We start from the raw sequence: 56,026 nt of genomic DNA, 5'->3' as shown, positions 1-56,026 counted from the left end.
GGAAAAACCGCCGATTACCCCCAACGCCGAAAGCCTGCCGTTCTGGCAGGGCTGCCGCGACCATCGCCTGCGCTACCAGCAATGCGCCGACTGCGGCACGGTGCAGCGCATTCCGCGCGCCGTATGCACCCATTGCCACGGCAGCGCGCTGCAATGGCGCGATTCGGCCGGCCAGGGCGTGGTGCTCAGCCATACCACGGTGCGCCGCGCGCCCACGCCGGCCTTCAAGGCCGACACGCCCTATGTCATCGCCCTGGTGGACCTGGACGAAGGCTTCCGGCTGATGGTCAACGTACGCGGCGGCGCCGGCGCGCCGCTGGCCATCGGCGCACGGGTGCGCATCGCCTTCGAGGCGCGCGGCGACGACGCCGTGCCGATTGCAGAGATGGAGACGCCATGACCCAGCTGTACACCTACGAAACCTTCACGCCCGGCACGCAGCTGGGCGAATGGGCCGAGCCCCTGGACGCCCGGCTGGTGGCGACCTGGGAGCGCCTGTTCGGCACCGAAGCGCGCGACCAGCCGGCCCGCCAGGTCGGCCTGACGGTGGCCCTGATGATCCGGGCCTACCTGAACGTGGTCACGCCGCGCCCGCCCGGCAACATCCACGCGCAGCAGATCCTGTCCATCGACGGCCTGCCCGGTATCGGCGAGACGGTGCGTTCGCGCATCCGCTGCCTGGGCAAGGAGATCCGCCGCGAGCGCCGCTACCTGCAGCTGGAAGTCAGCGGAGTGGGCGAACGCGAACGCAGCCTCTACACCGGCCGGATGAACCTGATCTGGGCCGCATGAGGAACGCCACGAGGAACACCATGACGCAACGCCTTGAAGAAGTCTCGATGCGGGTCACCCAGGCGGACATCGACATCTACGCCGAGCTGACCGACGATTTCAACCCGCTGCACGTCGATCCGGCGTTCGCGGCCACCACGCCCATGGGCGGCACCATCGCGCACGGCACCCTGTCGGTCAACCTGATCTGGCAGTCGCTGGCGCGCAGCCTCGGCGCCGCCGCGCTGGCGCGCATCGACCTGGACATCCGCTTTCTCAAGCCGCTGTTCGCCGGCGGCGCCATCACCGCCGGCGGACAGCCCGACGCAGCCGAACCGGGCCGCTACGAAGTCTGGGTCAAGGGCGCCGACGGCGCCACCCTGATCGCCGGCCATGCCCGCCTTGCGCCAATCACGGACTGAGGAACACGCCATGCAATTCACCCACGAACACCGCGAGCTGGCGCGGACCACGCGGCGCATCATCGCAGAACACCTCGACCCCTATCTCGACGAATGGGAAGCGGCGCAGATGTTTCCCGCCCACCAGGTCATGAAGGCGCTCGGCTCGGCCGGGCTGCTGGGCATCGGCAAGCCCGCCGAGTACGGCGGCATGGAACTGGATTTCAGCTACGAGATGGTGTTTGCCGAGACACTGGGCGAAGTCCGCTCCAGCGGCCTGAGCTCGGCGATCGGCGTGCAAAGCACCATGTGCACGCCGGCGCTCGCGCGCCACGGCAGCGACGCGCTCAAGCGCGCGTACCTGGCGCCCACCATCGCCGGCGACCTGGTGGGCTGCATCGGCGTCAGCGAAGCCTCGGCCGGCTCGGACGTGTCGCAGATCAAGACCTGGGCGCGCCGCGACGGCGACGACTACGTGATCAACGGCTCGAAGATGTGGATCACCAACGGCGTGCAGGGCGACTGGATCTGCCTGCTGTGCAACACCTCGCAGGAAGGCGGCCCGCACAAGAACAAGTCGCTCATCATCGTGCCGCTGGATACGCCCGGCGTCAGCGTCTCGCGCAAGCTGGACAAGCTGGTGCTGCGCGCATCCGACACGGCCGAGCTGTTCTTCGACGATGTGCGCGTACCCGTCTCCAACCGCATCGGCGAGGAGAACCTGGGCTTCATCTACCAGATGGAGCAGTTCCAGGAGGAGCGCATGTTCGTCGCGGCGCGCGGCATGCGCTCGATGGAGCGCGTCATCGAGGAGACCATCGCCTACGCCGGCCAGCGGCAGGTGTTCGGCGGCACCGTGCTGTCGAACCAGGTCGTCTATCACAAGCTGGCGCAGATGCAGACCGAGATCGAGGCGCTGCGCTCGCTGCTGTACCGCGCCATCGGCCAGTACCTGGATGGGCAGGACATCACGCAGCTGGCCTCCATGGCCAAGTATTGCGCCGGCCGGCTGTCGATGCGGATTCCCAACGAGTGCCTGCAGTTCTGGGGCGGCCAGGGCGTGATGAACGAGAACTGGATCTCGCGCGCCTATCGCGACCTGCGGCAGACCGCCATCGGCGGCGGCGCCAACGAAATCATGCTGGAAGTCATCGCCAAGACCATGGGCATACACCCGGGCAGGCGCGCCTGAGGGCCGTCGGCGGTTTCGCGCCGCCCGGCCGGACACAACGAGGAGACACATCATGCACGGCAAGAATGCATTGCGGGCCCTGCTGGCGGGCCTGGCGCTGGCGCTGGGCGCCACGGCGGCCAGCGCCGCCCCCTATCCGGAACGGCCGGTGCGGCTGATCGCCCCCATCGCGGTGGGCGGGCTGACCGACACGCTGGCGCGCCTGGTGGCCAGTGGTCTGGCCGACCAGCTGGGCCAGCCGGTCATCGTCGAGAACAAGCCTGGCGCCGGCGGCATCATCGGCATGGAAGCGGCCGCTCAGGCCGCCCCGGACGGCTACACGCTGATCCTGGTCTACCAAGGCGTGGCGGCGGTCAACGCCAGCCTGTACAAGAACCTGCCCTACGACACCCGGCGCGACTTCGCGCCGGTCGCCGGGCTGGGCAATTTCCCGCTGGTGCTGGTCGCCAGCCCCGCGTCCGGCATCCGGTCGGTCGAGGCGTTGCTCGAGCGCGCCGGCGCGCAGGCCAAGGCGCCCAGCTATGCATCGGCCGGCAACGCGACCACCTCGCACCTGACCATGGAGTTGTTCAAGAACGCCTCGGGCCTGCAGGCCCTGCACGTGCCCTACAAGGGCGAAGGGCCGGCCAACACCGACGTGGCCGGCGGACAGGTGGACATCGCGTTCTCGTCGCTGGCCTCGGTGGCGCCGCTGGTCAAGTCGGGCCGCCTGGTGGCCCTGGGCATCAGCACGCCCGAGCGCTCGGCCGTGCTGCCCGACGTGCCCACGATCGCGCAAGCCGGCGTGGCGGGTTTCGAGGCGGTGGGCTGGTACGGCCTGCTGGCGCCGGCCGGCACGCCGGCCGATGTCGTCGCCCGGCTGTCCGACACCGTGGCGGCCGTGCTCGACCAGCCGGCCACCCGCGCCAAACTGCAAGCGCTGGGCGTGACCGCGCGCGCCACGCCCGCCGCCGACTTCGGCCGGCAGATCGACGCTGAAACGGAAAAATGGCGCGCGGTCATCCAGACTGCCGGCATCACGCTGGACTGAGGCCCTTATGCTCAATCAGGCATTGGCGGGCATCACCGTACTGGACTTCAGCCAGGGCATCGCCGGCCCGCATGGCGCCTGCCTGCTGGGCGAGATGGGCGCCGAGGTCATCAAGATCGAACCGCCGGCCGGCGACTGGCTGCGCGGCCTGGGACACCGCCAGGGCGGCACCAGCGTACTGTTCGGCTATTTCAACCGCGGCAAGGCGGGCGTTGCGCTCGACCTGAAGGATCCCGCGCAACGGCGCCAGGCGCTGGCGCTGATCGACAAGGCCGACGTGCTGATAGAAAGCAACCGGCCCGGCGTCATGGCGCGGCTGGGCCTGGGCTACGAGCAGGTGCGCCAGCGCAATCCCGGCCTGGTGTATATCTCGGTCACCGGTTTCGGCCAGGAAGGCCCGCACCGCGACCTGCCCGCCACCGACGCCGCCATGCAGGCCTACAGCGGATTTTCGTTCGGCGCGGGCGATATGCGCGATCCGGTGCGCGTGCGCGTGTCGGTGGTCGACATCGTGACCGGCGTCTATGTCAGCAACGCCGCGCTGGCCGCGCTCATGGCGCGCCACGGCAACCGGGGGCAAGGCCAGTACATCGACCTCAGCCTCATGCACGGCATCAGCGCCGTGCAGGGCGCCAAGTACGCCGAGCATGCCGCCACCCGCGGCGTGATCAGCCGCGAACTCTACGCGGCCATCGGCATCTATCCGACCCGCGACGGCCACATCGCCCTCAGCGCCATGCGCGATCAACAGGTCACCGACTTCATCAGCCTGGCCGGCCGCGCCGACCTGCTGGCCGACCCGCGCTACGCCACGCAGCAGGCGCGCTACGAGAACCAGGACGAACTGCGCGCGCTGATCGCCGTCGAACTGGCCAGGCAGCCCACCGCGCACTGGATCGAGGCCGCGCGGCGCATCGACCTGATCTGCCAGCCGGTGCAAACCTACGATCAATTCCGCCAGGACCCGCAGGCGCGGACCTACGAAATCTTCCAGGACATGGACCTGGGCTATGACATGCCGCTGCCGGCGGTACGCATGCCGGGCATGACCGCCGCCCAGGCCAGCCTGCGGCCGCCGCCGCGCCTGGGCGCCGACACCGCGTCGGTGCTGCGGCGCTACGGCGCGAGCCCGCCCGCCGCCGGCGCCGCGCCCTAGGCGCGGCGCATGACGCGCCTGAGGGTCTCGACGAACGATTGCATCAGGTGCGAGACCGGCTCCTCGCGCAGCCTGAGGAGGTAGGCCGTCAACGGCGCCATGTCCCGCACCGGCCGCGTCACGAAGCCGGCCCCGGGCCAGCTGCGCGCCGAGAACTCGTCCACCAGCGCCACCCCGGCGCCGGCCTGGACCAGCGCGCAGGCATTCTGCGGCGACCCGACTTCGATCACCGGACGGGCCGCCACCGACTGCGCGTCGAACCACGACTGCAGTTTCTGGCCGAATGCCGAACCGCGCTCATAGGCCACCAGCGGATACGGCGTCAGCGCCTCGGCGCCGACCGGCTCCTGTCCGGCCAGCGGATGGCCGGGCGGGCAGATCAGCACCATCCGGGCCGCGCCGATTTCCTCCTGCTCGAGATTGGGATGGCCGGCCGGCAGGATGGTCAGCGCCAGGTCCGCCTGGCGCTTGAGCAGGCGTTCGGTCAGCGGCGCCTGGGTCAGGTGGCGGAAGCTGAGCTTGACCTGCGGATGCGCCTGGCGGTACTGCGCGATCGCGGCGGGAATGAGCATCTGGCCCAGGCTGGGGCTGGCCACCAGGTTCAGGATGCCCTCCTGATGCTCGAACAGGTCGCGCGCCATGTCGTTGACGCGCTGCACGCCGGCATACACGGTCTCGACTTCGTGGAACAGCTTGCGCGCCTCCAGCGTGGCGTACAGCCGGCCACGGATGCGCTCGAACAGCGCGAAGCCGATGCGCTGCTCCATGTGCGACAGCAACCGGCTGACGGCCGGCTGCGACACGAACAGGAGTTCGGACGCGCCGCGGATCGAGCCGGTGATCATGACGGCCCGGAACACCTCGATCTGGCGCAGGTTCAGTTTCATGGCGAAAGGCGTGACTGGCATTGAAGGTTAATGGCTGCCCGGCTTTCTGGCAGCCTCCACCAGAGTAGCGACGGGAAATGCTTAACGCATTGTTAAGGGGACCGGTCGATTTGGCAATGGCCGCCGCGGCGTGGGCGGCCAATAATCCGGCCATGGACCGCCGCGCGTGCGCACCAGGCGCGGCTTCACTCGACAGGAGACAGCCATGCAAGCCAGCCACGGCGCGCGCATCAACGAACAGACCTCGGGCGTGTACGTCATCGCCGCCACGCCCTTCGCCGACGACGGCGAACTCGACCTCGCGAGCATCGACAGCCTGACCGATTTCTACCTGGACAAGGACGTGGCCGGACTGACCATCCTCGGCATGATGGGCGAAGCATCCAAGCTGACCGAAGCCGAGACCGCCACCGTCATGACCCGCATCCTCAAGCGCGTGGACGGCCGGGTGCCGGTGGTGGTGGGCGTGAGCCATCCGTCGAACCGCCACCTGGAGCGCCTGGCGCGCCAGGCCATGGACCTGGGCGCCGCGGGCGTCATGGTGGCGCCGGCGGCCGGGCGGCACACCGACGACCAGGTCTACGGCTACTACGCCGCGGTGGCCGAGCGCCTGGGCGCCGGCATCCCCATCTGCCTGCAGGACTTCCCGCAATCGACCGGCGTGCATACCTCGGTGGCCGTCATCCACCGCCTGGTCGACGATTTCCCGCAGGTCGTCATGCTCAAGCACGAAGACTTCCCCGGCATGCGCAAGCTGAGCCAGGTGCGCGCCCGCGGCCAGGCCGAGGGGCGGCGCCGGATCAGCATCCTGGTGGGCAACGGCGGCCTGTTCCTGCCGCAGGAAATGCTGCGCGGCGCCGACGGCGCCATGACCGGCTTCGCCTATCCGGAAATGCTGGTGCAGGTGTGCCGGCTGTTCGCGGCGGGCAAGGCCGAGGCCGCCGAGGATTTGTTCAATCTCTACCTGCCGTTGCTGCGCCACGAGTTCCAGTACGGCATCGGCCTGGCCCTGCGCAAGGAAACGCTGCGCCGGCGCGGCGCCATCCGCAGCGCCTATGTGCGCCAGCCGGGGCCGGCGCTGGACGCCGTCGACCACGCCGAACTGGGCCGGCTGATCGCGCGCCTGGAAGCGCAACTGGGGCGGGCCGCCTAAGCCGACGCCCTCAGTAGCTGCCCGACAGTTTGTCGATGATGGACTGTCGGATATTGTCGATGTGGCGGGTGGTCTCGGCCGAGGCGGCCTGGGCGTCGCCGCGCGCCAGCGCGTCGATCATGGCCATGTGCTCGCCACAGACCGGCTCCATGCGGCGCTCCAGGCGCTTGAGCGAGAACATGCGGGTCTTCTGCCGCAGGTTGGCGATCATGCTGGCCATCAGCTCGTTGCCGCAGTATTCGGAAATCAGCCCGTGCAGCTCGGCGTCCAGGATCTGGTGCAGCGGGTCGGCCGAGTCATCCTGCAGCATCAGCGCCTCGATGCGCGCACGCAGGTCCGCCAGCTGGGCCATCGGCACCTTGCCGGCCGCCCGCCCGGCCGCGTCGGCCTCCAGCAGGCGACGTATATAGAGGGTTTCCATCAGTTCCTGCAAGGTCACCTGGCGCACGAACAGCCGGTTGTTCGACTTGCGCTCCAGCATCTGCTCGCCTTCCAGGCGGTGCATGGCCTCGCGCAGCGGCGTGCGCGACACCCCCAGGCGCTGGGCCAGGGCCCGCTCCTGCACTTGTTCTCCCTGCTTGAGCTCGCGCGACAGGATCAGGTCGACCAGGGCGTCGTAGGCCTGGTTGGCCAGCCCGCGCCCGCCGCTTTCGGTCTCCTGCCCGGATATTTCGATGGGTTGTCCCGTGTTCATGAATTCTGTTTTTGCCTGTTCGAAAGGTGCAGTTTGGCACAGGTTCAGCGCGCCATTCCGCCGCGCGGCACTATTCCACCCCCCGTTTTCGACGTCAATCGGAGCACGTCTCCCCTATGGTCGATCGTGTGTATATTAGTGGTATACCTTATGTACGCATTCTAACCAAAACGCCAGAATGGCGTCTCCCATCCCGGATTTCCCCTTGAACCCGATGTCCCGCGCCGACCTAGATACCCGTCTTTCCGACCGCCTCGCCGCCTCCCGCCCCTCCGCCACCGGGGCCGTCAGCGAACTGGCCCGCCGCCTGGCGGCCGAGGGCCGCTCCGTCATCAGCCTCAGCGAGGGCGAGCTGGACTTCGACACGCCCGCCCACATCCAGCAGGCGGCCATCGACGCCATCAAAGGGGGACAGACCCGTTACACCAGCGTGGGCGGCACGCCGGCCCTGAAGGCGGCGATCGCGCGCAAATTCGCCCGCGACCACCAGCTCGAATACGCGCCGGCCGAGCTCATCGCCGCCACGGGCGCCAAGCAGATCCTCTTCAACGCCCTGCTGGCCACCATCGACCCCGGCGACGAAGCCCTGGTGGTGGCGCCGTTCTGGGTGTCCTATACGGAAATGGCGCGCATCGCCGGCGGCACGCCGGTCGTGATCACCCCCGATGCCGCCAACCAGTTCAAGCTGACGCCCGAACTGCTGGCCGCCCACATCACGCCGCGCACGCGCTGGCTGATCCTCAACGGGCCGTGCAACCCATCCGGCGCGCTGTACAGCCGCGAGGAACTGGCGGCCCTGGCCGAGGTGGTGCGCCAGCATCCGCGCCTGCTGGTCATGTCGGACGATATCTATGAACAACTGGTGTACGAAGGCAAGTTCACCTCCTTCGTCGAGGCGGCGCCGGACATGCGCGAGCGCACGCTGACCATCAACGGCGTATCCAAGACCTACGCCATGACCGGCTGGCGCCTGGGCTACGCCGGCGGGCCGGCGTGGCTGATCAAGGCGCTGGAACTGCTGCAGTCGCAAAGCACCAGCAATCCCAGCTCGATCAGCCAGGCGGCGGCCGCCGCCGCGCTCGACGGCCCGCAGGATTTCCTGCGGGACTGGCGCGCCAGCCTGAGCAGCCGCCGCGACATGGCGCTGTCGGTGCTGCGGGACGCCGCGCCGGTGATGACATTCACCCGTCCGCCGGCCGCCTTCTATCTGTTCGCCGATTGCAGCCACGCCATCGGCATGCTCACGCCCAAGGGCGAGCGCATCGGCGACGATGCGGATTTCGCGCGCTACCTGCTGGAAGAAGCGGGCGTGGCGGCGGTGCCGGGCAGCGCGTTCGGGCTGGCTCCCTACCTGCGCCTGACATTCTGCGTGGCCGAGGCGCGCCTGCGGCAGGCCTGCGAGCGCATCGTCGCGGCCTGCGCCCAGCTGGCCCGTCCAGCATGACTGCCGCCACCGCATCGCGCCCGGCCCGGATCGAACCGGTGGGCGAGCGCTGCGTGCTGATCCGCCTGGGCGAGGGCGTGGACGCCGGCATCAGCCGTACCGTCCACGCGGTCACGGCCCTGCTCGACGCCCATCGGCCGGCGTCCGTGGTCGAGGTCGTGCCCGCCTTCAACAGCGTGGCGGTGCATTACCGCCCGACGGCCTACCCGCGCGAGCTCGGCCTGCCCAGCGCGCAACTGACGCGCGAACTGCAGGCCCTGCTGCGCCACGACCTGCCCGAGCTGGAAGGCGAGAGCCGCGTGGTCGAGATCCCCGCCTGCTACGGCGGCGAGTTCGGGCCCGACCTGGAGGACGTGGCGCGCCAGTGCGGCCTGGGCGTCGAAGAAACCATCGCCCTGCACAGCGGCACGCCGCAGACGCTCTACGCCTTTTTCTTCTCGCCCGGCAATCCCTTCGCCGGACCGCTGGATCCGCGCCTGAACGTCAAGCGCCGCGGCTCGCCGCGCACGCGGGTCGAGGCGGGCTCGGTCGCCATCGCCAACGGCCTGTCGTCGATCTACCAAAGCGCCTCGCCGGGCGGCTGGAATGTGATCGCGCGCACCCCCTGGAACCTGTTCGACGTGCGCCAGCAGCCCCCAACCCGCCTGCGCCTGGGCGACCAGCTGCGCTTCAAGCCCATTACGCCGGAAGAATTCCACGAGCTGCTGGAGCCGCGCCCATGAACACAATGGCCGTGCAACGCCCCGGCATGCTCAGCACGCTGCAGGACACCGGACGCTACGGACACCAGCAATACGGGGTGTCGGTCAATGGCCCGATGGATGAGTGGTCGCACCGCGTGGCCAACGCGCTGGTGGGCAACCCCGAGGACGCCGCCGTCCTGGAATGCACGCTGAACGGGCCGCGCCTGGCGTTCGCCGAGCACACGCTGATCGCCCTGTGCGGCGCCCGCATGCGCGTGACCGCCGACGGCCAGCCGGTGCCGTACGACCGCGCGGTGCTGCTGCGCCGCGGCGTGGTGCTGGACGTGGGCGAGCGCATCGCCGGCGCGCGCCTGTACATCGCCGTGCGCGGCGGCCTGGCGCCCGAGCCCGTGCTGGGCAGCCGCAGCACCAATATCCGCGCCGGCTTCGGCGGCCATGCCGGGCGCGCCCTGCGGCGCGGCGACCGCGTGCCGGTGGGCGCGCAGGCGCGCGGCGAGCCCTTGCTGCCGATCGAACGCCTGATGGTGCAGAGCGCCCTGCCCATGCTGCAGGCCCGCTCCGTCGATATCGCGCCGCCGGCGCCGCCCGCCGGATTGCTGCGCATCGTGGCCGGGCCGCACTGGCCGGCGTTCACCGGGCAGGCGCACGAGCATCTCGCGAACCAGGCCTATGAGGTCACGCCGCAGTCCGACCGCATGGGCCTGCGCCTGCGCGGCCCCGCCCTGGAACTGGCGCAGCCGCTGGAGCTGGTGTCCGAGGCCACGACCTTCGGCACCGTGCAGGTGCCGCCCGACGGCCAGCCCATCGTGCTCATGGCCGACCGCCAGAGCGCCGGCGGCTATCCCAAGATCGCCTACGTCGCCAGCGCGGACCTGCCGGCGCTGGCGCAGGCCATGCCGGGCGAGGCATTGCGCTTTGCCCTCGTCACACAAGCCGAGGCCGAACACGCCTGGCTCGATTCCGAAGACCGGCTGGAGGCGATCCGCGCGCAGGCCGCGCGGGCGCTGCGGCCCTGACCACCATCCGACAGCCTCATCCGCCTGGAGAACGCGACATGCCTTCCATCGATATCAACTGTGACATGGGCGAGAGTTTCGGCCCGTGGGTCATGGGGCAGGACACCGAGCTGATGCCCCACATCACGTCCGCCAACATCGCCTGCGGCTTTCATGCCGGCGACCCCGACGTCATGCTGGCCACGGTACGCGCGGCCATCGCCGCCGACGTGGCGATCGGCGCCCACCCCGGCCTGCCGGACCTGCAGGGGTTCGGCCGCCGCGTGATGGCGGTCACGCCGGACGAGGTCTACGCCCTGACGGTGTACCAGGTCGGCGCGCTGCAGGCCATGGCCCGCTCGCAAGGCGGCCGCCTGCACCACGTCAAGACGCACGGCGCGCTCTACACCCTGACCGCGCGCGACCCGGCGCTGGCCGACGCGGTCGCGCGCGCCGTGGCCGACGTGGACCCCGCGCTGCCCATCTACGTCGCCAATGCCGCGATCGCGCAGGCCACGCGCGAGCGCGGCCTGCGCGCCGTGTACGAAGTCTATGCCGACCGTTCTTACCAGGACGACGGCACGCTGACGCCGCGCTCGCAACCCCACGCCATGATCGAAGACGTCGACCAGGCCATCGCCCAGGTCAAGCGCATGGTCAAGGACGGCGTGGTGCGCGCGCTCTCGGGCAAGGATGTACCCATTACCGCCGACACGCTCTGCATCCATGGCGACCAGCCCGGCGCCGCGCTGTTCGCGCGCCGCATCCGCGCCGCCCTGGAGGCCGAAGGCATAGAAATCCGCACAGTCTGACCCAGCCGTTCTCAAGACAAGAAAGCCGTCCCGCTGCTCAACGCTACTCTCAAGGAGTGACTTGCATGCTCTCTGCTACGCCTTCCGCCACCACGGCCCCCTGCCGTCGCCGCGGCCGCCTGTCCACCCTCGCGCTGGCCGCCATGCTGGCCATCGCGGGCTCCTCGACCGCCCTCGCCCAGACCCGCGGCGGCACGCTGCGCGCCATCGTGCAGCCCGAACCGCCCACGCTGATGCTGGGGCTGAACCAGCAGATCCCCACCCAGTACGTCGCCGGCAAGATCTATGAAAGCCTGCTGACCTGGACCACCGACCTCAAGCCGCAACCCGGCCTGGCGCGCGCCTGGAAGGTCTCGGACGACGGCAAGACCTATACCTTCGACCTGCAGCAGGGCGTGACCTGGCACGACGGCAAGCCGTTCGGCGCCGACGACGTCGTGTTCAGCATCGACAAGTTCCTGCGCGCGGTGCATCCGCGCGCCCGCGTCATCATCGACCAGTTCGTCGACACCGTCACGGCAACCGCACCCGACCAGGTGCAGATCACGCTGAAGTCGCCCTTCCCGCCGTTCCTGAAGGCCTTCGTCAGCGACAACATGCCCATCGTTCCCAAGCACCTGTACGACGGCACGGACTACGCCAGCAACCCGGCCAACCAGAAACCGATCGGCACCGGCCCCTTCATGTTCAAGGAATGGCGCCGCGGCTCGGTCATCGAACTGGAGCGCAACCCCAACTACTGGCAACAGGGCAAGCCGTACCTGGACCGCATCGTGTTCAGCGTGATCCCCGACTCGGCATCGCGCGCCGTGGCGTTCGAGCGCGGCGACGTGCAGGTACTGCGCAGCGGCGACGTCGACAGCGTCGACGTCAAGCGCCTGAAGGCGCTGCCCAACGTGGACTACACCACCAGCGGCTGGGAGATCTTCTCGCAGCAGGCGTACCTGCAGATGAACCAGCGCAAGCCGCCGTTCGACAACGTCAAGGTGCGCCAGGCGGTGATGCACGCGCTGAACCGCAAGTTCATCGTCGACAACATCTTCTTCGGCCTGGGCAAGGTCGCCACCGGCCCGATCTCCTCGACCACGCCCTTCTACAGCGCCGACGTGCCGAAGTACGACTATGACCTGAAGAAGGCGCGCGCGCTGATCAAGGAATCCGGCGTCGACCTGTCCAAGACGCCGGTCAAGATCCTGGCCTATCCGTACGGCGCCACCTGGGACCGCCTGGGCGAGTACACCAAGCAGGCCCTGCAGCAGATCGGCTTCGACGTCGAGATGGACGCCGCCGACGCCGGCACCTGGTCCAAGCGCGTCTCCGACGCCGATTTCGACCTGACCTTCAGCTTCACGTCGCAGTACGGCGACCCGGCGCTGGGCGTGTCGCGCCTGTACGTGGCGCGCAACATCGTCAAGGGCTCGGCCTTCGTCAACAACCAGGGCTACAGGAACGCCGAAGCCGACGCGCTTTGGGACGAGGCGGCCACCGCCACCTCCGACGAGCAGCGCGCCGCGGCCTACGCCAAGCTGCAGAAGATCCTGGTCGACGAGGTGGCCAACGGCTACCTGTTCGAGATCGAGAATCCCACGCTGTCCCGATCCAACGTGCACAACCTGGTGACCACGGCCATCGGCCTGAACGACACCTTCGCCAACGTGTACATCGATAAGTAAGACGCATGCCGCCGGGGCCCGCCCCGGCGGCGGCCCCGCCTTGTCCCGCTTTGGAGCCGACTCTTTGAAGACCCTGTCGTATTTTGCCTCGCGGCTGAGTAAAGCCGTGCTCGTCGTGCTCGGCGTCGTAATCCTGAATTTCCTGTTGATCCGCATGGCGCCGGGCGACCCCGCCGCCGTGCTGGCCGGCGAGGCGGGCTCTTCCGACCCCGCCTACGTGGAGCAGTTGCGGCGCGAGTTCGGCCTGGACCAGCCCGTGTACGTGCAGCTGGGCACCTACCTCAAAGGCATCGTCCAGCTCGACCTGGGCTATTCGTACCGCGAACGCCTGCCCGTGCTGGACCTGATCCTGGACCGCCTGCCCGCCACCTTGCTGCTGATGGTGTGCGCCTTCATCTTCTCCGTCACGCTGGGCATATTGACCGGCGTGATCGCCGCGCGCGCCCGCTACGAGGGCAAGCGGAAATGGCTCGACAGCGCCATCATGAGCGGCGCGCTATTGATCTACGCCACGCCGCAGTTCTGGCTGGCGCTGCTGGCGGTGATCTTCTTCTCGCTGACCCTGGGATGGTTGCCGCCCTTCGGCATGGAGACCGTGGGCTCGACGCTTACCGGCTGGGCGCGGGTCGGCGACATCGCCCAGCACCTGATCCTGCCTACCGTTTCGCTGGGGTGCTTCTTCATGGCGATCTACGCCCGCCTGACACGCGCCTCGATGCTGGAAGTGCTGGGCATGGACTTCATCAAGACCGCGCGCGCCAAGGGCGTGCCGGTGCCGCAGATCATCCGCCGCCACGCGCTGCGCAACGCGCTGCTGCCGGTCATCACCTTCGCGGGCATCCAGCTTGGCCAGATGGCGGGCGGCGCGGTGCTCACCGAAACGGTGTTCGGCTGGCCCGGCATCGGCCGCCTGATGTTCGACGCCCTGGTGCAACGCGACTACCAGCTGCTGCTGGGCGTGTTCCTGATCACCTCGACCATGGTGGTGGTCTTCAACCTGATCACCGACCTGATCTACCGATTCATCGACCCCCGCATCCAGGGAAGCTGATCCATGAAAGCCTTTTTGAAAAGATTCTGCGCCAACCGCGGCGCGGCGGCCGGCCTCGCCGTCCTGCTGGCCGTGATCGCGGCCGGCGCGCTGGCGCCCCTGCTGTACGAGGAGTCCCCGTGGATGATGGTGGGCCCGCCGCTGCTGGCGCCTTTCAGCGACCCCGCCTTCCCGCTGGGCACCGACATGCTGGGCCGCGACATCGCCGCCGGCCTGATCTACGGCGCGCGCGTCTCGCTGCTGATCGGCGTGATCTCCACCGCCGTGGCCGTGTTCATCGGCATCCTGGTGGGCGCGCTCAGCGGCTACTTCGGCGGCCGGCTGGACGATTTCCTGATGCGCATGACGGAGTTCTTCCAGACCATTCCGCAACTGGCCATGGCCATGGTGCTGGTGGCGATCTTCAAGCCCAACCTGGTGTCCATCGTCGGCGCCATCGCCATGGTGTCGTGGCCGCCGGTGGCGCGCCTGGTCCGCTCGGAGTTCATGACGCTGCGCACCCGCGAGTTCGTGCAGGCCGCGGTGGTGATCGGCCAACGTCCCGGCCGCATCATCCTCACGCAGATCCTGCCCAACGCCGCCTCGCCCATCATCGTCACGGCCTCGCTGATGACCGCCACCTCGATCCTGACCGAGTCGGCGCTGTCCTTCCTGGGGCTGGGCGACCGCAACCTGATGAGCTGGGGCTTCATGATCGGCGCGGCCCGCACGATGCTGCGCGAAGCGCCCATGATGAGCATGTGGCCGGGGTTGGCCATCATGCTGACCGTACTGGCCATCAACCTGATCGGCGAAGGCCTGAACGACGCCCTCAACCCGCAACTTCGCAAGCGTGGAGCATGACCCCGTGACAGCCACCAATACAGCCTCGTCCGCCGCGCCGCTGCTTTCCATCCGGGACCTCAGCATCGCGCTGCCCGCCGGCGGCGACCGGCCCTACGCGGTGCGCAATATCTCGTTCGATATCAACGCGGGGGAAATCCTCTGCATCGTCGGCGAGTCCGGTTCGGGCAAATCCATGAGCGCCAACGCCATCATGGGCCTGCTGCCGCACTACCTGCGTCCCGAGGGCGGGCGCATCCTGTTCGACGGCCGCGACCTGCTCTCGCTGGACGAATCCACGCTGCGCGGCATGCGCGGGCGCGACATGGCCATGATCTTCCAGGAACCGCTGTCGGCGCTGAACCCGCTGCTGACCGTCGGCGAGCAGATCGAGGAAGTCATGCGCGTGCACAACGCCTATCCGGAGCAGGAGCGCGCGCAGCGCGTGCTCGACGTGCTGGAGTTCGTCGGCCTGCCCGAGCCCCGGCTGATCCGCCACGCCTGGCCTTTCCGCCTGTCCGGCGGCCAGCGCCAGCGCGTCATGATCGCCATGGCGCTGGTGCTCGAGCCCCGGCTGCTGATCGCCGACGAGCCCACCACCGCGCTGGACGTCACGACCCAGGCGCAGATTCTCGAACTGATCGCCCGCATCCAGCGCCAGAAAGGCATGGGCGTGATGTTCGTCACCCACGACTTCGGCGTGGTGGCCGAGATCGCCGACCGCGTGGCGGTGATGGAAAAGGGCATCCTGGTCGAAGAAGGCACCGCGGACCAGGTGCTCAACCGGCCGCGCCACCCCTACACGCAGCGGCTGATCGCCGCGGTGCCCACCCAGCGCACCGGCGGCGACGCAGGCCAGGCCGAAGCGTTCAGCCCGGTGCTGCACGTGCGCAACCTGAAGAAAACCTACGCCGCCGCCGGCGGGCTGTTCCACAAGAAACGCGTCGTGCATGCCGTCGATGACGTCAGCTTCACCGTGGGGCGCGGCCAGACGGTCGGCATCGTGGGCGAATCGGGCTCGGGCAAATCCACCATCGGCAAGTGCCTGCTCAAGCTGATCGATATCGACGGCGGCCAGATGCTGTTCGAAGGCCAGGACATCGCGCCCCTGACCGAGGCGCAGTTCCGGCCGCAGCGGCGCAAGGTCCAGATGATCTTCCAGGATCCGTTCGCCTCGCTCAACCCGCGCCATACGGTGGGCCGCATCCTGTGCGACGGCCCCATGGCGGGCGGCGCGTCGCGCCGGCAGGCCGAGACGCGCGCGCGCGAATTGCTCACGCTGGTCGAACTGGACCCGTCCGCCTTCGACCGCTATCCCGGCGAATTCTCTGGCGGCCAGCGCCAGCGCATCGGCATCGCGCGCGCGCTGGCCATGGACCCGCAGCTCATCGTGGCCGACGAATCGGTCTCGGCGCTGGACGTATCGGTGCAGGCCCAGGTGCTCAAGCTGCTGCGCGAAGTCCAGCAGCGCCTGCAGCTGGCGCTCATCTTCATCACGCACGACCTGCGCGTGGCTTCGCAGATCTGCGACCACCTGCTGGTCATGCATCGCGGCAAGGTGGTCGAGCAGGGGCCGCCCACGCAGATCTTCGACAATCCGCAGGATCCCTATACGCGCCAGCTGATCGCCGCCATGCCCGGGCGCGACTGGGACCCCGCCGCCGCCGCGCTCGCGCCGGCCGCCGACGCACCCGCCCCGTGCCCGCAACCATGCTGATCGAACCCGACATCGACCTGGCCGAGACGCTGTTCGCGCGCCTGCGCGCGCAGGGCAGCGATGGCGTGGGCATCACGCGCGACACCTACGGCGCGGGCGAGCAGCGCGCCCATGACCTGGTCGCCGCCACCGCGCGCGAGCTGGGCCTGGAGGTCGCGCGCGACGCCGCGCTCAACCTGTATGTCACCCTGCCCGGCGAGCGCCGCGACGAACCCGTCGTCATGACCGGCTCGCACCTGGATTCGGTGCCGCGCGGCGGCAACTACGACGGCGCCGCCGGCGTGGTGGCCGGCATGGCCGTGCTGGCCGGCTGGGTCCGCGCCGGCGCGCGGCCCCGCCGCGACGTGGTGGTGATGGGCATCCGGGCCGAGGAAAGCGCCTGGTTTCCGGTTTCGTACGTCGGCAGCAAGGCGGCCTTCGGCCTGCTCGACGCCCAGGCCCTGCAATGCCGCCGCGCCGATACGCAGCGCACCCTGGCCGAGCACATCGCCGAGCACGGCGGGCAGCCCGAACAAGTGGCTGGCGGCCAGGCCCGGCTGCGCGCGCAGGCCATCGACAGCTTCCTCGAACTGCACATCGAGCAGGGCCCCGTGCTGATCGAGGGCGGCCACGCGCTGGGCATCGTGACCGGCATCTGCGGCAGCCGGCGCTATCGGCACGCGCGCGTGGCCGGCCGCTACGCGCACTCGGGCGCCACCCCGCGCGCCCACCGCCAGGACGCCGTGGTGGCGCTGGCGGCGCTCATCGACCGCCTGCAACAGGTCTGGCGCCAGATGGAGGCCGACGGCCACGAGCTGACCCTGACCTTCGGCCAGGTCTATACCGACGCCCGGCAGGCCGACTTCAGCAAAGTGCCCGGCCTGGCCAGCTTCTCGGTCGATATCCGTTCGCGCAGCGTCGAAACCCTGCGCCGCATGGACGCGCACATCCAGGAAACCGCCCGCGGAATCGAGCACAGCCATGGCGTGCGCTTCGACTGGGGGCCGGTCTCCGGCAGCCAGGCCGCCGTCATGGACGCGACGCTGCGCCAGGCCCTGGACGAGGCGGCGCGCGCCATCGGCGTCGCGCCGCGCGCGCTGCCCAGCGGCGCCGGCCACGACTCGGCCATGTTCGCCAACCAGGGCATTCCCACCGCCATGCTGTTCGTGCGCAACGCGCACGGCAGCCACAACCCCGAAGAGGCCATGGACATGGCCGATTTCGCCGCCGGCACGCGCACGCTGGGCCGCGTACTCGCCGCCCGCGCCGGGCTGGCCGGCGCGCCCGCCGATGCCCGCGGCAACACAGGAGACTCCCCTTCATGCCAACCTGCGTAATCGCCCAACCCGTACACCCCGTGGGGCCGCAGCTGCTGCGCGCCGCGGGCATCACGGTCGTCGAACCGGCCAGCCCCGGCCTGGACGCCCTGCGCCAGGTCATCGCCGGCGCCGACGCGGTGCTGGTGCGCGACCAGTTGCCGGCCGACCTGATCGACATGGCGCCGCGGCTGAGCGTGATCGCCAACCATGGCACCGGCACCGACAAGATCGCCGTGGCGCATGCCGATGCGCTGGGGATCCCGGTGGTCTATACGCCGGACGCCAACGTGCGCTCGGTGGCCGAGCACGCGCTCATGCTGATGCTGGTCACCGCGCGCCAGGCCGTGCAGGCCGACGCCGCCACCCGCAAGGGCCACTGGGGGTTCAAGTACGAGCAACCCATGTATTCGCTGTACGGCAAGACCCTGGGCGTCGTCGGCCTGGGCCGCACTGGCCGCCTGCTGTGCGAGATGGCCGTGCCGGCCCTGGGCATGCAGGCGCTGGTCTGGTCGCCCAGCCTGCCGGCCGGCGAGGCGCTGCCGCCCGGCGCGCGACGCGTCGACACCCTGCGGGAACTGCTGCGCGAAGCCGACGTGGTGTCGCTGCACCGCCCGCTGCGCCCGGACACGCGCCATACGCTGGACGCCGCCACCCTGGCCTGCATGAAGCCCGGCGCCCTCGTCATCAATACCTCGCGCGGCGGCCTCATCGACGAGGCGGCCCTGGCCGATGCGCTGCGCGACGGCCGCCTGGCCGGCGCCGGCCTGGACGTGTTCGAGACCGAGCCGCTGCCGGCCGGTTCGCGCGTGGCCGGCCTGCCCAACGCGGTGCTGACGCCGCACGTGGCCGGCTCGACCCAGGAGGCCTTGCACGCCACCGCCAGCCAGTGCGCCGAACAGATCATCGCGGTGCTGGCCGGCCGCCGGCCGCCGCACCTGGTCAAGCCTTCCGTCTGGGAGCGCCGCCGCGCGCCCGTCACCCCGGAGCAATAGCCATGAATCCTCCCATCGTCACGCTCGAATCGGGCACCATTCCCCTGCTCGTCTCCATTCCGCACGGCGGCGAATGCCTGCCCGAGGAATTCGCCCGCCGCATGACGCCGGCGGCGCGCAAGATCGCCGACACCGACTGGCACCTGTCGCGCCTGTACGACTTCGCGCGCGCCATGGGCGCCTCGATACTGCGCGCCAACTACTCGCGCTACGTCATCGACGTCAACCGCCCCAGCGATGGCGCCGCCCTGTATCCGGGCCAGACCACCACCACGCTGTGCCCGGTCACCAGTTTTCACGACGAGCCGCTGTACCTCGACCCGGCCGACCAGCCCGACGCCGCCGAGACCGCGCGGCGCGTCGACACGTACTGGCGTCCCTACCACGACGCCATGCGGGCGGAGCTGGACCGCATGCGCGGCCTGCATCCGCATGTGCTGCTGTGGGAAGCGCATTCGATCGCCAGCGTGCTGCCCTATCTGTTCGAGGGCCGGCTGCCCGACCTCAATATCGGCACCTTCAGCGGCGCGGCCTGCGCGCCGGCCCTGCGCAAGGCCGCGATCGCCGTGGCTGGCGCAAGCCCCTTCGACTGGGTGGTCGACGACCGCTTCAAGGGCGGCTACATCACCCGCCACTATGGCCAGCCAGGCCAGGGCGTGCACGCGGTGCAGCTGGAGATGACCCAGCGCCTGTACATGGACGAGACCGAACCGTTCGCCTACCGCGCAGACCTGGCCGAGCGCGTGCTGCCCACGCTGCGCGACATGGTGGCCAGCACGCTGGCCGCGCTGGCGCAGGTCCGCTGACCGGAGCGCGACGACGATGGACCTGGAAGAAATCCGCGCCTACGCGCGCCAGCTGCGCCGCCACGGCGTCGACGCCCTGGAACTGCGGGAAGACGACCGCTTGCTGCACATCCGCGTGGAACGCCAGCCGGCCGCCGCGCCGCCGGACCAACCCGCCGCGGCCGGCGCGCCCGACGCCGGCCTGGTCACGATACGCTCGGCGGGCCTGGGCCTGTTCCAGCCCGCCGGCCCCGAGACCGGGCAGGCCGCCGTCGCGCCCGGCGCCGCGGTGCGGCGGGGCCAGTTGCTGGCCCGGCTCGAACTGGAGCCGGGCGCCACGGAAGTCGCCGCACCCGCCGACGGCGTGATCGTCGCCGTACTGGCCGATGCCGGCCAGCGTGTCGATTACGGCATGCCCCTGTTCCACTTGCAGCCCACGGGTGAGTCATGAGCGAGAAATCCCGCCTGGTCCACGACCTGATCGTCCTGGCCGCCGAAGAACGCATCGCCGAACTCGTGGTCAGCGAGGCCGGCCGCACCATCCGCGTGCTGCGCGACGCCACGCCCGGCCAGCCGCCCGCCGACGAATCGGCGCCGGCCGGCAGCCCGGCGCAGCCCAGCCCGGCCGCCGCCGGCGAGTACACCATCACCGCGCCGCTGACCGGCACGTTCTACCGCGCCGCGCGGCCCGGCGCGCAGCCCCTGGCTGCGCCCGGCGACCGCCTGGCCGCGCACGCCCCGGCATGCGTGATCGAAGCCATGAAGATGATGACCGAAGTCAGCGTCGAGCGCGCCGGCGCCGTGCTGCGCGTGCTGTGCGAAGACGGCCAGGCCGTCGAACAGGGCCAGCCCTTGCTGGTCATCCAACCCGACGAGCCGCGCCATGTTCCGTAAAGTCCTCATCAGCAACCGCGGCGAGATCGCCCAGCGCATCCAGCGCGCCTGCCATCAGCTCGGCATCCAGACCGTGGTGGTGTACTCCGAGGCCGACCGCGATGCCGCCTATGTACGCCACGCCGACGACGCGCTGTGCATCGGGCCGGCGCCGTCGGCGCGCAGCTACCTGCAGGCGTCGGCCATCATCGGCGCCGCGCGCCTTACCGGCGCCGACGCCATCCATCCCGGCTACGGCTTCCTGAGCGAGAACGCCGCTTTCGCCGAGGCCGTGGACGCCGCCGGGCTGGCCTTCATCGGGCCGACGGCGGCCGCCATCCGCACCATGGGCGACAAGGTCCAGGCCAAGCGGGCCATGCAGCAGTCCGGCGTGCCCTGCGTGCCGGGTTCGGAAGGCGTACTGCCCGACGACCCCGACGCCATCGCCGCACAGGCGCGCGCCATCGGCTTTCCGTTGATCGTCAAGGCGGCCGGCGGCGGCGGCGGACGCGGCATGCGGGTGGTTGAGCACGAAGCCGCGCTGCACGGCGCGGTGCAGACCACGCGCGCCGAGGCGCTGGCCGCCTTCGGCAATCCCGATCTCTACATGGAGCGCTTCCTGCAGCGTCCGCGCCACATCGAGATCCAGGTGCTGGCCGACCATCACGGCAACGCCGTCTGGCTGGGCGAGCGCGATTGCTCGATGCAGCGCCGCCACCAGAAGATCCTCGAAGAATCGCCCGCGCCGGGGCTGGACCCCGCCGCCGTCGAGGCGATCGGACAGCGCTGCGCCCACGCCTGCCGCGCAATCGGCTATCGTGGCGCGGGCACTTTCGAATTCCTGTACGAGGACGGCCAGTTCTATTTCATCGAAATGAATACGCGGCTGCAAGTGGAACATCCCATCACCGAGCTGACCACCGGCATCGACATCGTGCAGGCGCAGATCCGCATCGCCGCCGGCGAGCCGCTGCCGTGGACCCAGGAGCAGGTGCGCCGCAGCGGCCACGCCATCGAATGCCGCATCAATGCCGAGAACCCCGCCACCTTCATGCCTTCGCCGGGCCGCATCGCCCAATGGCAACCGCCCGGCGGGCCGGGCGTGCGCGTCGATTCGCACGCCTACGCCGGCTACGTGGTGCCGGCACACTACGACTCGATGATAGGCAAGTTCATCGCCTTCGGCGACGATCGCGAACAGGCCCTGGCGCGCATGCGCGTGGCCCTGCGCGAGGCGGTCGTCGAAGGCATAGACACCAATATTCCCCTGCACCGGGACTTGCTGGCCGACCCGGTGTTCTGCGAGGGCGGCGCCGGCATCCACTACCTGGAAGACTGGATCGCCAGCCGGCAACGGCAAGGCGGCACGGTCTGAGCACAACGCTTCGTGGCACCGCCACACCACTGACAAAGGAACCCACATGACCCCGATCGAAGCCAAGTTCGCCCGCCTGTCCACCGACCACGCGCCCGGCCAGGAAGTGCGCCAGGGCAACGCCGGCCTCGAGGGCCTGCTGCGCGGCGACACCCTGCCCGGCACCCCGGTCGACTTCTCCCACGGCGACGTCAACACCAGCGCCTTCGCCCCCACACCCGGCTCGCTGCAGCAATTCGTCCAAGGCGTCGAGCGCGGCGGCGAACAGGCCTATACCGAATACCGCGGCGCCGCCGAACTGCGCGAACGCGTGGCCGCCCACCTGGCCCAGTTCACCGGCGCGCCCGTCAGCGGCGCCAACGAACTGATCATCACCCCGGGCACCCAGGGCGCCCTGTTCCTGGCCATCGCCTCCTCGGTCACCGCCGGCGACAAGGTCGCCATCGTGCGCCCGGACTACTTCGCCAACCGCAAACTGGTCGAATTCCTCGGCGGCGAAATCGTCCCCGTCGACATGCGCCACCTCGAACGCGACAGCGGCGCCGGACTGGACCTCGACCAGCTCGAAGCCGCCTTCAAGGCCGGCGTGCGCACCTTCCTGTTCTCCAACCCCAACAACCCCGCCGGCGTGGTCTACTCGCCCGAGGAAATCGCCCGGATCGCCGACCTCGCCCGCCGCTACGACGCCACCCTCATCGTCGACCAGCTCTACTCGCGCCTGCTCTACGCCGGCACCCGCTACACCCACCTGCGCGCCCTGCCCCAGGCCCCGGCCAACGTCATCACCATCATGGGACCATCCAAGACCGAATCGCTCAGCGGCTACCGCCTGGGCGTGGCCTTCGGCCCCGCACACCTGATCGACCGCATGGAAAAACTGCAGGCCATCGTCTCGCTGCGCGCCCCCGGCTACTGCCAGGCAGTGCTGCGAACCTGGTTCGAGGAGCCCGCCGGCTGGATGGACGAACGCATCGCCGCCCACCAGGCCATCCGCGACGACCTGATCCGCGTCCTGCGCGGCGTGCCCGGCGTGGCCGTGCGCGCGCCCGAGGCCGGCAGCTACCTGTTCCCCCGCCTGCCCGCGCTGGCCGTATCGCTGCACGATTTCGTGCGCATCCTGCGCGCCCAGGCCGGCGTCACCGTCACCCCGGGCACCGAATTCAGCCCCCACGCCGACGACAGCATCCGCCTGAACTTCTCGCAGAACCACGCCGCCGCCGTGCAGGCCATCGAGCGCACCGCGCAACTCATCGAGCGCTACCGCGCCTGACCCGGGAGGACATCCATGACGATCCAAGCCTACGCCAGCGACCTGACGCCGCCGCCGGCGGGCACCTACAGCGTGGCCGTGCGGGCGGGCAACCTCGTGTTCCTGGCCGGACAGACCCCGCGCGACCGCGACAACGTGCGCCATGGCGACAAGCCCTTCGCCGACCAGGCCCGCATGGCGCTGGACAACCTCGAAGCCGCGGCCAACGCGGCCGGGCTGTCGCTCAAGCATGCCGTGCGGGTCGGCGTATTCCTGACCGACCCGGCCGACGCAAAGGCCTTCGACGCGATCTACGCCGGCTACGTCGGTTCGCCCCCGCCGGCCCGCACCCTGACGCAGTCCAACCTGCCCGGCTTCGCCATCGAAGTCGACGCGGTGCTGCTGGCGCCCGACGCCTAGCCGCGCCCGCGGCGGCGCCCGGCCGGGCCCGCCGCGCGGCGGCCTGCGAGGCATGGCTGGATTAGAATCCTCTGGTCCCGCCATTACGGAAGCATCATGAACACTCCGGTCCGCCTCACCCAGTACAGCCACGGCGCCGGCTGCGGCTGCAAGATCTCCCCCAAGGTGCTGGAAATCATCCTGGCCGGCAGCGGCGCGCAGAACCTCGACCCCCGGCTGTGGGTCGGCAACGCCTCGCGCGACGACGCCGCGGTCTATGCCCTGGACGAACAGCGCGGCGTCGTGTCGACCACCGATTTCTTCATGCCCATCGTCGACGATCCGTTCGACTTCGGCCGCATCGCCGCCACCAACGCCATCAGCGACATCTACGCCATGGGCGGCGATCCGCTGCTGGCCATCGCCATCCTGGGCTGGCCGGTCAACGTGCTGCCGCCCGAGGTCGCGCGCGAAGTGGTGCGCGGCGGCCGCGCGGCCTGCGACGAGGCCGGCATCGCCCTGGCCGGCGGGCACTCCATCGACGCTCCCGAGCCGATCTTCGGACTGGCGGTGACCGGCGTCGTGGACAAGGCCCGTCTCAAGCGCAACGACACCGGCACCGCCGGCTGCCGCCTGTACCTGACCAAGCCGCTGGGCATCGGCATCCTGACGACCGCCGAGAAGAAATCGCGCCTGCGTCCCGAGGACGCCAACCTGGCGCGCGACTGGATGTGCACCCTGAACAAGCCCGGCAGCCGCTTCGGCGCCCTGGCCGGCGTCAAGGCCATGACCGACGTCACCGGCTTCGGCCTGCTGGGCCACCTGGTCGAGATGGCCGACGGCAGCGGCGTGAGCGCGCGCATCGAATACGCCAAGGTACCGCGCCTGCCCGGCGTCGAGCACTATCTAGCCGAGGGCTGCGTGCCCGGCGGCACCGGCCGCAACTTCGACAGCTATGGCGCGCGCATCGCACCTCTGCCGCAGGATCGCATCGACCTGCTGTGCGACCCCCAGACCAGCGGCGGCCTGCTGGTGGCGGTAGAGCCGGCCGGCGAAGCCGAGTTCCTGGCGGTCGCGGGCGAGTTGGGCCTGCGCCTGGAACCGATCGGCGAACTGGTCGAGCAGCGCCCTCACGCCGTCGAAGTGCTCTGATGCGCGCGGACACGCGCGATTTCCGCGCGCTCTTCCTGGGCGATACGCCCCTGCTCGACACCCGCGCGCCGGTCGAGTTCGCCAAGGGCGCCTTTCCCGGCGCGGTCAACCTGCCGCTGATGAGCGACGCCGAACGGCACAAGGTCGGGCTCTGCTACAAGCAGCAGGGGCAGGACGCCGCCATCGCGCTGGGCCATCGCCTGGTCAGCGGCGCGGTCAAGGCCGAGCGCGTCGCCGCCTGGGCGGCGTTCGCGCAAGCCCACCCCGACGGCTACCTGTATTGCTTTCGCGGCGGGCTGCGCTCGCAGATCAGCCAGGCCTGGCTCAGGGAAGAAGCCGGCATCGCGTACCCGCGCGTCATCGGCGGCTACAAGGCCATGCGCGGCTTCCTGCTGGAAACCATCGAGCAGGCCATTGCCGAATGCGGCTTCGTGGTGCTGGGCGGCATGACCGGCACCGGCAAGACCGACGTGCTGCGCCAGCTCGACCATGGCCTGGACCTCGAAGCGCACGCCCATCACCGCGGCTCCAGCTTCGGCAAGCACGCCACCGGCCAGCCGGCGCAGATCGACTTCGACAACAGCCTGGCCATCGACATCCTGAAAAAACGCGCCGCCGGCTGCCGGCAGTTCGTGGTGGAGGACGAAAGCCAGGCCATCGGCAGCTGCAGCCTGCCGTTCGGCCTGTACCAGGGCATGCAGCGCTACCCCGTGGTCTGGCTGGAAGACACGCAGCCCGGCCGCGTGCAGCGCATCCTGCGCGACTACGTCATCGACCTGTGCGGCGAGTTCATCGCCCTGCATGGCGAGCAGGACGGCTTCGGCCTGTACGCCGCGCGGCTGCGCCAGAGCCTGGACAACATCGCCCGGCGCCTGGGCGGCGAACGCCACCGGCGGCTGGCCGCGCTCATGGACGAAGCCCTGGCCCGACAGGCCGGCGACGGCAGCGTCGACGCCCACCGCGCCTGGATCGAACCGCTGCTGACCGAGTACTACGATCCCATGTACGCGTACCAGCGCCAGGCCAAGGCGGCGCGCATCATCTTTACCGGCAACCACCAGGAAGTGCTGGACTATCTGCGCGGATCGGGCCATCCGTCCCCATAGCCAGCCGCGCCGCCCAACGCGGCGCCGATCCGTTGCACAATAGCCCTGATACCATGGCCGCGCCGGCCTGGCCGCAATCCGCCCGATGGTGCATGACATGAGCCCTCAAGGCACTTCCATGGCGACGGGACGCGCCGTCGTCGCGCCGTATTGCGTCGGCGCCCTGGATTCGCCCCTGATGAGCGCCGCGCGCTTTACGCGGCGCGGCGACGCGCCCGGCGCGCCGGTGGTGGCGATCCCGCAGGGCGCCGCCTATTCGATCGTCTGCCAGCTGGAGGATTTCGCCTCGCACAAGCTGTGGTGCGACGGCAGGCTGGTGCATACCGGCGGCCACGCCCGCCACGTCATGGCGCTGACCGACCTGCGGCGCCGCTACGCCTGCCAGCACCTTTCGGGCTTCGACAACGTCCGCCTGCGCTTCGGCTGCGACGCCTTCGAACAGCTGGCCGACGAGATGTTCGGCGGCAAGGCCTCGGACCTGCGGCTGGTGCAAGGCGCTGCGGACGCCACGGTCCATGGCCTGGTGCAGGCGCTGCTGCCGTACCTGGCCCGGCACGAACAAGGCGACGAGCTGTTCATCGAACACGTCGCGCTGGCCATGGCGGCGCACATCATGCGCCGCTACGGCAGGCGCGAGGCCGAGCTGGAACGCAGCAGGCCGGCCGGCCCCTGCGTCGAGCGCCAGATGGCCCGCGCCAAGGAATACATGATCGCGTACATGGCGCGCGACTTCACCCTGGCCGATGTGGCCGCGCATTGCGGCATGTCGCGCTCGGTATTCGCGCGCGCGTTCAAGAGCCACACGCGGTCCACCCCGTTCGAATGGATTCGCGCGCAACGCGTGGAGCATGCCAAGCACCTGCTGGCCCGCTCGGACGCGCTCCTGGTGGACATCTCGACCGAATGCGGCTTCTCCGACCAGAGCCACTTCTCGCGCGTCTTCACGCAGCTGGTGGGCGTGGGCCCGCGCGCCTGGCGCGCGCAGGGCGGCAAGTAGCGCCCGCGCTGCAGGCCCGCCGCCCAGGCGGGGACGCGCATACAAATTGGCGGTACTGCCGTTCTATCCCGGCTCCGCGCTCTATCGGAAAGTACGCACTATCCGATTCTGTTGCGGGAGCCCGGTATGTACTTGATCTCACTGGCGGTTGGCATTCTCGTCGGCATCATCTACGGACTGCTCAACGTGCGCTCGCCGGCGCCGCCCGCGATCGCGCTGCTCGGCCTGCTCGGCATGCTGATCGGCGAGCAGGTCGTGCCGCTGACCAAGCGCGTCATCCACGGCGAAGGCATCTCGGTGTCCTGGTTCGCCAGCGAATGCGCGCCCAAGATCACCGGCGTGGCGCCCAAGGACGGCGGCGCCCCCGACAAGGGCGATCCGCCCCCATCAGCCTGACCCCGCCTGCCCCCGTTTCCCCGCCGCGCGGCGGGCCGGCGCGCGCGCCGCGCCCTCCCGCGCACTGCCCCGCTTGCACAACGCCCGACCAAGGAGCTTGCCATGTCCAACGTGAAACTCGAACTGCTGACGCCGCGAAATTCGCAAATCATTTTCATCGACCACCAGCCGCAGATGGCCTTTGGCGTGCAATCGATGGACCGCCAGGCGCTCAAGAACAACACCGTGGCGCTGGCCAAGGCCGCCAAGGCATTCGGCATCCCGGCCGTCATCACCACCGTCGAGACGAACAGTTTCTCGGGCCACACCTATCCCGAGCTGCTGGACGTCTTCCCGGACATGAAGCTGCTCGAGCGCACTTCGATGAACTCGTGGGACGACCAGAAGGTGCGCGATGCGCTCAAGGCCAACGGCCGCCGCAAGGTGGTGGTCTCGGGGCTGTGGACCGAGGTCTGCAACAACAGCTTCGCGCTCGAAGCCATGGACCAGGGCGGCTACGAGATCTACATGGTGGCCGACGCCTCGGGCGGCACCTCGGTGCAGGCGCACGACTACGCCATGCAGCGCATGGTCCAGGCCGGCGTCGTGCCGGTCACCTGGCAGCAGGTCATGCTGGAATGGCAGCGCGACTGGGCGCTGCGCGACACCTACGACGCGGTCATGGACATCGTCAAGGAGCACTCCGGCGCCTATGGCATGGGAGTGGACTATGCCTATACGATGGTGCACAAGGCCGCCGAACGCACCGCCAGCCCGCATCCGGTGCTCGAACCCGTGCCCGCGCAACAGGCCTGACCGCCCCCGCCACATGGCGCCTGCTCCCGACGGGAAGCCGGGCCCGCATGGCGGGCCGGCCGCGCCGGCACGCCACCGACAGGGGACTTTCATGACGGACGCAAGCCAAGCACAGCCGGCGCAGGAGAAGGGGCCTTCGCCGTTCGCCTCCCGATCCTTTACGATCCTGTGGATCGCCACCGTGCTCTCGAACATCGGCACCTGGATGCACGACGTGGGCGCCGGCTGGCTGATGACCTCGCTGTCGCCCTCGCCCATGTTCGTGGCCCTGGTGCAGACGGCGACCACGCTGCCGGTCTTCCTGCTTTCACTGCCGGCCGGCGCGTTGGCCGACATCCTGGATCGCCGGCGCCTGCTGCTGGTGGTGCAGCTGTCGCTGGCCGTGGTCGCCGGCGCGCTGGGCCTGCTGGTGTGGACCGGCCTGGCCACGCCCTGGGCCCTGCTGCTGTTCACCCTGGCCATGGGCACCGGCGCGGCGCTGACGGCCCCCGCCTGGCAGGCCATCGTGCCCAGCCTGGTGCCGCGCGCGGCGCTGCAGCAGGCGGTGGCGGTCAACAGCGTGGGCATCAACATCAGCCGCGCCATCGGTCCGGCGCTGGCTGGCTTCATCATCACTGCGCTCAGCGTGGCCGTGCCTTTCCTGGTCAATGCGCTGAGCTACCTGATCGTGGTCGGCGTGCTGCTGTGGTGGCGGCCGACGGCGGCGGCCGAGCGCCGCCTGCCGCCCGAACAGCTGTGGGGCGCCATGGCCGCGGGCCTGCGCTATGCGCGCCACAGCACGCACCTGAAATCGACGCTGGTGCGCGCGGTGGCGTTCTTCGTGTTCGCCAGCGCCTATTGGTCGCTGCTGCCGCTGATCGCGCGCCGCGTGCTCGGCGGCGACGCCCAGCTGTACGGCATCATCCTGGGCTGCGTCGGCGTGGGCGCGGTGCTCGGGGCGCTCGTCATGCCCAAGCTGCGCAAGTCATGCGGTCCCGACCGTATGGTCATGCTGGGCACCTGCGGCACCGCCCTGACCCTGGCGGTATTCGCCGTGGTGCCGCATCCCGTGGCCGCGGCCGCCATCAGCCTGCTGGGCGGCGCATCGTGGATCGCCGTGCTCACCTCCCTGAACGTCTCGGCCCAGGTCGCCCTGCCGGATTGGGTGCGCGCGCGCGGCCTGTCCATCTTCGTCACGGTGTTCTTCGGCTCGATGAGCGCCGGCAGCCTGATCTGGGGCCAGGCGGCGTCGGCCCTGGGCATCCCGGCCGCCTTGCTGATCGCCGCGGCAGGCGCGCTGCTGGCCATCCCGCTGACCTGGCGCTGGAAACTGCAGACCGGCGGCGCGCTCGACCTGGCCCCCTCCATGCACTGGCCCGCGCCCATGGTCGATCCATCGCTGGACCACGACCGCGGCCCCGTCATGGTCACGGTCGAGTACCGCATCGACCCGGCCCGCGCGGCCGAATTCAACGAGGCCATGCAGGAAGTGGGCCGCGAGCGGCGCCGCGACGGGGCCTATGCCTGGGGCGTATTCGAGGACACCGCCCAGCCCGGGCGTTATCTCGAATACTTCCTGGCCGCATCCTGGCTCGAACACCTGCGCCAGCACGAGCGCGTGACGATCGCCGACCAGGACATGCAGGAACGCGCGCGCCAGTTCCACACCGGCCCGCAGCCACCGGTGGTCGAACACTGGCTGGCCCCCGCCGCGGGCGATCCGTCCCGGCGCGCGGCCTCCTGACAGCGCCCGGCCCGACCGCAATCACCACGCGCCGCGCCACGCGGCGCCAGCAAGGAGCCACACCATGCAGCCAGCACCCGACATGATTCTCCACGGCGGCCGCTTCACCACGCTGGACCCGGGCCGCCCCGAAGCCCAGGCCGTGGCCATCACGCAAGGGATATTCAGCGCCGTGGGCGCGGACCGCGACATCCTGCCCACGGCCGGCGCGGCCACCCGCGTCATCGACCTGGGCGGGCGCCGCGTCGTCCCGGGCCTGATAGACAGCCATACCCACGTCATCCGCGGCGGCCTGAACTACAACATGGAATTGCGCTGGGACGGCGTGCCCAGCCTCGCCGACGCCATGGCGATGCTGGCGCGCCAGGCGCGCGACACGCCGCCGCCGCAATGGGTGCGGGTGGTCGGCGGTTTCACCCGGCACCAGTTCGCCGAAAAGCGATTGCCCACGCTGGACGAAATCAACGCGGCGGCGCCCGATACGCCGGTCTTCATCCTCCACCTCTACGACCGCGCGCTGCTCAATCGCGCCGCCCTGCGCGCCGTGGGATATACCCGCGATACGCCCAACCCGCCCGGCGGCGAGATCCAGCGCGACGGCCAGGGCAACCCGACCGGCCTGCTGATCGCCCAGCCCAACGCCACCATCCTGTACGCAACCCTGGCGCGCGGCCCGAAGCTGGAGCCGGACGTCCAGCTCAATTCCACGCGCCACTTCATGCGCGAACTGAACCGGCTGGGCGTGACCAGCGTCATCGACGCCGGCGGCGGCTTCCAGAACTATCCCGAGGATTACCAGATCATCGAGAAACTGCACGCCGACGGCCAGCTCACGCTGCGCCTGGCGTACAACCTGTTCACCCAGAAACCGAAAGCGGAGCTGGCGGACTTCGAGAGCTGGGGGCATCAGGTGCGGCCCGGCCAGGGCGACGATATGTACCGCCACAACGGCGCGGGCGAGATGCTGGTGTATTCGGCGGCGGACTTCGAGGACTTCCGCCAGCCGCGGCCCGACCTGCCGCCCGGCATGGAGGCCGACCTCGAACCGGTCATCCGGCAGCTGGTATCGCAGCGCTGGCCCTGGCGCCTGCACGCCACCTACGACGAAACCATCTCGCGCGCGCTGGACGTATTCGAGAAGGTCAACGCCGAGCAGCCTTTCGAAGGCCTGCACTGGTTCTTCGACCACGCCGAGACCGTCAGCCCGCGCAACATCGACCGCATCGCCGCCCTGGGCGGCGGCATCGCCGTGCAGCACCGGATGATGTACCAGGCCGAGGACTTCGTCGAACGCTATGGCGCCGGCGCCGCCGAACAGACGCCGCCGGTGTCGCGCATGCTGGCCGCCGGCGTGCCGGTGGGCGCGGGCACCGACGCCACGCGCGTGGCTTCCTACAATCCATGGGTGTCGCTGGGGTGGCTGGTCACCGGCCGCAGCCTGGGCGGCCTGCGCATCTACCCCGCCGCCCAGCGCCAGAGCCGCGAAACCGCGCTGCGCCTGTGGACGCAGGCCAACGCCTGGTTCTCCAACGAAGAGGGCCGCAAAGGCCGGATCGCCGTCGGCCAGCTCGCCGACCTGGCCGCGCTGGACCGCGACTATTTCGCGGTGCCGGAAGACGAGATCACCGCCATCGAAAGCGACCTGACCGTACTGGGCGGAAACATCGTCTGGGGCGCGGGCCCGTTCTCGGGCGACGCGCCGCCGCTGCCGCCGCCCGCCCCCGACTGGTCTCCGGTGCGCAGGTTCGGCGGCTACTTCTCCCGCAAGGCGCACAGCGGCAATGGCTATCTCGCGTCGTCGGCATTGCGGTGCGGCTGCGCCGCGGCATGCGGCGTGCATGGCCACGCCCACCTGGCCGCCGCGGACCGCGCCATGCCGGTCAGCGACGCGCGGGCGTTCTGGGGCGCGCTGGGTTGCGCCTGCTGGGCGGCATAGCAGGCCGCAAGGCCGTGCGCGGCGGCCCCTTGACATTTCTCCCGGCCAAAAGTTAAATTTATGAACATCGTTCATTATCATGAACGATGTTCCTCCGCACGCACGCGTGCGGCCGCCAGCCGGCGGCCGGCCCCGTCGACCCGGCAAATCCCGCGTGGCGCGACCGGTCCCGAACCTGGCGCCCGCCGCGGCACTACACGCTATACGGGATTCCGATGAGCTCCACGGCATTAGACATGGCAAGCCGCTTCGTCAACCGCAGTCCGTTCAACCGCTGGCTGGGCATGTCCGTGCTGGAAGCGGGCGAGCAAGGCATCGTGCTTGGCATCAAGTGGCGCGAGGAGCTGATCTCCAGCCCCGAGATCCGCTCCACCCACGGCGGCATTCTCGCCACGCTGATCGACGCCGCCGGCGACTACGCGGTCGCGCTCAAGACCGGCCACCCCGTGCCCACCATGGACATGCACGTCGACTACCACCGCGTGGCCACGCCCGGCGACTTGCGCGCCGAAGGCCAGGTCATCCACTTCGGCAAGCGTTTCGCCACCGCGCACGCGCGCGTGCTCGACATGGACGGCAACCTCGTCGCCAGCGGACGCGCGCTCTACCTGATACGCGCCCCCCAGCCGGGCGCCGCCCAGGGAGAGGCGTGATGGGTCCGCTGCGAGACGTCAAGATCATCGAACTGGCCGGCATCGGGCCATGCCCGATGGCCGCCATGCTGCTGGCCGACCTGGGCGCGACGGTGCTGCGCATCGACCGGCCGGAGCCCGCCTCGCTCGGCATCGAGCGGCCGCTCAAGTTCAACCTGCTGCTGCGCAACCGCAAGGCCGTCGCGCTGGATCTCAAGCAGCCGGCGGCGCGCGACTTCGTCCTGCGCCTGGTCGAAGGCTCCGACGCCCTGCTCGAAGGCTTTCGTCCCGGGGTGACCGAGCGCCTGGGGCTGGGCCCGCAAAACTGCCTGCAACGCAATCCGCGCCTGGTGTACGGCCGCATGACCGGCTGGGGCCAGACCGGACCGCTGGCCCAGGTGGCCGGCCACGACCTCAACTACATCGGCCTGACCGGCGTGCTGCACGCCATCGGCCGCGCGGGGCAGCCGCCCACGCCGCCGCTGAACGTGGTCGGCGACTTCGGCGGCGGCGCGCTGTATCTCGCGCTGGGCGTGCTGGCGGGCATCATCGAGGCGCGCCAATCGGGCCAGGGGCAAGTGGTCGACGCCGCCATCGTCGACGGCGCCGCCTCGCTGGCGACGGCGCTGTTCGGCCTGCAGGCCGCCGGCCTGTGGAACAGCGAACGCGGCGCCAATCTGCTGGACTCCGGCGCCTATTTCTACGACGTCTACGAATGCGCGGACGGCCGATGGGTGTCGGTCGCGCCGCTGGAACGCAAGTTCCACGACAAGCTGCTCGAACTGATGGAGATCGATCGCGAATGGCTGGGCCGCCAGGCCGACCGCGAAGGCTGGCCGCGCGCACGGGCCATCCTGGCCGAGCGGTTCAAGTCCCGCACCCAGGCGCAATGGTGCGAATTGCTGGGCACGGCCGACGTCTGCGTGGCGCCGGTGCTGCCGCTGGACCAGGTCGCCGGGCATCCGCATATCCGCGAGCGCGAAGTCCTGGTGGACATCGACGGCGTCATGCAGCCGGCGCCGGCGCCGCGCTTCTCGCGCACGGTGCCTGCCCGGCCCACCCCGCCCGAGGCCGCCGGCCCCGCCACCGACGCGGCGGCGCTGGCGCCGTGGCTGGCGCCGGCGGAGCAGGCGCAATGGCGCGAACGGCTGGCCGGCGCGTCAGCCGCCGGGCATGTGGCGTAGCGTGGCCGAGGCCTCGCCCGCCACTTCCAGCAGCAGGCTGCGCAATGCGGGCAGCGACTGCACGAACCGGTCGCTGGGCGCGGCGATCATGAAGGCGTAGCTGGCCGTGCCGTCCGCCTTGACGACCGGCGCGGCAATGCCCGACGCCCCCGCCACGGCCTCGCCGATGCTCACGGCCACGCCGGCCTCGCGGATCTCCTGCAACTGGGCCTCGAAAGCCGCCCTGTCCGGCAGCGGCTTGCTGGTCATCGGCTTGAGCTTTACCGTCTTGAGGTACTTCTTCTGCCAGGCCAGGTCCTGGAAGGCGAACAGCACCTTGCCGGCGGCCGATACATGCAGCGGACGCTGCGTGCCGATGGGCACCGAATACCGGATGGCCTGCCTGCTGTCGATGCCATCCACATAGGTGACGGTCTTGGCTTCCTTGTCGATCAGCGCCAGGAACACGCTTTCCTCGCAACGCGCCGCCAGCTGCTCGATGTACGGACGCAGGATGCGCGTAATGCCGGCGCTGGCCAGGACTTCGGCCGACAGCTTGAAAATGGAGGGCCCGAGCTCATAGCGCCCGGACGCATGCACCAGGTACTTGTGCGCCGCCAGCGGCCGCAACAGCAGCAACAGGCTGCTCTTGGGCGCTTCGAGCGCGGCGCTCAGCTCGGCCAGCGTCACCCCGCCGGCCCGATGGGCCAGCACTTCGAAGATACCAAGGATGCGCAGCAGGGAGCGGGGCTCGGAAGTGACGATCGAAGGGGGTTTCATGGATGAGGATCAGGCGGAAAAGTGCCGATGCATTGCGTTCATATTCATGAATGATACCCGCAAACAGGACACGGTTTGAGAGGAATACCGGATGGAACACGACAACGGAAAGGAGCAGACCATGCATTCGACAGACCACGGCGGCATGCCCGCGGACGGCGCGTTCGACGCGTTCCAGGTGCGCCGCGACGCGCACATCAGCGCGGGCCTGGCGCGCCTGAAACTGGACGACCTGTCGCCCGGCGACCTGGTCATCCGCACGGCCTACGCCGGCATCAACTACAAGGACGCGCTGGCCACCACCGATTACGGCAAGGTCGTCCGCAAGTTCCCGCGCGTGATCGGCAGCGACGCCTCCGGATGGGTGGCGGCCTCGCGCGACCCCGCGTTTCGCGAGGGCGACGAGGTCGCCATCCTGGGCGGCGGCTTCGGCGTCGATCATGACGGCGGTTTCTCGCAATACCTGCGCGTGCCGGCCGGCTGGGCGATCCGCCTGCCGGCCGGCATGACGCTGCGCGACGCGGCCGCGCTGGGCATTGCCGGCTACACCGCCGCGCTTGCGGTGCATCTGCTGCAGGAAGCGGGGTGCCGGCCCGGACACGGCGAGGTACTGGTCAACGGCGCGACCGGCGCCGTCTCCAGCATGGGTATCGAAATGCTGTCGGGCCTGGGGCATGCTGTCACCGCGGTCAGCGCCAAGGCGGACCAGCACGCCTACCTGCGCGCCGTGGGAGCCGGCGCCATCCTCGCCCCCGCCGACCTGGCGGACAACGGCAAGCCCCTGGAGCCGGCCCGCTGGGCGGCGGCGCTCGACGCCCTGGGCGGCCAGCACCTGGACCTGATACTGCGCTCGCTCATGCCCAGGGGCTGCGTGGCCAGCTACGGCAACGTGACGGGCAACGCGCTGGCCACCAGCGTGCTGCCGTTCATCCTGCGCGGCGTGCGCCTGATCGGCGTGAACCTGAGCTACTACATCGACCAGGAAACCGCGCTCTGGCAGCGGCTGGCCGGCGACCTCAGGCCGCGCCACGCGCTCGAACAGGTGCGCGCCATCAGGCTGGAGGAGGTGGCCGGCCAGCTGCGGCGCATGCTCGACGGCCAGACGACGGGCCGCACCGTGGTGGACCTGTCGGCCTGAAACGGCGCGGGCCGCGCCCGTGGCGCGGCCCGCGGCAAAGCGCACCGGCGGCCCCGCGTCAATCCAGCGTCAGCCCGGATCCCTTGATGACCTTGGCCAGCCCGTCGATTTCCTTGCGCAGGAATACGTCGTACTCCTGCGGCGTCGAAGGCGTGGCCTGGGCGCTCTGGTTGGCGAAGAACGCCAGCACGTCCTGGTCGGCCAGCGCCTTGCCGACCGCGCCGTTGAGCTTGGCGATCACCTCGGCGGGCGCGCCCGCCGGCGCCATCAACCCCGACCAGGCCGCCAGTTCCAGCCCCGGGGCCACGGTCGCGTCCAGCGTCGGCACGCCCGGCAGGGTTTCCAGCGGCTCCTTGGTGGCCACCGCCAGCGCCTTCAGGCGGCCCGACTTGACCGCCGGGATGGCGCCCGCCGAGGTGGCGAAGTAATAATCCACCATGCCGGCCATCAGGTCCACCAGCGCGGGCGCCTCGCCCTTGTACGGAATGTGCGTGCCCTTGATGCCGACCGCGTCCTCGAACGACAGCGATGCCAGGTGGGTGACGTTGCCGTTGCCCGCCGAGGCGTAGTTCAGCCTGCCCGGATTGGCCTTGGCGTACGCCACCAGTTCCTCGACGCTCTTGAACTGCGACTTGGTCGGCACCACCAGCACGATGGGCAGGCTCGCCGTGAGCGCAACCGGCGTCAGGTCGCGGGTCACGTCGTAGGACAGGCGCTTGCTGTAGAGCGCCGGACTCGATGCGATCGACGAGGTGTTGTAGAGCAGCGTATACCCGTCGTTGGCCGCGCGGCTGACTTCCTCGGCGGCGATGTTGCCATTGGCGCCCGGCTTGTTGTCGATCAGCACGTTGGCGCCCAGCGTGCTGGCCATGTGCTTGGCAAGCGTGCGCGCGATGGCGTCGGTGCCGCCGCCGGCCGAAAACCCGAGGACGATCTTGACCGGCTTGGACGGATAGCCGTCCGATGCCGCGCTGGCCGGCGCCGCGCCGCCGGCCAGGACGGCCAGCATCGCGGCCGCGGCGACGGCGCCCGCCAGGCTGACGAAACCGCGGCGCCCGCCGCGCGCCGTGGACGCAATATCCCCCATGCAAGACTGCTTGCACTGAACCATGTCTATCTCCTGTTTGCTTGGATGACGGGCGCCGCGCGCCCTGTTGTACCGGCGGGATCTAGCCCGCCATGGTCAAGCCGCCCGATACCGACAGCACCTGGCCGGTGATGAAATCCGCGTCTTCGGAAGCCAGGAAGCACACGGCGCCGACCACGTCCTGGGGCTGGCCCAGGCGGCCGAACGGAATGGCCTTCTCCAGCGCGTTGCGCAGCTTGGCGCCGCTCTCGCCTTCGCCGGCGAAATCCCGGAACAGCGGCGTGTCGGTCGGGCCGGGGCAGACCACGTTGACGTTGATGTGCTTGCGCGCCACTTCGCGGGCGATCGTCTTGGTGAACGCGATGATCCCGCCCTTGCACGCCGAGTAGACCGACTCGCCCGACGAGCCGACCCGCCCCGCGTCGGAAGACACGTTGACGATGCTGCCCTTGCCGCGCGCCACCATGCCCTTGAGCACCGCGTGGTGCAGGTTGATCGGCCCCTTCAGGTTGATGTTGACGATCTTGTCCCACAACGGCGGCTCGGTATCGAGAAACCGCGCGGCGTGGTCCCAGCCGGCGTTGTTGACCAGCACATCGACCGGGCCCAGCTCGCTTTCCACCCGGGCCACCGCGGCCGCGACGGCCGGGTAGTCGGTGATGTCCACGCCATAGGAGGCGGCCACGCCGCCTTCGGCCTGGATCCTCCCGGCGACCTGGCCGGCGCCCTCGGCGTTCAAGTCGAGGATCGCGACCTTGGCCCCTTCCTGCGCGAAGCGCTCGCACAGCGCCGCCCCGATGCCGCCGCAGCCGCCGGTGACGATCACGACTTTCTCTTTCAATCCTTTCATTGCCTGTCTCCTGTTGCGGCCTAGCCGCGGCACTTGATCATGCGCAGCGGCGTGTACGTCATCACCACGGTGCCGTCCTGCTTGACCACTTTGTTGAAGGTGCGCACCAGACCCCGGCCCGGCCGGCTGTTGGACAGGCGCGCCTCGATGACTTCGCATTCGACGTGGATGGTGTCGCCGACGAAGGCCGGCCCCTTGATGTCCAGCTCCATGTTGAGAAAGGCGTAGCCGGTCTTCTGCATGGTGGACTGCGTCAGCAGCCCTTCGGAGATTCCGTAGACGAACGAGCCTGGCGCGAAACGCCCCTTGATGTCGGATTCGTTCTTGACGAATTCCATGTCGGTGAACAGCACCTCGGTCATGTGGATGCAGTTGATGAAGGCGCATACATCGGCGTCCTGGATGGTGCGCCCCAGCGTCTTGAACTTGCGTCCCACCGGCAGGTCCTCGAAATACATCCCCAGGCCTACGGTTTCGATTTCATCGTGATTCATGGCGGTCTCCTTATGAATGGTCACTTCCGGTTCGGACGGCCGAGCAGGCTGTTCGAGATGATGTTGCGCTGGATCTGGTTGGTGCCCTCGATGATCTGCAGCACCTTGGCGTCGCGGAAATAGCGGTTGATCGGATACTCCGACGAGATGCCCGCCGCGCCGAACAGCTGCACGGCGTCGGTGGCGACTTTCATGGCGGTATCGCTGGCGAAGCACTTCGCCATGGCGGCCACCGGCGCCAGCGCGGCCGCCGGCGCCCCGCTGTCGACCAGCGAAGCGGCGCGGTAGACGAGGTGGCGCGCCGCCTCGGTCTGCATCGCCATATCGGCCAGCATCCAGCGCACCCCCTGGAAGTCGCTGACCTGCTGGCCGAACGCCGCGCGGCTGGTGACGAACTCGATGGCATGGTCCAGCGCGCCCTGCGCCAGCCCGACGCCGCGCGCCCCGATCAGCGGACGGCTGGCGTTGAAGGCTTCCATGACAGCCTTGAAACCGCCGCCCAGCATGTTGGCCTCGGGCACGAAGACGTTGTCGAAGAACAGCGGGCAGGACGGCACGCCGCGCGCGCCCATTTTTTCTTCCTTGCGGCCCACCTGCAGGCCCGGCGCGCCCCGTTCGACGATGAACAGGCTGATGCCGTCCTTGTCGTGCTCGCGGTACTTGGCCGCGACCAGGATGAAGTCGGCGATGTCCGAATTGGTGCACCAGATCTTGGCGCCGTTCAGGATGAAGCCGCCGTCGGCTTTCTCGGCCCGCGTCTTGATGCCGCTGACGTCCGAGCCGCTTTGCGCCTCGGTGGTGGAGAAGGCGCCGCGCAGGTCGCCGCTGGCCAGCCCCGGCAGCAGGCGCGCCTTCTGCTCCTCGGTGCCGCCGTGCAGGACGGCGCCGAACGGCACCCACTGCACCAGCAGCAGGTACGCGGTGTTGTAGCAGACGCGGCCGAATTCCTCGATGGCCAGGCATGCCGACAGCATGCTGCCGGCGCCGCCGTAGCGCTCGGGAAACGGCAGCGTGAACAGGCCCAGCTCCTTGAGCAGCGCGAACATGTCGTGCGGATACTCGGCCGTGCTGTCGATGTCGTTGGCGCGCGGGGCGACCCGTTCGCGCGCGACGCGCCGGATCAGGTCCTGGATCTGCTTCTGGTCGTCGTTCAGTGCGTACTGGCTGTCTTGCATGGATGATTCCTGGTCTCGATGATTCTTGCCGCTTCCAGCGCTTCGATGTCGGCGCCGGACTTGTTCAGCAGCGACGCCAGCACTTCGGCGGTGTGCTGGCCGCGCAGCGGAGGCGGATAGCGGTACTGGACCGGCGTGCCGGACAGGCGGATGGGGTTGGCCACCATGCCGACCGTCGTGCCGCCGGGATGCGCCATGTCCACGCGCATGCCGCGGTGGACCACCTGCGGATGCTCGAAGACCTGCGCGTAGTTGTTGATCGAGCCGTTGGGCACTTCCGAATTGGCCAGCAGGTCCAGCCAATGCCGCGACGGCTGGGTACGGAAGCGCGCCTCCAGCGCCTCGACCAGCGCGGCGCGGTTCACGTTGCGGCCCGGCATGTCGGCAAAACGCGAATCGCCGGCCAGCTCGGGGCAGCCGATCAACTCGCACAGCCGGCGGAATTGCCCGTCGTTGCCGCAGCCGATGATGATGTGGCCGTCGGCGGTCGGGAAGGTCTGGTACGGAGCCAGGTTCGGATGCTCGTTGCCCCAGCGGCGCGGCAGTACGCCGCTGGCGAAATAGCTGGCGATCTGGTTGGCGCCGAAATTGACCACGGTATCGAGCAGCGCCACGTCGATATGCTGGCCGACGCCGCTGGCATGGCGGCTTTCGATGGCCGACAGGATGCCGATGGTGGCGTTCAGGCCGGTCAGCACGTCGGCCACCGCGATGGCCGATTTCATCGGCCCGCCGCCCGGCTTGTCGTCGCGCTCGCCGGTAATGCTCATCAGCCCGCCCTCGCCCTGGAAGATGAAGTCGTAGCCGGGCAGGTGCGCATAGGGGCCATCCTGCCCGTAGCCGGTGATCGAGCAATAGACCAGGCGCGGGTTGAGCTCGCGCAGATCGGCGTACGACAGGCCGTAGCGCGCCAGGTCGCCCACCTTGTAGTTCTCCACCAGCACGTCGCACTGCTGCGCCAGTTCGCGCACCAGCGCCTGGCCCTGCGGCGTGGCGATATCGATGGCGATGGACCGCTTGTTGCGATTGGCCGAGGTGAAGTAGGCCGAATCGCCGACGCGCTCGCCGTCGTCGTTCTCGATCCACGGCGGCCCCCAGTGGCGGGTATCGTCGCCCAGCACCGGCCGCTCGACCTTGATCACGTCCGCGCCCAGGTCAGCCAGCATTTGCGTACACCACGGGCCCGCCAGCACCCGTGTCAGGTCCAGCACGCGCACATGGGAAAGAGATCCGGACATAGATCCTGCCTTCGTTGAAATGTCGTTCATATTTACGAACAGTGTTTACCATTCTATATAACGGCGCCGGCGCACACAACGGATTTCTGTGCTTTTTTTGCCCAAATACATCATGATGTTGACATATTTGGGCACACGTCGGCGTCGAATCCCCGGCCTTGCCGCCTCAGTCCAGCTTGATCCCCGAGGTCTGCACCACCTTGCGCCAGCGTTCGATCTCGGCGTGCAGGAACGCCTGGAAATCGCCTGGCGAGGTGGCCTTGGGCACCGCTCCCTGGGCGGCCAGCTGGGCCACCACCTTGGGGTCGTTGAGGGCTTGCACGTAGGCGTCGTTGATCCGGGCGATCACCGCGGGCGGCGTCCCGGCCGGCGCCATCAATGCCTGCCACGCGCCCATCTGGAAACCGGGCAGGATCACCTCGGAGGCCGTCGGCACATCTGGCAGCAGCGGCGAGCGCTGCGCGCCCGTCACCGCCAACGCCACGACGCGCCCGTCGCGCACATAGGGATAGGCCGAATTGATGGGATCGGCGAACAGGTCCAGCCGGCCCGCGATGAAATCGGGAAAGGCGCCGGCGCCGCCCTTGTAGGGAATGTGGGTGGCTTCGATCCCGGCGGCCTGCAGCAGCACGAACATCGCCAGGTGCGTCAGGTTGCCCGTGCCGGACGAGCCATAGTTCAGCTTGCCGGGGTGCCGGGCGGCGTAGTCCTTGAGCTGCCGCACGTCGGTCACCCCCAGCGGCTTGCTGGCCATTACCAGCAGCGGCTGGTCGATCAGCAGGGAAACGGGGGCCAGGTCCTGGTCCAGCCGGTAGGAGACTTTCTGGCCGAAGGCGGCGGTGAAACCCAGCGCCGACGTACTGTGCAGCAGGGTGTAGCCGTCGGGCGTGGCCTGGGCCACCGCCTCGGCGCCGATATTGCCGTTGGCGCCGGGGCGGTTCTCCACCACCACCGGCACTCCGAGCTGGCCGGATACCCGGCTGGCCAGCAGGCGCGCCACCTGGTCGGTGGCGCCGCCGGGGGCAAACGGCACGATGACGCGGATGGGTTTGGCCGGGAACGTGTCCTGGGCGGCGCTCAGGGCGGGGGCTAGCATCAGCCCGCCGATCAATGCGGCGGCAAGCAGGCGCGGCAGCTTCATGATGGTCTCCTCGATAAGTGTTTGTGGTCGGCCCGGCGGCTCGATCCGCCATCGCCAAATCGTTTATTTATATGAACGATGTTCATTATTATATGTTCCGGTTTGCGGCGAGGACAAACTTTCCGCTTTACAAGCGTCGCCTTATTGCATCATGATGTTGATATAAATCCCGAACCCGGAGACAAGCATGACTGTGCTCACGACCTTCCGCGACCAGCTCGCGGTCATCGAACTGAACCGGCCCCAGGCCATGAATGCCCTGAACGAGCAGATGCTGGCCGACCTGAATGCGGCGCTCGACCGGATCGAAGCGTCGGACTGCCGGGGCATGGTCTTCACCGGCGCCGGCGACAAGGCGTTCTGCGCCGGCGCCGACATCACCCAGCTGCAGGCCCGCTCGCCCGCGCAACATCGCGCCAATGTCAGGCTGGCCCAGTCCACCTTCGACCGCATCGAGCAATCGCCCCTGCCCAGCGTGGCGGTCGTGCACGGCTTTGCTTTCGGCGGCGGGCTGGAGCTGGCGCTTGCCTGCACCTTCCGGATCGCCCCGGCCAAGGCCAGGATGGGCCTGCCCGAACTCAAGCTGGGCCTGATTCCCGGCTATGGCGGCACGCAGCGCCTGCCACGCCTGGTCGGTCCGTCGCGCGCCGCCGAGCTCATCCTGTCCGGCGGCGTCGTGAACGCCGAAGAGGCATTGCGCATCGGCCTGCTCAACCGCATCGTCGACGCAGGCGCGCCAGCCGACCTGGGATGCGCCTACATGGCGCCGTTCACCGCGCACGGCAAGGTGGCCATGGCCATGGCGCGCGAAGCCATCCGCCGCGGCCTGGACGGCACGCTGCAGGCCGGGCTGGCCATCGAGGCCGACCTGTTCACGCTGTGCGCCCGGTCGCAGGATGCCGCCGAGGGCATGGCGGCCTTCCTGGAAAAGCGGCCGGCCGTGTTCACCGACCGCTGACCCGCGCGCCGCGCACTCCACCGTCCTCCATGATCCGGGAGTCTCCATGCACCCCTACGGGAATCTGCTCCAACCCTACGACTTCGGCTTTCTGGCGCTGCGCAACCGCATGGTCATGGGCGCCATGCATACCCGCATCGAGACGCTGGACCAGCCTGTGGAGCGGCTGGCGCAATTCTTCCGCGAACGCGCCCGGGGCGAAGTCGGCCTGATCCTCACCGGCGGCGTCGCGCCCGACCAGGCCGGCCGCATGGAACATGACGCACCCGTCCTGGAGCATGCCGGACAGCTGGCGCCGCACCAGGCCATCACCCGGGCGGTGCACGAAGAAGGCGGCCGCATCGTGCTGCAGATCCTGCACGCGGGACGCTACGCCAAGCACCCGCTGTGCGTGGGCCCCACGGCGCAGCGCGCGCCGATCAACCCCCATGTGCCGCGCGCCATGACGCCCGCGGACATCGCGCGCACGGTCCTGGCCATCGCCCATACCGCCAGCCTGGCCCGCCAGGCCGGCTACGACGGCGTCGAGATCATGGGCTCGGAGGGCTATCTGCTCAATGAGTTCGCCAGCCCGCGCACCAATACCCGCGACGACGAATATGGCGGCGGTTTCGACAACCGCATCCGCCTGCCGATCGAAACCGTGCAGGCCGTGCGCGCCGCCGCCGGCCCGGATTTCCTGCTGATCTACCGCATCTCGGCCATCGACCTGGTCGAGGACGGAATGACCGGCGCCGAAAGCGCGCAACTGGCGCGGCGCCTGCAGGAAGCCGGGGTCGACATGCTCAATACCGGCATCGGCTGGCACGAATCGACCATCCCCACCATCGCCGCGTCCGTACCGCGGGCGGGCTGGGAATTCGCCGTGCGCAACATCAAGGACGCGGTGTCCATCCCGGTCATCGCATCCAACCGCATCAATACGCCCGAGGTGGGCGAACGCCTGCTGGCCGACGGCGCGGCCGACTTCGTCTCGATGGCCCGCCCCCTGCTGGCCGATCCCGAGTTCGCCGCCAAGACCCGCCTGGGCCAGCCCGAACGGATCAACCGCTGCATCGCCTGCAACCAAGCCTGCCTGGACCGCATCTTCACCGAGCGCACGGCATCGTGCCTGGTCAACCCGCGCGCGGGCCGCGAACTGGACTACCCGCGCGGCCGCGCCGCCACGCCCCGGCGCATCGCGGTGGCCGGCGGCGGCGCGGCCGGCATGGCATTCGCCGTCTACGCCGCCGAACGCGGCCACGCAGTCACGCTGTACGAAGCCGCCGACGCCTTGGGCGGCCTGCTGAACCTGGCGCGCCGCATCCCCGGCAAGAGCGAGTTCGACGAGATGCTGCGGTATTTCCGCGGCCGCCTGGCCGAGCTGGACATCGCGGTGCGGCTGGGCACGCGCGTCACCGCGGACCAGCTGCGCCAGGAGCAGTACGAAGCCGTGGTGGTGGCCACCGGCGTAACGCCGCGCCTGCCCGACATCGACGGCCTGGACCACCCCAAGGTCGCCTTCTATGACGAAGTGCTGTCGGGCCGGCGCAGGATCGGCCAGCGCGTGGCCATCATCGGGACCGGCGGCATCGCCTTCGACACCGCCGAATTCCTGCTGGGCGACCCCGCCGAATCGCAATCGCCCGAGCGCTTCCAGCGCCACTGGGGCATCGATCCGTCGCTGCGCCAGCCGGGCGGCCTGGCCGATCCCGCCGCGCCCCCGCCGCGCCGCCTCATCCACATGCTGCAACGCAGCCACGACAAGCCCGGCGCGCGCCTGGGCAAGAGCACCGGCTGGATACTCAAGAGCCGCCTGCGCCGCGCCGGAGTGCGGACGATCACGGGCGTCGCCTACCACGGCGTCAGCGACGCGGGCCTGGCGTATTCCTGTGACGGCGTCGCGCACGTGCTGCCGGTGGACGACGTCATCGTCTGCGCCGGCCAGCTCGTGCTGGACGAACTCAGCCAGGCCCTGGCCGGCTCGGGCATGCGCGTGGCCGCCATCGGCGGCGCCCGCAACGCCGCCGAGCTGGACGCCGCGCGCGCCATCGAGGAGGCCCTGCAGCTGGCCCACGCATTCTGAATCCCCGCATTGCGCCGGGAAACCGGCATCTCTCCAACTCTGACACGGGAAACCCGAACCATGACCGACCGCTACGCCTCCTATACCCGCCTGAAGTTCGACCGGCCGCATCCCCGCGTGCTGCGCATCACCCTGGCCTCGCCGCTCAAGATGGGCGCCATGGACGCCGCCATGCACCGCGAAGTATCCGAGATCTGGAAAGACGTAGACGCCGACCCGAGCGTCTCGGCCATCATCCTGACCGGCGAGGGCCGCACCTTCTCGGCCGGCGGCGACCTCAACCACGAGCGCAAGGGGGCCGACGACTACGACACGCGCATGCAGACCATGAAGGAAGCGCGCGACATCGTGTACGGCATGATCAACTGCTCCAAGCCCATCGTCAGCGCCGCGCGCGGCTGGGCGGTCGGCGCCGGCCTGGCCTGCGTGGTCCTGGCCGATATCTCCATCGCCTCCAGGGACGCGCGCTTCTCCGACGGCCACATGAAGATCGGCGTGGCGGCGGGCGACCACGCCACCATCATCTGGCCCCTGTTGTGCGGCATGGCCAAGGCCAAATACTATCTGCTGACCGCCGACAGCTTCACCGGCGAAGAAGCCGAGCGCATGAACCTCATCTCGCTGGCGCTGGACGACGCCGAAGTGGAAGGCAAGGCCGTCGAACTGGCGTCGCGGCTGGCCGATGGCGCGCCCGGCGCCATCCGCTGGACCAAGCACGCGCTGAACAACTGGCTGCGCCAGGCCGGCCCGATCTTCGACGCCTCGCTGGCGATGGAATTCATCGGCATGGCCAGCCCCGAAGGCAAGGAAGGCATGGACGCATTCCTGCAGAAGCGTCCGGCGCGCTTCCCCGCCGATACGCCGTTCTGAAACCCTTCCACCCAGTGCTGGGGGTCCCGGACCAGCCCGATCGGGTAATCTCGGGACCATTCATCCGTAGCAAGAGGCGACGACATCGTGGCTAGGAAATCTGGCGCCGAGATCCACAATCGGTTGTTCTTCCGGCTGTTCCAGCTGGGCAACTCCCTGCAGCGGCAGGCGGGCAAGGAGCTGGGCATCAGCACCGTGCAATGGGCGGTGCTGGGCGCGCTCACCCGGCCCCAGGCGGCCAGCGGCATGACCTTCGGCGAACTGGCCGACTACCTGGTGGTCAGCCGGCAAAGCCTGGACGGCGTGCTCAAGCGGCTCGAGCGCGAAGGCCATGTGCGGCGCGTGCCGGACCCGAACGACCGGCGCGCGCGCGTGGTCATCCTGCTGCCGGCCGGCCAACGCTTCTGGGATGAAATCCAGCCCAATATCTACGAGTTCTACAGACAGGCCATGAAGAGCTTTCACTTCGACGACAGCGTGACCTTCGTGCATTTCCTCAATCGCCTGCAGCACGATATCGCCGAAGTGCGGCTCTGAGGCCCATCCATTACGGGAATCCCATGAAAATACTGGTACCAGTCAAGCGCGTGGTCGACTACAACGTCAAGGTGCGCGTCAAATCGGATCAAACGGGGGTGGATATCGCCAACGTGAAGATGTCCATGAACCCGTTCGACGAGATAGCGGTCGAGGAGGCCACGCGGCTCAAGGAGAAGGGCGCGGTGTCGGAGGTGGTGGCGGTTTCTTGCGGCGTTGCACAATGCCAGGAGACGCTGCGCACGGCGATGGCGATCGGGGCGGACCGCGGGGTGCTGGTGCAGACCGACGCGGAGCTGCAGCCGCTGGCGGTGGCCAAGCTGCTCAAGGCGCTGGTGGACAAGGAGCAGCCGCAGCTGGTGATCCTGGGCAAGCAGGCGATCGACGACGACGCGAACCAGACGGGGCAGATGCTGGCGGCGCTGCTGGATTGGCCGCAGGCGACGTTTGCGAGCAAGGTGGAGCTGGGCGATGGGCAGGCGACGGTGACGCGCGAGGTCGATGGGGGGCTGGAGACGCTGTCGCTGAATCTGCCGGCGATCGTGACCACGGACCTGCGCTTGAACGAGCCGCGCTACGTGACGCTGCCCAACATCATGAAGGCCAAGAAGAAGCCGCTGGAGACGGTGAGCCCGCAGGACCTGGGGGTGGATGCGGCGCCGCGGCTGAAGACGCTGAAGGTGAGCGAGCCGCCGGCGCGCCAGGCCGGCATCAAGGTGCCTGACGTGGCCACGCTGGTGGACAAACTGAAGAACGAAGCGAAGGTGGTGTGATGACGACGCTGGTAATTGCCGAACACGATAACGCGCAGTTGAAGGGCGCGACGCTGAACACGATCGCCGCGGCGTCCAGGCTGGGTGGCGAGGTGCACGTGCTGGTGGCGGGCTCGGGCGCGCAGGCGGTGGCCGAGCAGGCCGGGCAGGCGGCCGGGGTGTCCAAGGTGCTGCTGGCCGATGCGCCGCAGCTGGCCGAAGGGCTGGCCGAGAACCTGGCCGCGCAGGTGCTGGCGGTGGCCGGCGGGTACAGCCACATTCTGTTCGCGGCCACGGCCTCGGGCAAGAACGTGGCGCCGCGGGTGGCGGCCAAGCTGGATGTGGCGCAGATCTCGGACATCATCGGGGTGGAGTCGGCCGATACGTTCCAGCGGCCGATCTACGCGGGCAACGCGATCGCCACGGTGCAGTCGGGCGATGCGGTCAAGGTGATCACGGTGCGCACGACGGGCTTTGACGCGGTGGCCGCGCAGGGCGGGTCGGCGGCGGTCGAGGCGCTGGAGGCGGTGGCCGATTCGGGGCTGTCGCGCTTTGTGGGCCGGGAGGTGGCCAAGAGCGACCGTCCGGAGCTGGCCGGCGCGCGGGTGGTGGTCTCGGGCGGTCGCGGGCTGGGCAGCGCGGAGAACTTCAAGATCCTGGATCCGCTGGCCGACAAGCTGGGCGCGGCGCTGGGGGCTTCGCGCGCGGCGGTGGACGCCGGCTACGCGCCCAACGACTGGCAGGTGGGGCAGACGGGCAAGATCGTCGCGCCGCAGCTGTACGTGGCGGTGGGCATCTCCGGGGCGATCCAGCACCTGGCGGGCATGAAGGACTCCAAGGTCATCGTGGCCATCAACAAGGATCCGGAGGCGCCGATCTTCGGCGTGGCCGACTACGGCCTGGTGGGCGACCTGTTCCAGCTCGTGCCCGAGCTGACCGGCGCGCTCTGAGCGCTGCCGCGCACAGGAAAGCCGCGGGCCGACGCCCGCGGTTTTTTTTCGTCCAGGCACGGCGTGCGGCTGTCGGCAGGGACGCTTGCGTGGTTACATCTGCCGCCGCCACAACTCTCCGCCAATCACCCTCGAATCCCGGCCAACTGCCGGGATCAAGACGCATTCCTGTTGTATTCATGCCGCAACACGAGCGCCTTCTCCTCAAAAACTGAACATTTCCTGAATTAATTCTGACAACTGGTTGAATAACAGAATAAGAATGAATAGCATTGGCGTTTCTTGCAAACCGTTACCGCCCTGGCCGCGGTCTTTCCTTGATTCCCAATGCCTGAACAGAAAAGCAATTACCGCTCCGGGGGAGCGCAGCGTCCCGCACATTCATCCAAACGCCAGCCAATCCTGCGCCACGTGCCGCTGGCCCTGGCGATTGCCGCGCTGGGCACCGCCCAGGCCCAGACCGCCAGCCCCCAGGAAGACACTCTGGGCATCACGCAGATGGACACCGTGGTGGTGACCGCCTCGGGGTTCGAACAGGAAATCAAGAACGCGCCGGCCTCGATCTCGGTCATCACCCGCGAGCAGCTCGAAAGCAAGCCCTTCCACAACCTGGCCGACGCGGTCGCCGACGTCGAAGGCGTGAGCGTCGAACGCGGCGGCAAGGCCGGCGGCATGAACATCAGCATCCGCGGCCTGCCCAGCGACTACACCCTGGTGCTGGTCGACGGCAAGCGCCTGAGCCAGAACAGCTCGGGCGCCCGCCCCAACGGCTTCGGCGACGTGGACACCAACTTCATCCCGCCCATGTCCGCCATCGACCGCATCGAAGTCGTGCGCGGCCCCATGTCCACCCTGTACGGCTCGGACGCCATGGGCGGCGTGATCAACATCATCACCCGCAAGGTGGCGCGGGAATGGACCGGCCAGATCACGCTGGACGGCACCGCCCAGGGCGACAACCGCTACGGCAACAACTACGGCTCGTCGTTCTACCTGAGCGGCCCGCTGCAGACCGACAAGCTGGGCCTGTCGCTGCGCGGCGGCCTGTACCGACGCCTGAGCGCGCACGGCAGCTACCCGGCCAACCAGGCCGAGTACGACAGCGGCGACTACTCCGGCGACATCGCCAGCTTCAGCGGCCTGGGCGACAGCCTGCAGCGCAACGTCGGCCTGCGCCTGGCGCTCACGCCCAACCGCAACCACGACATCCTGTTCGATGTCGACGCCAACTGGCAGACCTTCGACAACGCCAACGGCGAACTCGGCACCCTCAACGCCGACGTGGCGCCCAACCGCCAGGGCGGCGGCTATGAACCCGAGATGAAGTTCAACCGCCAGCGCTACGCCCTGACCCACCTGGGCCGCTACGACGGCGCGATCAGTTCCGACACCAGCCTGCTGTACGACACCACCGAGACCATCGGCCGCACCAACCCCATGAGCACGCCGCGCCAGCCGAGCGACGGCGAAAAGCGCGACCTGGAATACGAGAACTGGGTGTTCGACACCAAGTGGACCATGCCCCTGTTCAATGACCGCCACAACCTCACGATGGGCGGCCAGTGGCGCGAGCAGAAGTTCAAGGACACCCTGGTGAGCGCGCCCCTGAACCTGCGCCAGTACCAGTGGGCCCTGTTCGCCGAAGACGAATGGCGCATCGTCGACGACCTGGCCCTGACCATGGGCGCGCGCTATGACCGCAACGAGCAGTTCGGCGGCAAATGGAGCCCGCGCGGCTACCTGGTCTGGAACGCCACGCCCGCCTGGACCGTCAAGGGCGGCGTCAGCAAGGGCTACAAGACGCCGGACATCAACCTCATGACCGACGGCATCATCGGCCTGGGCGCGCAAGGCACCATGCCGCTGCTGGGCAACTCGCAGCTCAAGCCGGAATCCAGCACATCGTCCGAACTGGGCGTGCTGTTCGACAACGGCGAAGGCCTGTCGGGCAACCTGACCGGCTTTCACACCAAGTTCAAGGACAAGATCGACACCCAGAACGTGCCCAACTGCCTGGCCGCCGGCGGCCCCGTGCCGGGCTGCCTGGACCTGGGCGTCTGGGAGCGCAACGGCGTGCCGGTGGCCAACTTCTCGCAGCGCGTGAACGTGGACACCGCCACCATCCAGGGCTTCGAGCTGGGCGGGCGCATCCCGCTGTTCGAAGGCTGGTCCTTCAGCGGCAACTACACCCTGACCGCCAGCGAAATCACCTCCGGCGCCAAGCAGGGCCAGCCGCTGGGCTCGCAGCCCCGCCACAGCCTGAACCTGGGCCTGAACTGGCGCGTCAACGAACGCTTCAACGCCTGGGTGCGCGGCGAGTACCGGGCCAAGCAGTTCAACGACATGAACTGGGAAAAGGAACAGGTGTTCTACAGCCCGTACTGGCTGGCCAGCCTGGGCGGCTCGTACGTGGTCAACAAGAACGTGACCCTGTCGGCCTCGGTGTACAACCTGTTCGACAAGAACTTCGTCAACTACGGCCCCACCAAGATCGGCGCCAGCGCCCCCACGGCCGCCACCTCGTGGAGCAACTCGTACCGCCAGGTGCTGGAAGGCCGCCGCCTGTGGGTGTCGGCGAACATCACGTTCTGATCCCGCATGGCCTGCGCCCGCCGCCGCGCGGGCGGCAAAGGAAAAGCCGGCTTGCGCCGGCTTTTCCAGCCTGCGCCGGCGCGCCCTACTGAGGTTGCAGGCCGGCATCCTTGACGATGGCGCCCCAGCGCGGCAGCTCCTCGCGCAGCATGGCCTCGAAGCCCTGCGGCGTGGTCGTATGCGCGACCACCCCGAGACTTTCCAGTTTCTCGGTGACTTCCTTTTCCTGCAGCACGGCGTTGAACACGCTGTTCAGCTTCTGCACCACCGCCGGCTGCGCGCCCTTGGGCAGCAGGAAGCCGATCCAGACATGGGCCGGAACGGTGCCGAAGCCGCTTTCCTTCATGGTGGGCACGTCCGGGAACAGCTTGAGCCGGTCCTCCGAGCCGATGGCCAGCGCTTTCAGCTTCCCCGAGCCGACGAACGCCTGCACGGCCGGCACCGTGTCGAACGCGATGTCCACCTGGCCGGCCAGCAAGTCCGTCATGGCGCGCGCGCTGCCCTGGTAGGGAATGTGCTCGATGCGCAGGCCGTTCTGGTGCTTGAGCGTTTCCATCGCCAGGTTGGATGACGTGCCGGTGCCGGGGCTGGCGTAGTTCAGCTTGCCCGGATGCTGTTTGGCATAGGCCACCAGGCCGGCGACATCCTTGAACGGCATGTCCGGACGCGCCACCAGCACCAGCGGCAGGTCCGCCACCAGCCCGACCGGCGTGAAGTCGTCCGGCGTCTTGTAGTTCACCGTCTTGTAGAGGAAGTGGTTGGTGACGGCCGCGCCGGTGGCGGCGATGGTCAGCGTATAGCCGTCCGGCGCCTGCCGCACGAACGAGGACAGCAGCACGCTGCCGCCCTGTCCGGGCTTGTTCTCCACGATCACGGGCTGGCCCAGTTTGGCCGCCGCGCGCTCGGCCAGCAGGCGCGCCACCGTATCGGTGGCCTGGCCCGGGGGAAAGCCCAGCTGCAGCGCGATCGGTTTCCGGGGATAGGCGTCGTTGGCCGTGGCCCCCGCCAGCGGGGCCGCGAGGATGAGCGCCGCGCCGATCAGGCGCACTACGGATTGCTTCATGTCTCTCTCCTTGTACTGGTATGTGCGTGCTTGCGCCGTTATTCAGGCCGGCGCTTCTTCAGCAGATAGGTCTGCGACCCTTCCATGACGGTTTCGCCTTTCTGGTTCACCACCAGCGTCTTCATCCGCACGGTGCCGGTCGTGCGGCCGGGCTTGAGCTCGTCGATCTCGAGCGAGCAATACAGCGTGTCGCCCACGAAGACGGGGCCGACGAAGCGCGAGCTCTGCTCGATGAAACCCTTCATCGACGCCTCGGTCATGTGCGGGAACAGGCCCGCGCCGGCCGCCGTCTGGATCGCCACCTGGAAGCCGTGCGCCAGCATGTGCGGCATGCCGTGCGCGCGGCAGTACTCGACGTCGTAATGGATGGGATGGTTGTCGCCGCTGGCCAGCTGGAACGCCGCGAACAAGGCGTCGGTCATGGTGCGCGAGGGCAGGACGAAACGCTCGCCCAGCTCGAAATCCTCGAAGTAGCGTTGCTCGCACATCTGGTGCGCGGTGGGATCAAAACCAGGGGTACTCATGGGCGTACGCCTCCTTTCCAGCGGGTTGCAGTGGCGCCAATGTACATTACGGAAATTGTTTTCGCAATTACACGAAACGACCTTTTCAGGGTAAACACTCAATAAATCTTCGCCGGTATTGTGCCGGCATAGCACCTTCATATATATTGCGAAAACAATTTCTGCATAATTGATCCGAATCGGAAAGGCACAGGAGGCAAGCATGGATCTGGGTTTGAAGGGCAAGGCCGCCATCGTGACCGGCGGCGGCAGCGGCATCGGCGCATCGATATGCGCGCACCTGGCTCGCGAGGGCGTGGCGGTGGTCGTGGCCGACATCAACCTGGAGGCCGCCCAGGCCCAGGCGGCCGCCCTCGCCGGCGACGGGGCCAGCGCCCAGGCGTGCCAGGTGGACGTCACCGACGAGGCCTCGGTGCGCCAGCTGTACGAGCAGGCCGCCGCCTGGTACGGCGGCGTAGACATCCTGGTCAACAACGCCGGCTTCACCCGCGACATGCGCATCGCCAGGATGGGCATGCAGGACTGGGACAGCGTGGTCGACGTCATCCTCAAGGGCGCGTTCCTTTGCACCCGCGAAGCGGTGCGCCATTTCGCCGAGAAGAACTGGGGCAGGATCATCAACATTTCCTCGCGCGCCCACCTCGGCAACGCCGGGCAGGCCAACTACTCCGCCGCCAAGGCCGGGCTGATCGGCTTCACGCGCGCGATGGCGCTGGAACATGGCCGCTTCAACGTGACGGTCAACGCCGTCGCCCCCGGCATCATCGATACCGAAGCGGTCAAGCGCCTGCCCCACTACGAGAAGATCCGCGACGCGGCCAAGGCCACCACGCCCATCCCGCGCATCGGCCATCCCGACGATGTGGCCAGCGTCGTCACCTTCCTCGCCTCGGAGCCGGCCGGCTACCTGACCGGGGACGTCATCCATGTCACCGGCGGGCGCTACTGACGCCGCCTCGAGAGGAAACCCCGATATGTCCATCAAACCCCTGGCCGGCGTCCGCATCCTGGATTTCAGCAAAGTGCTGGCCGGTCCCATCTGCACCCAGGCCCTGCAGGACCTGGGCGCGGAAGTGACCAAGGTCGAATCGTGCGACAGCGGCGACGACACGCGCGGCTGGCCGCCTTTCAGGGAAGGCGAAGGCGCGGTGTTCCTGTACGCCAATCGCGCCAAGCGCAGCATCGCGCTGGACCTGAAGTCCGATGACGCGCGCGCCGTCATACGGCAACTGGTCGAGAATGCCGACGTGGTCGTGGAGAGCTTCGGCCCGGGCGTGGCCGAACGGCTGCGGATCGACTACGACACCCTGAGCGCCATCAACCCGCGCCTGGTCTATTGCAGCATCTCCGGCTATGGGCGCAGCGGCCCGCTGGCGCACGGCAAGGGCTACGACATGATCCTGCAGGCCTTCGTAGGCATGTGCTCGATCATGGGCGAGCAGGGCAGCGGCCCGGTGCGCGCGCCGTTCTCGCCCATCGACCAGGGCACCGGCATGCAGGCCACCAGCGCCATCCTGGCCGCGCTCATGAACCGCGACCGCACCGGCGAGGGCTGCCATATCGAGGCCTCGCTGTTCGACACCGGCATCTTCTACCTGGGCTATATGTTCCAGAGTTTCTGGGAACGCGGCACCGAGCCCCAGCGCTTCGGCTGCGCGCACGAGTCGCTGTGCCCCTACGAGGCTTACCAGGCGCGCGACAAGCAGATCCTCATCGGCGTGGCCAGCGAGGCGCTGTGGCGCAAGCTGTGCGACGTGCTGCAACTGGCCGACATGAAGGACGACCCGCGCTTCGACATCAATGCCCGGCGCGTGGCGCACCGCGAGCTGGTCGCGCAGCGGCTCAACGCCGTGCTGGCGGGGCAGGACGCCTCCCACTGGCAGGACCTGCTGGTGGAGAATGGCATCCCGTGCGCGCAGATCAATTCCTTCGCCGACGCGCTTTCCCACCCGCACACGATCGCCAGCGGCATCGTGGCCGAGGTCGACAGCGAGCGCTACGGCCCCATGCGCACGGTCGGCCAGCCGGTGAAGTTCAACGGCCAGCGCAATTTCGCCGACGCGCCGGCGCCGGCGCACGGCGAGCATACCCGCGCCGTCCTCGAAGGCCTGGGATACAGCGAGGCGCAGATCGAGGCCATGCGCCAGCGCGGAACCATCAAGATTTCCTGAGCCCACCGAACACAGAGAGAAAGAACAATGAGCGAGACGTACATCGCGGGCATCGGCATGACGCCCCTGGCCAAGCACCTGACGCTGAGCGTCAAGCAGCTGTCCGCCATGGCGATAGACCAGGCCCTGCAGGACGCCGGCATCGGCAAGGACGCCGTGCAGGCGGCCTGGTTCTGCAACACGCGCCAGGGCGCGCTGGAAGGCCAGCACGGCGTGCGCGGGCAATGCTCGCTGCGCGCCTACGGCTTCGAGGGCATCGCCATCTTCAATACCGACAACGCCTGCGCCAGCTCCAGCTCGGGTCTGATGCAGGCCCACGCGGCCGTCAAGGCCGGCCTGTACGACGTGGCCCTGGTGGTGGGCGCGGAGAAGATGAACTACCCCGAAAAGCGCAAGGAGATGTTCGAAGCCTTCAAGGGCAGTTGGGACCGCGACCTGGCCGAGCAGCACATGCAGGCGCTGCTGGCCATGGGCGAAGGCATGGACCTGCCGCCCGAGGCCCTGGCCGACACCGGCGAACGCTCCGTCTTCATGGACATCTACGCCGCCCAGGCGCGCTTTCACATGAAGACCTTCGGCACCACGCAGCGCCAGATCGCCGCCGTCGCCGCCAAGAACCACTGGCATTCGCAGTTCAACCCGCTGGCGCAGTACCGCACGCCCATGACGGTGGAGGAAGTGCTGGCCGACAAGCTGGTGGCCTGGCCCATGACCCGCTCGATGTGCGCGCCGATGAGCGACGGCGCGGCCGCGCTGGTGGTCGTGTCCGAAAGCGCGCTCAAGCGGCTGGACGCCCGGCGCGCGGTGCGCATCCGCGGCCTGGCGGCCAGCAGCGGCTCGCAGCGCAGCGCCGACCAGGTCGAGCGCCACCTGACGCGGGTCGCCGCGCTGCGCGCCTACGAAGTGGCCGGCGTGGGGCCGCAGGATATCTCGCTGGCGGAATTGCACGATGCGTCGGCCATCGCCGAAATCCTGCACACCGAGAATTGCGGCTTCTGCGACTACGGCGACGGCGGCGCGCTGGTCGAGAGCGGCGCCACCCGCCTGGGCGGCCGCCTGCCCCTGAACGTCTCCGGCGGCCTGCTTTCCAAGGGACACCCCATCGGCGCCACCGGCGCGATCCAGGTCCACGAGGTCGTGACCCAGTTGCGCGGCGAGGCCGGCCAGCGGCAGGTGCCGGGCAACCCGCGCCTGGGCATGACCGAGAACGGCGGCGGCTTCTACGGGCTGGAGGAGGCGGCCTGCGTGGTCGGCATCTTCGAAGCGCCGTCGCGCCACTGAATCCGCCACGCCGACCAGGAGCCGCACACCGATGGCCATAGACCGCGACCAGCTGTTGAACTGGACGATACCCGACGTCCGCCATACCTATACCGAACGCGACACCATGCTGTATGCGCTGGGGGTCGGAATCGGCGACGACCCGCTGGCCCCGCAGACACTGCGCTTCGCCTTCGAGCGCGACCTGCTCGCGCTGCCGACCATGGCGGTGATCCTGGGCTACCCCGGGTTGTGGATGCGCGACCCCGCGCTCGGCCTGCAATGGCGCAGGATGCTGCACGGCGAGCAGGGCATGGCCTTGTACCGGCCGCTGCCGGTGGCAGGCACGGTCATCGGCCGCACGCGGGTCACCGAGGTCTACGACCGCGGGCCCGGGAAGGGCGCCGTGGTCCATGCGCGGCGCGACGTGGTCGACGCGGCCACCGACGAGCTGCTGTGCAGCCTGTTCGCCACGTCCGTGCTGCGCGGCGATGGCGGGTTCGGCGGACCGCCCGCGCCGCCGCACCGCGCGCCCGCGCTGCCCGAGCGCGAACCGGACCGCGTCGAGGATATCGCCACGCTGCCGCAGGCGGCCTTGATCTATCGGCTCTCGGGCGACTACAACCCCTTGCACGTCGATCCGGAGCTGGCGGCGCAGGCCGGCTTCGAGCGCCCCATCCTGCACGGCCTGTGCACCTTCGGCCTGGCCGGCCGGGCGCTGCTGCAGGCCGCCTGCGGCCACGATCCGCGGCGGCTCACCGGCATGAACGCGCGCTTTTCCGCGCCGGTCTTCCCCGGCGAGACCCTGCGCACGGAAATCTGGCTGCAGGACGACGGCAACGCAATCTTTCGCACCAGCGCGCTGGAACGCGGTACTGTGGTGCTCAACAATGGACAAGCCAGGCTGGCGACCTGATCCGCCGGCGGCATACGAGGAGAATGCGATGGGTCCCCTGGCAGGACTGAAGGTGGTGGAGTTCCCGGCGATCGGCCCGGCGCCGATGTGCG

At 69.1% G+C, this 56,026-nt stretch carries 56 protein-coding genes (2 of these 56 only partly in view); 45 read left to right on the top strand and 11 right to left on the bottom strand.

The genetic code is table 11. The features are described from left to right. The 6 genes in view from CAL11_RS01355 to CAL11_RS01330 are tightly spaced (at most 52 nt apart) and all read left to right on the top strand, a layout consistent with a single transcriptional unit that may run on beyond the window. A protein-coding gene (locus tag CAL11_RS01355; protein ID WP_086091929.1) for a Zn-ribbon domain-containing OB-fold protein crosses the window boundary here: on the top strand, positions 1-400 show its 3' portion. 2 nt of this gene lie to the left of the window's left edge; 400 of the gene's 402 nt are visible here — the last part of the coding sequence; its start codon straddles the left edge of the window (only 1 of its three bases is visible, at position 1); the stop codon is at positions 398-400. Next, a complete protein-coding gene (locus CAL11_RS01350; RefSeq protein WP_086091928.1) occupies positions 397-792 on the top strand; it encodes a hypothetical protein in 396 nt (131 codons plus the stop codon). Before CAL11_RS01355 ends, CAL11_RS01350 begins: the two co-directional genes overlap by 4 nt. Positions 793-812: 20 nt before the next feature. Next, positions 813-1,193, top strand: coding sequence for a MaoC family dehydratase (locus tag CAL11_RS01345; protein ID WP_167382424.1), 381 nt, complete (start codon positions 813-815; stop codon positions 1,191-1,193). 10 nt (positions 1,194-1,203) lie between these two features. Beyond that, positions 1,204-2,364 (top strand): acyl-CoA dehydrogenase family protein, encoded by a 1,161-nt coding sequence (locus CAL11_RS01340; RefSeq protein ID WP_086091926.1) that lies wholly within the window; start codon positions 1,204-1,206, stop codon positions 2,362-2,364. A 52-nt stretch (positions 2,365-2,416) separates the two neighbouring features. Beyond that, entirely contained in the window at positions 2,417-3,394 is a 978-nt protein-coding gene (locus CAL11_RS01335) for a tripartite tricarboxylate transporter substrate binding protein (RefSeq protein ID WP_086091925.1), read from the top strand. Positions 3,395-3,401: 7 nt separating this feature from the next. Then, on the top strand, positions 3,402-4,550 hold the full coding sequence (locus tag CAL11_RS01330) for a CoA transferase (RefSeq protein ID WP_086091924.1): 1,149 nt from the start codon (positions 3,402-3,404) through the stop codon (positions 4,548-4,550). Here CAL11_RS01330 and CAL11_RS01325 read toward each other — a convergent pair. After that, entirely contained in the window at positions 4,547-5,437 is an 891-nt protein-coding gene (locus tag CAL11_RS01325) for a LysR family transcriptional regulator (protein ID WP_086091923.1), read from the bottom strand. The two genes, CAL11_RS01330 and CAL11_RS01325, sit on opposite strands and share 4 nt — an antisense overlap. A gap of 205 nt (positions 5,438-5,642) precedes the next feature. Here CAL11_RS01325 and CAL11_RS01320 point away from each other — a divergent pair, with 205 nt between their 5' ends. Beyond that, the gene (locus CAL11_RS01320) at positions 5,643-6,590 is read left to right on the top strand and encodes a dihydrodipicolinate synthase family protein (protein WP_086091922.1); all 948 of its coding nucleotides are present in this window, start codon (positions 5,643-5,645) and stop codon (positions 6,588-6,590) included. Positions 6,591-6,600: 10 nt separating this feature from the next. Here CAL11_RS01320 and CAL11_RS01315 read toward each other — a convergent pair whose 3' ends face one another. Beyond that, entirely contained in the window at positions 6,601-7,284 is a 684-nt protein-coding gene (locus CAL11_RS01315) for a GntR family transcriptional regulator (RefSeq protein ID WP_086091921.1), read from the bottom strand. A gap of 214 nt (positions 7,285-7,498) precedes the next feature. On the opposite strand from CAL11_RS01315, the gene CAL11_RS01310 reads away from it, so the two are divergent. The 25 genes from CAL11_RS01310 to CAL11_RS01190 all read left to right on the top strand — a co-directional run bounded on the left by CAL11_RS01310 (position 7,499) and on the right by CAL11_RS01190 (position 33,394). Continuing rightward, entirely contained in the window at positions 7,499-8,728 is a 1,230-nt protein-coding gene (locus CAL11_RS01310; protein ID WP_086091920.1) for a pyridoxal phosphate-dependent aminotransferase, read from the top strand. Next, a complete protein-coding gene (pxpB, locus tag CAL11_RS01305) occupies positions 8,725-9,450 on the top strand; it encodes a 5-oxoprolinase subunit PxpB (RefSeq protein WP_086091919.1) in 726 nt (241 codons plus the stop codon). Before CAL11_RS01310 ends, pxpB begins: the two co-directional genes overlap by 4 nt. Further along, positions 9,447-10,448 (top strand): biotin-dependent carboxyltransferase family protein, encoded by a 1,002-nt coding sequence (locus CAL11_RS01300; RefSeq protein ID WP_086091918.1) that lies wholly within the window; start codon positions 9,447-9,449, stop codon positions 10,446-10,448. The genes pxpB and CAL11_RS01300 overlap by 4 nt, the downstream gene beginning before the upstream one ends. A 38-nt stretch (positions 10,449-10,486) precedes the next feature. Then, positions 10,487-11,239, top strand: a complete 753-nt coding sequence (locus tag CAL11_RS01295) for a LamB/YcsF family protein (RefSeq protein ID WP_086091917.1) — start codon at positions 10,487-10,489, stop codon at positions 11,237-11,239. Between the two features lie 65 nt (positions 11,240-11,304). Continuing rightward, complete coding sequence (locus CAL11_RS01290) at positions 11,305-12,912, top strand: ABC transporter substrate-binding protein (protein ID WP_086091916.1); 1,608 nt, start codon at positions 11,305-11,307, stop codon at positions 12,910-12,912. A gap of 64 nt (positions 12,913-12,976) precedes the next feature. Beyond that, positions 12,977-13,963 carry an ABC transporter permease gene (locus CAL11_RS01285; RefSeq protein WP_086091915.1) on the top strand — a complete coding sequence of 329 codons (987 nt, stop codon included), beginning with the start codon at positions 12,977-12,979 and terminating at the stop codon, positions 13,961-13,963. 3 nt (positions 13,964-13,966) lie between these two features. Continuing rightward, a complete protein-coding gene (locus CAL11_RS01280; protein ID WP_086091914.1) occupies positions 13,967-14,806 on the top strand; it encodes an ABC transporter permease in 840 nt (279 codons plus the stop codon). A 4-nt stretch (positions 14,807-14,810) separates the two neighbouring features. Then, positions 14,811-16,502, top strand: a complete 1,692-nt coding sequence (locus CAL11_RS01275) for an ABC transporter ATP-binding protein (RefSeq protein WP_086094490.1) — start codon at positions 14,811-14,813, stop codon at positions 16,500-16,502. After that, complete coding sequence (locus tag CAL11_RS01270; RefSeq protein ID WP_086091913.1) at positions 16,496-17,818, top strand: Zn-dependent hydrolase; 1,323 nt, start codon at positions 16,496-16,498, stop codon at positions 17,816-17,818. The genes CAL11_RS01275 and CAL11_RS01270 overlap by 7 nt, the downstream gene beginning before the upstream one ends. Continuing rightward, entirely contained in the window at positions 17,803-18,792 is a 990-nt protein-coding gene (locus CAL11_RS01265) for a hydroxyacid dehydrogenase (RefSeq protein ID WP_086091912.1), read from the top strand. The genes CAL11_RS01270 and CAL11_RS01265 overlap by 16 nt, the downstream gene beginning before the upstream one ends. Positions 18,793-18,794: 2 nt before the next feature. Continuing rightward, positions 18,795-19,598, top strand: a complete 804-nt coding sequence (hutG, locus tag CAL11_RS01260; RefSeq protein ID WP_086091911.1) for an N-formylglutamate deformylase — start codon at positions 18,795-18,797, stop codon at positions 19,596-19,598. Positions 19,599-19,614: 16 nt separating this feature from the next. Beyond that, positions 19,615-20,028 carry an acetyl-CoA carboxylase biotin carboxyl carrier protein subunit gene (locus tag CAL11_RS01255; RefSeq protein WP_086091910.1) on the top strand — a complete coding sequence of 138 codons (414 nt, stop codon included), beginning with the start codon at positions 19,615-19,617 and terminating at the stop codon, positions 20,026-20,028. Beyond that, on the top strand, positions 20,025-20,471 hold the full coding sequence (locus CAL11_RS01250; RefSeq protein WP_086091909.1) for an acetyl-CoA carboxylase biotin carboxyl carrier protein: 447 nt from the start codon (positions 20,025-20,027) through the stop codon (positions 20,469-20,471). The genes CAL11_RS01255 and CAL11_RS01250 overlap by 4 nt, the downstream gene beginning before the upstream one ends. Beyond that, on the top strand, positions 20,461-21,825 hold the full coding sequence (gene accC / locus CAL11_RS01245) for an acetyl-CoA carboxylase biotin carboxylase subunit (protein WP_086091908.1): 1,365 nt from the start codon (positions 20,461-20,463) through the stop codon (positions 21,823-21,825). The genes CAL11_RS01250 and accC overlap by 11 nt, the downstream gene beginning before the upstream one ends. A 46-nt stretch (positions 21,826-21,871) precedes the next feature. Next, entirely contained in the window at positions 21,872-23,095 is a 1,224-nt protein-coding gene (locus CAL11_RS01240; RefSeq protein ID WP_086091907.1) for a pyridoxal phosphate-dependent aminotransferase, read from the top strand. 15 nt (positions 23,096-23,110) lie between these two features. After that, positions 23,111-23,494: a RidA family protein gene (locus CAL11_RS01235; protein WP_033467750.1), complete on the top strand. Its 384-nt coding sequence runs from the start codon at positions 23,111-23,113 to the stop codon at positions 23,492-23,494. Positions 23,495-23,590: 96 nt separating this feature from the next. Next, a complete protein-coding gene (gene selD, locus CAL11_RS01230; protein ID WP_086091906.1) occupies positions 23,591-24,625 on the top strand; it encodes a selenide, water dikinase SelD in 1,035 nt (344 codons plus the stop codon). Next, positions 24,625-25,731 carry a tRNA 2-selenouridine(34) synthase MnmH gene (mnmH, locus tag CAL11_RS01225; protein WP_086091905.1) on the top strand — a complete coding sequence of 369 codons (1,107 nt, stop codon included), beginning with the start codon at positions 24,625-24,627 and terminating at the stop codon, positions 25,729-25,731. Before selD ends, mnmH begins: the two co-directional genes overlap by 1 nt. Before the next feature lie 97 nt (positions 25,732-25,828). Then, complete coding sequence (locus tag CAL11_RS01220) at positions 25,829-26,728, top strand: helix-turn-helix transcriptional regulator (RefSeq protein ID WP_157668837.1); 900 nt, start codon at positions 25,829-25,831, stop codon at positions 26,726-26,728. Between the two features lie 126 nt (positions 26,729-26,854). Then, the gene (locus CAL11_RS01215) at positions 26,855-27,124 is read left to right on the top strand and encodes a DUF1427 family protein (RefSeq protein ID WP_086091903.1); all 270 of its coding nucleotides are present in this window, start codon (positions 26,855-26,857) and stop codon (positions 27,122-27,124) included. Positions 27,125-27,226: 102 nt separating this feature from the next. Beyond that, positions 27,227-27,919 carry a hydrolase gene (locus CAL11_RS01210; protein WP_086091902.1) on the top strand — a complete coding sequence of 231 codons (693 nt, stop codon included), beginning with the start codon at positions 27,227-27,229 and terminating at the stop codon, positions 27,917-27,919. 91 nt (positions 27,920-28,010) lie between these two features. Beyond that, on the top strand, positions 28,011-29,642 hold the full coding sequence (locus CAL11_RS01205; protein WP_086091901.1) for an MFS transporter: 1,632 nt from the start codon (positions 28,011-28,013) through the stop codon (positions 29,640-29,642). Positions 29,643-29,706: 64 nt separating this feature from the next. After that, complete coding sequence (locus CAL11_RS01200; RefSeq protein ID WP_086091900.1) at positions 29,707-31,578, top strand: amidohydrolase; 1,872 nt, start codon at positions 29,707-29,709, stop codon at positions 31,576-31,578. Between the two features lie 215 nt (positions 31,579-31,793). Next, complete coding sequence (locus CAL11_RS01195) at positions 31,794-32,231, top strand: PaaI family thioesterase (RefSeq protein ID WP_050458219.1); 438 nt, start codon at positions 31,794-31,796, stop codon at positions 32,229-32,231. Continuing rightward, on the top strand, positions 32,231-33,394 hold the full coding sequence (locus tag CAL11_RS01190; RefSeq protein WP_086091899.1) for a CaiB/BaiF CoA transferase family protein: 1,164 nt from the start codon (positions 32,231-32,233) through the stop codon (positions 33,392-33,394). The genes CAL11_RS01195 and CAL11_RS01190 overlap by 1 nt, the downstream gene beginning before the upstream one ends. Here CAL11_RS01190 and CAL11_RS01185 read toward each other — a convergent pair. Further along, entirely contained in the window at positions 33,371-34,153 is a 783-nt protein-coding gene (locus CAL11_RS01185) for an IclR family transcriptional regulator (protein WP_033467761.1), read from the bottom strand. The two genes, CAL11_RS01190 and CAL11_RS01185, sit on opposite strands and share 24 nt — an antisense overlap. Before the next feature lie 121 nt (positions 34,154-34,274). Here CAL11_RS01185 and CAL11_RS01180 point away from each other — a divergent pair, with 121 nt between their 5' ends. After that, positions 34,275-35,291 carry an acryloyl-CoA reductase gene (locus CAL11_RS01180; protein ID WP_086094489.1) on the top strand — a complete coding sequence of 339 codons (1,017 nt, stop codon included), beginning with the start codon at positions 34,275-34,277 and terminating at the stop codon, positions 35,289-35,291. 58 nt (positions 35,292-35,349) lie between these two features. Here CAL11_RS01180 and CAL11_RS01175 read toward each other — a convergent pair whose 3' ends face one another. From CAL11_RS01175 to CAL11_RS01150, 6 genes are all read right to left on the bottom strand, one after another. Next, positions 35,350-36,402, bottom strand: a complete 1,053-nt coding sequence (locus CAL11_RS01175) for a tripartite tricarboxylate transporter substrate binding protein (RefSeq protein ID WP_086091898.1) — start codon at positions 36,400-36,402, stop codon at positions 35,350-35,352. A gap of 58 nt (positions 36,403-36,460) precedes the next feature. Then, positions 36,461-37,228 (bottom strand): glucose 1-dehydrogenase, encoded by a 768-nt coding sequence (locus tag CAL11_RS01170; protein ID WP_033467767.1) that lies wholly within the window; start codon positions 37,226-37,228, stop codon positions 36,461-36,463. Positions 37,229-37,248: 20 nt separating this feature from the next. After that, positions 37,249-37,722 carry a MaoC family dehydratase gene (locus CAL11_RS01165; RefSeq protein ID WP_176462775.1) on the bottom strand — a complete coding sequence of 158 codons (474 nt, stop codon included), beginning with the start codon at positions 37,720-37,722 and terminating at the stop codon, positions 37,249-37,251. A 20-nt stretch (positions 37,723-37,742) separates the two neighbouring features. Further along, the gene (locus CAL11_RS01160; protein ID WP_086091897.1) at positions 37,743-38,897 is read right to left on the bottom strand and encodes an acyl-CoA dehydrogenase family protein; all 1,155 of its coding nucleotides are present in this window, start codon (positions 38,895-38,897) and stop codon (positions 37,743-37,745) included. Continuing rightward, positions 38,873-40,135: a CaiB/BaiF CoA transferase family protein gene (locus CAL11_RS01155; protein WP_086091896.1), complete on the bottom strand. Its 1,263-nt coding sequence runs from the start codon at positions 40,133-40,135 to the stop codon at positions 38,873-38,875. Before CAL11_RS01155 ends, CAL11_RS01160 begins: the two co-directional genes overlap by 25 nt. A gap of 166 nt (positions 40,136-40,301) precedes the next feature. Next, positions 40,302-41,276, bottom strand: a complete 975-nt coding sequence (locus tag CAL11_RS01150) for a Bug family tripartite tricarboxylate transporter substrate binding protein (RefSeq protein WP_086091895.1) — start codon at positions 41,274-41,276, stop codon at positions 40,302-40,304. 187 nt (positions 41,277-41,463) lie between these two features. Here CAL11_RS01150 and CAL11_RS01145 point away from each other — a divergent pair, with 187 nt between their 5' ends. From CAL11_RS01145 to CAL11_RS01115, 7 genes are all read left to right on the top strand, one after another. Beyond that, complete coding sequence (locus CAL11_RS01145; RefSeq protein ID WP_086091894.1) at positions 41,464-42,234, top strand: enoyl-CoA hydratase/isomerase family protein; 771 nt, start codon at positions 41,464-41,466, stop codon at positions 42,232-42,234. 46 nt (positions 42,235-42,280) lie between these two features. Then, positions 42,281-44,299 (top strand): NADPH-dependent 2,4-dienoyl-CoA reductase, encoded by a 2,019-nt coding sequence (locus CAL11_RS01140; protein WP_086091893.1) that lies wholly within the window; start codon positions 42,281-42,283, stop codon positions 44,297-44,299. Positions 44,300-44,359: 60 nt separating this feature from the next. Continuing rightward, complete coding sequence (locus tag CAL11_RS01135) at positions 44,360-45,169, top strand: enoyl-CoA hydratase/isomerase family protein (protein ID WP_033467785.1); 810 nt, start codon at positions 44,360-44,362, stop codon at positions 45,167-45,169. Between the two features lie 87 nt (positions 45,170-45,256). Beyond that, positions 45,257-45,706 (top strand): MarR family winged helix-turn-helix transcriptional regulator, encoded by a 450-nt coding sequence (locus tag CAL11_RS01130; protein ID WP_033467788.1) that lies wholly within the window; start codon positions 45,257-45,259, stop codon positions 45,704-45,706. A 23-nt stretch (positions 45,707-45,729) separates the two neighbouring features. Then, a complete protein-coding gene (locus tag CAL11_RS01125) occupies positions 45,730-46,479 on the top strand; it encodes an electron transfer flavoprotein subunit beta/FixA family protein (RefSeq protein ID WP_086091892.1) in 750 nt (249 codons plus the stop codon). Beyond that, positions 46,479-47,408 (top strand): electron transfer flavoprotein subunit alpha/FixB family protein, encoded by a 930-nt coding sequence (locus tag CAL11_RS01120; protein WP_086091891.1) that lies wholly within the window; start codon positions 46,479-46,481, stop codon positions 47,406-47,408. Before CAL11_RS01125 ends, CAL11_RS01120 begins: the two co-directional genes overlap by 1 nt. Before the next feature lie 327 nt (positions 47,409-47,735). Continuing rightward, positions 47,736-50,000, top strand: a complete 2,265-nt coding sequence (locus CAL11_RS01115; RefSeq protein ID WP_086091890.1) for a TonB-dependent receptor domain-containing protein — start codon at positions 47,736-47,738, stop codon at positions 49,998-50,000. Positions 50,001-50,085: 85 nt separating this feature from the next. Here CAL11_RS01115 and CAL11_RS01110 read toward each other — a convergent pair whose 3' ends face one another. Further along, the gene (locus tag CAL11_RS01110) at positions 50,086-51,063 is read right to left on the bottom strand and encodes a Bug family tripartite tricarboxylate transporter substrate binding protein (RefSeq protein WP_086091889.1); all 978 of its coding nucleotides are present in this window, start codon (positions 51,061-51,063) and stop codon (positions 50,086-50,088) included. 38 nt (positions 51,064-51,101) lie between these two features. Then, positions 51,102-51,587: a MaoC family dehydratase gene (locus CAL11_RS01105; RefSeq protein WP_050458109.1), complete on the bottom strand. Its 486-nt coding sequence runs from the start codon at positions 51,585-51,587 to the stop codon at positions 51,102-51,104. 202 nt (positions 51,588-51,789) lie between these two features. Between CAL11_RS01105 and fabG the strand changes: the two genes are divergently transcribed. The 5 genes in view from fabG to CAL11_RS01080 are tightly spaced (at most 31 nt apart) and all read left to right on the top strand, a layout consistent with a single transcriptional unit that may run on beyond the window. Continuing rightward, positions 51,790-52,536, top strand: a complete 747-nt coding sequence (gene fabG / locus CAL11_RS01100; RefSeq protein ID WP_033454206.1) for a 3-oxoacyl-ACP reductase FabG — start codon at positions 51,790-51,792, stop codon at positions 52,534-52,536. Between the two features lie 25 nt (positions 52,537-52,561). Beyond that, positions 52,562-53,758 (top strand): CaiB/BaiF CoA transferase family protein, encoded by a 1,197-nt coding sequence (locus CAL11_RS01095; RefSeq protein WP_086091888.1) that lies wholly within the window; start codon positions 52,562-52,564, stop codon positions 53,756-53,758. A 27-nt stretch (positions 53,759-53,785) separates the two neighbouring features. Further along, on the top strand, positions 53,786-55,039 hold the full coding sequence (locus CAL11_RS01090; RefSeq protein ID WP_033454207.1) for a thiolase family protein: 1,254 nt from the start codon (positions 53,786-53,788) through the stop codon (positions 55,037-55,039). Between the two features lie 31 nt (positions 55,040-55,070). After that, the gene (locus CAL11_RS01085; RefSeq protein WP_086091887.1) at positions 55,071-55,934 is read left to right on the top strand and encodes a MaoC/PaaZ C-terminal domain-containing protein; all 864 of its coding nucleotides are present in this window, start codon (positions 55,071-55,073) and stop codon (positions 55,932-55,934) included. 28 nt (positions 55,935-55,962) lie between these two features. Continuing rightward, positions 55,963-56,026: the start of a CaiB/BaiF CoA transferase family protein gene (locus CAL11_RS01080; protein ID WP_086091886.1), read on the top strand. 1,082 nt of this gene lie beyond the right edge of the window; 64 of the gene's 1,146 nt are visible here — the first part of the coding sequence; it begins with the start codon at positions 55,963-55,965; its stop codon lies off the right edge, out of view.

Origin of the sequence: Bordetella genomosp. 6, from assembly GCF_002119705.1 — a bacterium.
In the GTDB taxonomy this organism is placed as follows: Bacteria; Pseudomonadota; Gammaproteobacteria; order Burkholderiales; family Burkholderiaceae_B; genus Bordetella; species Bordetella bronchiseptica_F.
Note: the sequence above shows the minus strand (reverse complement) of the source record. Positions and strands in the feature narration are given on the sequence as shown.

Coding starts and splice junctions, on each gene's coding strand:
- CAL11_RS01235 (WP_033467750.1), top strand. CDS start 23,111: ATGACGATCCAAGCCTACGCCAGCGACCTGACGCCGCCGCCGGCGGGC.
- CAL11_RS01220 (WP_157668837.1), top strand. CDS start 25,829: ATGAGCCCTCAAGGCACTTCCATGGCGACGGGACGCGCCGTCGTCGCG.
- CAL11_RS01315 (WP_086091921.1), bottom strand. CDS start 7,284: ATGAACACGGGACAACCCATCGAAATATCCGGGCAGGAGACCGAAAGC.
- CAL11_RS01090 (WP_033454207.1), top strand. CDS start 53,786: ATGAGCGAGACGTACATCGCGGGCATCGGCATGACGCCCCTGGCCAAG.
- CAL11_RS01120 (WP_086091891.1), top strand. CDS start 46,479: ATGACGACGCTGGTAATTGCCGAACACGATAACGCGCAGTTGAAGGGC.
- CAL11_RS01250 (WP_086091909.1), top strand. CDS start 20,025: ATGAGCGAGAAATCCCGCCTGGTCCACGACCTGATCGTCCTGGCCGCC.
- CAL11_RS01185 (WP_033467761.1), bottom strand. CDS start 34,153: ATGAAACCCCCTTCGATCGTCACTTCCGAGCCCCGCTCCCTGCTGCGC.
- CAL11_RS01210 (WP_086091902.1), top strand. CDS start 27,227: ATGTCCAACGTGAAACTCGAACTGCTGACGCCGCGAAATTCGCAAATC.
- CAL11_RS01175 (WP_086091898.1), bottom strand. CDS start 36,402: ATGGTTCAGTGCAAGCAGTCTTGCATGGGGGATATTGCGTCCACGGCG.
- CAL11_RS01300 (WP_086091918.1), top strand. CDS start 9,447: ATGAACACAATGGCCGTGCAACGCCCCGGCATGCTCAGCACGCTGCAG.
- CAL11_RS01205 (WP_086091901.1), top strand. CDS start 28,011: ATGACGGACGCAAGCCAAGCACAGCCGGCGCAGGAGAAGGGGCCTTCG.
- CAL11_RS01180 (WP_086094489.1), top strand. CDS start 34,275: ATGCATTCGACAGACCACGGCGGCATGCCCGCGGACGGCGCGTTCGAC.
- CAL11_RS01095 (WP_086091888.1), top strand. CDS start 52,562: ATGTCCATCAAACCCCTGGCCGGCGTCCGCATCCTGGATTTCAGCAAA.
- CAL11_RS01155 (WP_086091896.1), bottom strand. CDS start 40,135: ATGTCCGGATCTCTTTCCCATGTGCGCGTGCTGGACCTGACACGGGTG.
- CAL11_RS01105 (WP_050458109.1), bottom strand. CDS start 51,587: ATGAGTACCCCTGGTTTTGATCCCACCGCGCACCAGATGTGCGAGCAA.
- CAL11_RS01320 (WP_086091922.1), top strand. CDS start 5,643: ATGCAAGCCAGCCACGGCGCGCGCATCAACGAACAGACCTCGGGCGTG.
- CAL11_RS01140 (WP_086091893.1), top strand. CDS start 42,281: ATGCACCCCTACGGGAATCTGCTCCAACCCTACGACTTCGGCTTTCTG.
- CAL11_RS01085 (WP_086091887.1), top strand. CDS start 55,071: ATGGCCATAGACCGCGACCAGCTGTTGAACTGGACGATACCCGACGTC.
- CAL11_RS01145 (WP_086091894.1), top strand. CDS start 41,464: ATGACTGTGCTCACGACCTTCCGCGACCAGCTCGCGGTCATCGAACTG.
- CAL11_RS01110 (WP_086091889.1), bottom strand. CDS start 51,063: ATGAAGCAATCCGTAGTGCGCCTGATCGGCGCGGCGCTCATCCTCGCG.
- CAL11_RS01160 (WP_086091897.1), bottom strand. CDS start 38,897: ATGCAAGACAGCCAGTACGCACTGAACGACGACCAGAAGCAGATCCAG.
- CAL11_RS01350 (WP_086091928.1), top strand. CDS start 397: ATGACCCAGCTGTACACCTACGAAACCTTCACGCCCGGCACGCAGCTG.
- CAL11_RS01115 (WP_086091890.1), top strand. CDS start 47,736: ATGCCTGAACAGAAAAGCAATTACCGCTCCGGGGGAGCGCAGCGTCCC.
- CAL11_RS01270 (WP_086091913.1), top strand. CDS start 16,496: ATGCTGATCGAACCCGACATCGACCTGGCCGAGACGCTGTTCGCGCGC.
- CAL11_RS01310 (WP_086091920.1), top strand. CDS start 7,499: ATGTCCCGCGCCGACCTAGATACCCGTCTTTCCGACCGCCTCGCCGCC.
- CAL11_RS01340 (WP_086091926.1), top strand. CDS start 1,204: ATGCAATTCACCCACGAACACCGCGAGCTGGCGCGGACCACGCGGCGC.
- CAL11_RS01335 (WP_086091925.1), top strand. CDS start 2,417: ATGCACGGCAAGAATGCATTGCGGGCCCTGCTGGCGGGCCTGGCGCTG.
- CAL11_RS01190 (WP_086091899.1), top strand. CDS start 32,231: ATGGGTCCGCTGCGAGACGTCAAGATCATCGAACTGGCCGGCATCGGG.
- accC (WP_086091908.1), top strand. CDS start 20,461: ATGTTCCGTAAAGTCCTCATCAGCAACCGCGGCGAGATCGCCCAGCGC.
- CAL11_RS01255 (WP_086091910.1), top strand. CDS start 19,615: ATGGACCTGGAAGAAATCCGCGCCTACGCGCGCCAGCTGCGCCGCCAC.
- pxpB (WP_086091919.1), top strand. CDS start 8,725: ATGACTGCCGCCACCGCATCGCGCCCGGCCCGGATCGAACCGGTGGGC.
- CAL11_RS01265 (WP_086091912.1), top strand. CDS start 17,803: ATGCCAACCTGCGTAATCGCCCAACCCGTACACCCCGTGGGGCCGCAG.
- CAL11_RS01330 (WP_086091924.1), top strand. CDS start 3,402: ATGCTCAATCAGGCATTGGCGGGCATCACCGTACTGGACTTCAGCCAG.
- CAL11_RS01200 (WP_086091900.1), top strand. CDS start 29,707: ATGCAGCCAGCACCCGACATGATTCTCCACGGCGGCCGCTTCACCACG.
- mnmH (WP_086091905.1), top strand. CDS start 24,625: ATGCGCGCGGACACGCGCGATTTCCGCGCGCTCTTCCTGGGCGATACG.
- CAL11_RS01295 (WP_086091917.1), top strand. CDS start 10,487: ATGCCTTCCATCGATATCAACTGTGACATGGGCGAGAGTTTCGGCCCG.
- CAL11_RS01150 (WP_086091895.1), bottom strand. CDS start 41,276: ATGAAGCTGCCGCGCCTGCTTGCCGCCGCATTGATCGGCGGGCTGATG.
- CAL11_RS01195 (WP_050458219.1), top strand. CDS start 31,794: ATGAGCTCCACGGCATTAGACATGGCAAGCCGCTTCGTCAACCGCAGT.
- CAL11_RS01240 (WP_086091907.1), top strand. CDS start 21,872: ATGACCCCGATCGAAGCCAAGTTCGCCCGCCTGTCCACCGACCACGCG.
- selD (WP_086091906.1), top strand. CDS start 23,591: ATGAACACTCCGGTCCGCCTCACCCAGTACAGCCACGGCGCCGGCTGC.
- CAL11_RS01215 (WP_086091903.1), top strand. CDS start 26,855: ATGTACTTGATCTCACTGGCGGTTGGCATTCTCGTCGGCATCATCTAC.
- CAL11_RS01325 (WP_086091923.1), bottom strand. CDS start 5,437: ATGAAACTGAACCTGCGCCAGATCGAGGTGTTCCGGGCCGTCATGATC.
- CAL11_RS01135 (WP_033467785.1), top strand. CDS start 44,360: ATGACCGACCGCTACGCCTCCTATACCCGCCTGAAGTTCGACCGGCCG.
- hutG (WP_086091911.1), top strand. CDS start 18,795: ATGAATCCTCCCATCGTCACGCTCGAATCGGGCACCATTCCCCTGCTC.
- CAL11_RS01165 (WP_176462775.1), bottom strand. CDS start 37,722: ATGAATCACGATGAAATCGAAACCGTAGGCCTGGGGATGTATTTCGAG.
- CAL11_RS01290 (WP_086091916.1), top strand. CDS start 11,305: ATGCTCTCTGCTACGCCTTCCGCCACCACGGCCCCCTGCCGTCGCCGC.
- fabG (WP_033454206.1), top strand. CDS start 51,790: ATGGATCTGGGTTTGAAGGGCAAGGCCGCCATCGTGACCGGCGGCGGC.
- CAL11_RS01345 (WP_167382424.1), top strand. CDS start 813: ATGACGCAACGCCTTGAAGAAGTCTCGATGCGGGTCACCCAGGCGGAC.
- CAL11_RS01170 (WP_033467767.1), bottom strand. CDS start 37,228: ATGAAAGGATTGAAAGAGAAAGTCGTGATCGTCACCGGCGGCTGCGGC.
- CAL11_RS01280 (WP_086091914.1), top strand. CDS start 13,967: ATGAAAGCCTTTTTGAAAAGATTCTGCGCCAACCGCGGCGCGGCGGCC.
- CAL11_RS01125 (WP_086091892.1), top strand. CDS start 45,730: ATGAAAATACTGGTACCAGTCAAGCGCGTGGTCGACTACAACGTCAAG.